This is a genomic window from Nitrospira lenta, from assembly GCF_900403705.1.
Lineage (GTDB): Bacteria > Nitrospirota > Nitrospiria > Nitrospirales > Nitrospiraceae > Nitrospira_D > Nitrospira_D lenta.
This window is the reverse complement of record NZ_OUNR01000001.1, coordinates 1026459-1082505: the sequence shown is the minus strand read 5'-3', so window position 1 is coordinate 1082505 and position 56047 is coordinate 1026459. Positions and strand designations below refer to the sequence as shown.

Annotated in this window: 55 protein-coding genes, 2 tRNA genes, 1 other RNA gene, 2 pseudogenes and 1 riboswitch (2 of these 61 only partly in view); of the genes and pseudogenes, 32 read left to right on the top strand and 28 right to left on the bottom strand. The window is 57.2% G+C overall.

Features of this window, described 5'->3' with window-relative positions; translation table 11 throughout:
• Together NITLEN_RS05185 and NITLEN_RS05180 are read left to right on the top strand one after the other, a co-directional pair.
• Positions 1 to 1182, top strand: partial view of a sensor histidine kinase gene (locus NITLEN_RS05185; protein ID WP_121988486.1) — the 3' portion only. 222 nt of this gene lie to the left of the window's left edge; the window shows 1182 of its 1404 coding nt (coding positions 223–1404); its start codon lies off the left edge, out of view; the stop codon is at positions 1180 to 1182.
• Between the two features lie 110 nt (positions 1183 to 1292).
• Entirely contained in the window at positions 1293 to 2798 is a 1506-nt protein-coding gene (locus tag NITLEN_RS05180) for a DegQ family serine endoprotease (RefSeq protein ID WP_121988485.1), read from the top strand.
• A gap of 62 nt (positions 2799 to 2860) precedes the next feature.
• On the opposite strand, the gene purU is transcribed toward NITLEN_RS05180, so the two are convergent.
• Entirely contained in the window at positions 2861 to 3727 is an 867-nt protein-coding gene (gene purU, locus NITLEN_RS05175) for a formyltetrahydrofolate deformylase (protein ID WP_121988484.1), read from the bottom strand.
• Between the two features lie 170 nt (positions 3728 to 3897).
• Complete coding sequence (rimO, locus tag NITLEN_RS05170; RefSeq protein ID WP_121988483.1) at positions 3898 to 5316, bottom strand: 30S ribosomal protein S12 methylthiotransferase RimO; 1419 nt, start codon at positions 5314 to 5316, stop codon at positions 3898 to 3900.
• A gap of 86 nt (positions 5317 to 5402) precedes the next feature.
• Here rimO and NITLEN_RS05165 point away from each other — a divergent pair, with 86 nt between their 5' ends.
• Entirely contained in the window at positions 5403 to 5939 is a 537-nt protein-coding gene (locus tag NITLEN_RS05165; protein ID WP_121988569.1) for a gamma carbonic anhydrase family protein, read from the top strand.
• On the opposite strand, the gene NITLEN_RS05160 is transcribed toward NITLEN_RS05165, so the two are convergent.
• The 5 genes from NITLEN_RS05160 to trmFO form a co-directional block, all read right to left on the bottom strand.
• Positions 5929 to 6663 (bottom strand): hypothetical protein, encoded by a 735-nt coding sequence (locus NITLEN_RS05160; protein ID WP_121988482.1) that lies wholly within the window; start codon positions 6661 to 6663, stop codon positions 5929 to 5931. The two genes, NITLEN_RS05165 and NITLEN_RS05160, sit on opposite strands and share 11 nt — an antisense overlap.
• Positions 6660 to 7514 carry a M28 family peptidase gene (locus tag NITLEN_RS05155; protein ID WP_121988481.1) on the bottom strand — a complete coding sequence of 285 codons (855 nt, stop codon included), beginning with the start codon at positions 7512 to 7514 and terminating at the stop codon, positions 6660 to 6662. Before NITLEN_RS05155 ends, NITLEN_RS05160 begins: the two co-directional genes overlap by 4 nt.
• Before the next feature lie 27 nt (positions 7515 to 7541).
• On the bottom strand, positions 7542 to 8435 hold the full coding sequence (gene argB / locus NITLEN_RS05150) for an acetylglutamate kinase (RefSeq protein WP_121988480.1): 894 nt from the start codon (positions 8433 to 8435) through the stop codon (positions 7542 to 7544).
• Positions 8436 to 8625: 190 nt separating this feature from the next.
• The gene (xerC, locus tag NITLEN_RS05145; protein ID WP_121988479.1) at positions 8626 to 9576 is read right to left on the bottom strand and encodes a tyrosine recombinase XerC; all 951 of its coding nucleotides are present in this window, start codon (positions 9574 to 9576) and stop codon (positions 8626 to 8628) included.
• Complete coding sequence (trmFO, locus tag NITLEN_RS05140) at positions 9549 to 10865, bottom strand: methylenetetrahydrofolate--tRNA-(uracil(54)-C(5))-methyltransferase (FADH(2)-oxidizing) TrmFO (RefSeq protein WP_121988478.1); 1317 nt, start codon at positions 10863 to 10865, stop codon at positions 9549 to 9551. Before trmFO ends, xerC begins: the two co-directional genes overlap by 28 nt.
• 159 nt (positions 10866 to 11024) lie before the next feature.
• On the opposite strand from trmFO, the gene NITLEN_RS05135 reads away from it, so the two are divergent.
• The 3 genes from NITLEN_RS05135 to NITLEN_RS05125 all read left to right on the top strand — a co-directional run bounded on the left by NITLEN_RS05135 (position 11025) and on the right by NITLEN_RS05125 (position 12887).
• Positions 11025 to 11099, top strand: a tRNA-Val gene (locus NITLEN_RS05135).
• A 156-nt stretch (positions 11100 to 11255) separates the two neighbouring features.
• Positions 11256 to 11594, top strand: a complete 339-nt coding sequence (locus tag NITLEN_RS05130) for a hypothetical protein (protein WP_146216103.1) — start codon at positions 11256 to 11258, stop codon at positions 11592 to 11594.
• Between the two features lie 135 nt (positions 11595 to 11729).
• Positions 11730 to 12887: a tetratricopeptide repeat protein gene (locus NITLEN_RS05125; protein ID WP_121988476.1), complete on the top strand. Its 1158-nt coding sequence runs from the start codon at positions 11730 to 11732 to the stop codon at positions 12885 to 12887.
• Positions 12888 to 12920: 33 nt separating this feature from the next.
• On the opposite strand, the gene NITLEN_RS05120 is transcribed toward NITLEN_RS05125, so the two are convergent.
• The 6 genes from NITLEN_RS05120 to NITLEN_RS05095 all read right to left on the bottom strand — a co-directional run bounded on the left by NITLEN_RS05120 (position 12921) and on the right by NITLEN_RS05095 (position 16756).
• A complete protein-coding gene (locus NITLEN_RS05120; protein WP_121988475.1) occupies positions 12921 to 13406 on the bottom strand; it encodes a TraR/DksA family transcriptional regulator in 486 nt (161 codons plus the stop codon).
• Between the two features lie 93 nt (positions 13407 to 13499).
• Positions 13500 to 14102, bottom strand: coding sequence for a recombination mediator RecR (gene recR, locus NITLEN_RS05115; RefSeq protein WP_121988474.1), 603 nt, complete (start codon positions 14100 to 14102; stop codon positions 13500 to 13502).
• Between the two features lie 51 nt (positions 14103 to 14153).
• Positions 14154 to 14477 carry a YbaB/EbfC family nucleoid-associated protein gene (locus tag NITLEN_RS05110; RefSeq protein ID WP_121988473.1) on the bottom strand — a complete coding sequence of 108 codons (324 nt, stop codon included), beginning with the start codon at positions 14475 to 14477 and terminating at the stop codon, positions 14154 to 14156.
• Positions 14474 to 16351, bottom strand: a complete 1878-nt coding sequence (gene dnaX / locus NITLEN_RS05105; RefSeq protein ID WP_121988472.1) for a DNA polymerase III subunit gamma/tau — start codon at positions 16349 to 16351, stop codon at positions 14474 to 14476. The genes NITLEN_RS05110 and dnaX overlap by 4 nt, the downstream gene beginning before the upstream one ends.
• 26 nt (positions 16352 to 16377) lie before the next feature.
• An RNA gene (ffs, locus tag NITLEN_RS05100) (signal recognition particle sRNA small type) lies at positions 16378 to 16477 on the bottom strand.
• Between the two features lie 189 nt (positions 16478 to 16666).
• A tRNA-Ser gene (locus NITLEN_RS05095) sits at positions 16667 to 16756 on the bottom strand.
• A 540-nt stretch (positions 16757 to 17296) separates the two neighbouring features.
• Here NITLEN_RS05095 and NITLEN_RS05090 point away from each other — a divergent pair.
• Complete coding sequence (locus NITLEN_RS05090) at positions 17297 to 18115, top strand: hypothetical protein (protein WP_121988471.1); 819 nt, start codon at positions 17297 to 17299, stop codon at positions 18113 to 18115.
• A 111-nt stretch (positions 18116 to 18226) separates the two neighbouring features.
• Positions 18227 to 18460 carry an RHS repeat domain-containing protein gene (locus NITLEN_RS05085; protein WP_219999384.1) on the top strand — a complete coding sequence of 78 codons (234 nt, stop codon included), beginning with the start codon at positions 18227 to 18229 and terminating at the stop codon, positions 18458 to 18460.
• On the opposite strand, the gene NITLEN_RS05080 is transcribed toward NITLEN_RS05085, so the two are convergent.
• Entirely contained in the window at positions 18450 to 18782 is a 333-nt protein-coding gene (locus NITLEN_RS05080) for a DUF5615 family PIN-like protein (RefSeq protein WP_121988469.1), read from the bottom strand. The genes NITLEN_RS05085 and NITLEN_RS05080 overlap by 11 nt on opposite strands.
• Positions 18779 to 19006: a DUF433 domain-containing protein gene (locus NITLEN_RS05075; protein WP_121988468.1), complete on the bottom strand. Its 228-nt coding sequence runs from the start codon at positions 19004 to 19006 to the stop codon at positions 18779 to 18781. The genes NITLEN_RS05080 and NITLEN_RS05075 overlap by 4 nt, the downstream gene beginning before the upstream one ends.
• A gap of 219 nt (positions 19007 to 19225) precedes the next feature.
• On the opposite strand from NITLEN_RS05075, the gene NITLEN_RS05070 reads away from it, so the two are divergent.
• The 10 genes from NITLEN_RS05070 to NITLEN_RS05020 all read left to right on the top strand — a co-directional run bounded on the left by NITLEN_RS05070 (position 19226) and on the right by NITLEN_RS05020 (position 29090).
• On the top strand, positions 19226 to 20875 hold the full coding sequence (locus tag NITLEN_RS05070; RefSeq protein WP_121988467.1) for an AsmA family protein: 1650 nt from the start codon (positions 19226 to 19228) through the stop codon (positions 20873 to 20875).
• A gap of 12 nt (positions 20876 to 20887) precedes the next feature.
• Positions 20888 to 21679, top strand: coding sequence for a mechanosensitive ion channel family protein (locus NITLEN_RS05065; RefSeq protein ID WP_121988466.1), 792 nt, complete (start codon positions 20888 to 20890; stop codon positions 21677 to 21679).
• Positions 21680 to 21808: 129 nt separating this feature from the next.
• A complete protein-coding gene (atpH, locus tag NITLEN_RS05060; protein ID WP_121988465.1) occupies positions 21809 to 22348 on the top strand; it encodes an ATP synthase F1 subunit delta in 540 nt (179 codons plus the stop codon).
• A gap of 2 nt (positions 22349 to 22350) precedes the next feature.
• Positions 22351 to 23868, top strand: a complete 1518-nt coding sequence (atpA, locus tag NITLEN_RS05055) for a F0F1 ATP synthase subunit alpha (RefSeq protein ID WP_121988464.1) — start codon at positions 22351 to 22353, stop codon at positions 23866 to 23868.
• 51 nt (positions 23869 to 23919) lie between these two features.
• The gene (atpG, locus tag NITLEN_RS05050; RefSeq protein ID WP_121988463.1) at positions 23920 to 24798 is read left to right on the top strand and encodes an ATP synthase F1 subunit gamma; all 879 of its coding nucleotides are present in this window, start codon (positions 23920 to 23922) and stop codon (positions 24796 to 24798) included.
• A 27-nt stretch (positions 24799 to 24825) separates the two neighbouring features.
• Entirely contained in the window at positions 24826 to 26268 is a 1443-nt protein-coding gene (gene atpD, locus NITLEN_RS05045; RefSeq protein WP_219999383.1) for a F0F1 ATP synthase subunit beta, read from the top strand.
• Positions 26269 to 26392: 124 nt separating this feature from the next.
• The gene (locus tag NITLEN_RS05040; RefSeq protein ID WP_121988461.1) at positions 26393 to 26815 is read left to right on the top strand and encodes a F0F1 ATP synthase subunit epsilon; all 423 of its coding nucleotides are present in this window, start codon (positions 26393 to 26395) and stop codon (positions 26813 to 26815) included.
• Between the two features lie 117 nt (positions 26816 to 26932).
• On the top strand, positions 26933 to 27898 hold the full coding sequence (locus NITLEN_RS05035; RefSeq protein WP_121988460.1) for an RluA family pseudouridine synthase: 966 nt from the start codon (positions 26933 to 26935) through the stop codon (positions 27896 to 27898).
• 47 nt (positions 27899 to 27945) lie between these two features.
• Entirely contained in the window at positions 27946 to 28368 is a 423-nt protein-coding gene (locus NITLEN_RS05030) for a hypothetical protein (RefSeq protein WP_121988459.1), read from the top strand.
• 290 nt (positions 28369 to 28658) lie between these two features.
• Positions 28659 to 29090 (top strand): GNAT family N-acetyltransferase, encoded by a 432-nt coding sequence (locus NITLEN_RS05020; protein WP_121988457.1) that lies wholly within the window; start codon positions 28659 to 28661, stop codon positions 29088 to 29090.
• Between the two features lie 150 nt (positions 29091 to 29240).
• On the opposite strand, the gene NITLEN_RS05015 is transcribed toward NITLEN_RS05020, so the two are convergent.
• From NITLEN_RS05015 to NITLEN_RS05000, 4 genes are all read right to left on the bottom strand, one after another.
• Positions 29241 to 29882, bottom strand: coding sequence for an outer membrane beta-barrel protein (locus NITLEN_RS05015; protein WP_181416637.1), 642 nt, complete (start codon positions 29880 to 29882; stop codon positions 29241 to 29243).
• Between the two features lie 256 nt (positions 29883 to 30138).
• The gene (locus tag NITLEN_RS05010; protein ID WP_245924380.1) at positions 30139 to 30936 is read right to left on the bottom strand and encodes a metal ABC transporter permease; all 798 of its coding nucleotides are present in this window, start codon (positions 30934 to 30936) and stop codon (positions 30139 to 30141) included.
• 41 nt (positions 30937 to 30977) lie between these two features.
• Positions 30978 to 31769, bottom strand: a complete 792-nt coding sequence (locus tag NITLEN_RS05005; RefSeq protein WP_121988454.1) for a metal ABC transporter ATP-binding protein — start codon at positions 31767 to 31769, stop codon at positions 30978 to 30980.
• 45 nt (positions 31770 to 31814) lie between these two features.
• Positions 31815 to 32720 (bottom strand): metal ABC transporter substrate-binding protein, encoded by a 906-nt coding sequence (locus tag NITLEN_RS05000; protein WP_181416636.1) that lies wholly within the window; start codon positions 32718 to 32720, stop codon positions 31815 to 31817.
• 188 nt (positions 32721 to 32908) lie between these two features.
• Here NITLEN_RS05000 and NITLEN_RS04995 point away from each other — a divergent pair, with 188 nt between their 5' ends.
• Both NITLEN_RS04995 and NITLEN_RS04990 read left to right on the top strand, forming a co-directional pair.
• Positions 32909 to 34090 carry an anhydro-N-acetylmuramic acid kinase gene (locus NITLEN_RS04995; RefSeq protein ID WP_121988452.1) on the top strand — a complete coding sequence of 394 codons (1182 nt, stop codon included), beginning with the start codon at positions 32909 to 32911 and terminating at the stop codon, positions 34088 to 34090.
• A gap of 17 nt (positions 34091 to 34107) precedes the next feature.
• Positions 34108 to 34617 carry a DUF2726 domain-containing protein gene (locus tag NITLEN_RS04990; RefSeq protein WP_121988451.1) on the top strand — a complete coding sequence of 170 codons (510 nt, stop codon included), beginning with the start codon at positions 34108 to 34110 and terminating at the stop codon, positions 34615 to 34617.
• Between the two features lie 34 nt (positions 34618 to 34651).
• Here NITLEN_RS04990 and ybgF read toward each other — a convergent pair whose 3' ends face one another.
• On the bottom strand, positions 34652 to 35152 hold the full coding sequence (ybgF, locus tag NITLEN_RS04985) for a tol-pal system protein YbgF (RefSeq protein WP_121988450.1): 501 nt from the start codon (positions 35150 to 35152) through the stop codon (positions 34652 to 34654).
• A 247-nt stretch (positions 35153 to 35399) separates the two neighbouring features.
• Here ybgF and NITLEN_RS04980 point away from each other — a divergent pair, with 247 nt between their 5' ends.
• Entirely contained in the window at positions 35400 to 36188 is a 789-nt protein-coding gene (locus NITLEN_RS04980) for a right-handed parallel beta-helix repeat-containing protein (protein ID WP_181416635.1), read from the top strand.
• A 12-nt stretch (positions 36189 to 36200) separates the two neighbouring features.
• Here NITLEN_RS04980 and NITLEN_RS04975 read toward each other — a convergent pair whose 3' ends face one another.
• The 6 genes from NITLEN_RS04975 to NITLEN_RS04945 all read right to left on the bottom strand — a co-directional run bounded on the left by NITLEN_RS04975 (position 36201) and on the right by NITLEN_RS04945 (position 43268).
• Complete coding sequence (locus NITLEN_RS04975; protein WP_121988448.1) at positions 36201 to 37136, bottom strand: GGDEF domain-containing response regulator; 936 nt, start codon at positions 37134 to 37136, stop codon at positions 36201 to 36203.
• Positions 37137 to 37353: 217 nt separating this feature from the next.
• Positions 37354 to 37731, bottom strand: coding sequence for a hypothetical protein (locus tag NITLEN_RS04970; protein ID WP_121988447.1), 378 nt, complete (start codon positions 37729 to 37731; stop codon positions 37354 to 37356).
• Between the two features lie 1143 nt (positions 37732 to 38874).
• On the bottom strand, positions 38875 to 39072 hold the full coding sequence (locus NITLEN_RS04960) for a hypothetical protein (RefSeq protein ID WP_121988445.1): 198 nt from the start codon (positions 39070 to 39072) through the stop codon (positions 38875 to 38877).
• A gap of 1046 nt (positions 39073 to 40118) precedes the next feature.
• Positions 40119 to 40916 (bottom strand): chlorite dismutase family protein, encoded by a 798-nt coding sequence (locus NITLEN_RS04955; RefSeq protein ID WP_121988444.1) that lies wholly within the window; start codon positions 40914 to 40916, stop codon positions 40119 to 40121.
• Between the two features lie 150 nt (positions 40917 to 41066).
• A complete protein-coding gene (locus NITLEN_RS04950) occupies positions 41067 to 42545 on the bottom strand; it encodes a sensor histidine kinase (protein ID WP_121988443.1) in 1479 nt (492 codons plus the stop codon).
• Positions 42546 to 42548: 3 nt separating this feature from the next.
• Positions 42549 to 43268 carry a response regulator transcription factor gene (locus NITLEN_RS04945; RefSeq protein ID WP_121988568.1) on the bottom strand — a complete coding sequence of 240 codons (720 nt, stop codon included), beginning with the start codon at positions 43266 to 43268 and terminating at the stop codon, positions 42549 to 42551.
• A 1298-nt stretch (positions 43269 to 44566) separates the two neighbouring features.
• Here NITLEN_RS04945 and NITLEN_RS04935 point away from each other — a divergent pair.
• Positions 44567 to 45733 (top strand): trans-sulfuration enzyme family protein, encoded by a 1167-nt coding sequence (locus NITLEN_RS04935; protein ID WP_121988441.1) that lies wholly within the window; start codon positions 44567 to 44569, stop codon positions 45731 to 45733.
• Positions 45734 to 46061: 328 nt separating this feature from the next.
• Here the strand turns inward: NITLEN_RS04935 and NITLEN_RS04930 are convergent.
• Positions 46062 to 47184 (bottom strand): annotated as a pseudogene (locus tag NITLEN_RS04930) (IS3 family transposase).
• Positions 47184 to 47429, bottom strand: coding sequence for a hypothetical protein (locus tag NITLEN_RS17840; protein WP_146216102.1), 246 nt, complete (start codon positions 47427 to 47429; stop codon positions 47184 to 47186). Before NITLEN_RS17840 ends, NITLEN_RS04930 begins: the two are co-directional and overlap by 1 nt.
• 52 nt (positions 47430 to 47481) lie before the next feature.
• A riboswitch (cobalamin riboswitch) is annotated at positions 47482 to 47681 on the top strand.
• Between the two features lie 116 nt (positions 47682 to 47797).
• Here NITLEN_RS17840 and NITLEN_RS04925 point away from each other — a divergent pair.
• The 10 genes and pseudogenes from NITLEN_RS04925 to cobJ all read left to right on the top strand — a co-directional run.
• Positions 47798 to 48979, top strand: a complete 1182-nt coding sequence (locus tag NITLEN_RS04925; protein ID WP_121988440.1) for a CbiX/SirB N-terminal domain-containing protein — start codon at positions 47798 to 47800, stop codon at positions 48977 to 48979.
• Between the two features lie 13 nt (positions 48980 to 48992).
• Positions 48993 to 49367, top strand: a complete 375-nt coding sequence (locus NITLEN_RS04920) for a DUF3209 family protein (RefSeq protein ID WP_080879259.1) — start codon at positions 48993 to 48995, stop codon at positions 49365 to 49367.
• 5 nt (positions 49368 to 49372) lie between these two features.
• Complete coding sequence (locus NITLEN_RS04915) at positions 49373 to 50098, top strand: FAD-dependent oxidoreductase (RefSeq protein WP_121988439.1); 726 nt, start codon at positions 49373 to 49375, stop codon at positions 50096 to 50098.
• Entirely contained in the window at positions 50095 to 50466 is a 372-nt protein-coding gene (locus tag NITLEN_RS04910; RefSeq protein WP_121988438.1) for a hypothetical protein, read from the top strand. The genes NITLEN_RS04915 and NITLEN_RS04910 overlap by 4 nt, the downstream gene beginning before the upstream one ends.
• A complete protein-coding gene (locus NITLEN_RS04905; RefSeq protein ID WP_121988437.1) occupies positions 50466 to 51572 on the top strand; it encodes a cobalt-precorrin-5B (C(1))-methyltransferase in 1107 nt (368 codons plus the stop codon). The genes NITLEN_RS04910 and NITLEN_RS04905 overlap by 1 nt, the downstream gene beginning before the upstream one ends.
• Positions 51569 to 52219 carry a precorrin-8X methylmutase gene (locus NITLEN_RS04900; RefSeq protein ID WP_121988436.1) on the top strand — a complete coding sequence of 217 codons (651 nt, stop codon included), beginning with the start codon at positions 51569 to 51571 and terminating at the stop codon, positions 52217 to 52219. The genes NITLEN_RS04905 and NITLEN_RS04900 overlap by 4 nt, the downstream gene beginning before the upstream one ends.
• Positions 52216 to 53472: a precorrin-6y C5,15-methyltransferase (decarboxylating) subunit CbiE gene (gene cbiE / locus NITLEN_RS04895; protein WP_121988435.1), complete on the top strand. Its 1257-nt coding sequence runs from the start codon at positions 52216 to 52218 to the stop codon at positions 53470 to 53472. The genes NITLEN_RS04900 and cbiE overlap by 4 nt, the downstream gene beginning before the upstream one ends.
• Positions 53469 to 54251, top strand: coding sequence for a precorrin-2 C(20)-methyltransferase (cobI, locus tag NITLEN_RS04890; RefSeq protein WP_121988434.1), 783 nt, complete (start codon positions 53469 to 53471; stop codon positions 54249 to 54251). The genes cbiE and cobI overlap by 4 nt, the downstream gene beginning before the upstream one ends.
• Complete coding sequence (locus NITLEN_RS04885) at positions 54248 to 55387, top strand: cobalt-precorrin 5A hydrolase (RefSeq protein WP_121988433.1); 1140 nt, start codon at positions 54248 to 54250, stop codon at positions 55385 to 55387. The genes cobI and NITLEN_RS04885 overlap by 4 nt, the downstream gene beginning before the upstream one ends.
• Positions 55384 to 56047: pseudogene (gene cobJ, locus NITLEN_RS18805) on the top strand (precorrin-3B C(17)-methyltransferase) (its annotated part continues 143 nt past the right edge of the window); the annotation flags it as partial. The gene NITLEN_RS04885 and the pseudogene cobJ, both read left to right, overlap by 4 nt.

Below are 56047 nucleotides of genomic sequence, written 5' to 3'. Positions count from 1 at the left end.
GCCCGGATCGACAAGTTCTTCCAGATCTTCAGCCCTTCCGGAACGATCACGCTCCGCTCTCCTAATATCAAACAACACGAAGTCCCGCTCAGCCGCACGGCGCTCGAAACGACGTTCAGCGGAAAGTCCATTTTTGAATCGGCGAAGTATCCGAAGGAGCCGCCGCTCCGGCTCGTGTCCGTGCCGATCATGTATCGCGGCACCTTGCTCTACATTGTGCAAGTCGGGACCTCGATGGAGTCGATCGAAGACACCTTGCGACGGCTGCTGCTGGTGTTGCTGGTGACGATGCCGATCGCGCTGGCGGTGTCGCTGGCCAGCGGATGGTTTCTGGCCGGCCGCGCACTGCGGCCGGTCGACGCGATCACGCTGGCGGCCCAGCGTATCGCCGCCGGCGATCTCAGCCAGCGCTTGACGGTCTCGACCGCTCCCGACGAAATCGGGCGCCTGGCCAGTATGTTCAACGACATGATCGGCCGGCTCGATGTGTCGTTCCGGCAGATTCGTCAATTTACCAGCGATGCGTCCCACGAGCTTCGAACTCCGTTGACCGTCATGAAGGGAGAGACGGAGTTGGTGCTTCGGCGTCCCCGGCCGCTGGGCGATTACCAATCCGTGCTCGAAAGCAATTTAGAAGAAATCGACCGTATGACGCGCATCGTCGATGAGTTGCTCTTCCTGTCCCGCGCCGACATGGGCGAGGTGAGAATGGAGGCGCTGCCGGTCAGTTTGGAATCGCTGGTCGAAGACATTTATCGGCAGGCGACGCTGCTCGGACAGGATCGGAATATCGCCGTCGCGCTTGGCACGGTGCAGCCGGCCGTCGTCCAAGGCGACGAACTCCGGCTGCGCGAGTTGCTCCTGAATTTGGTGGAGAATGCGATCAAATATTCTCACCCCAACGGGAAGGTCGAGATCGCACTCGTCACAGAAGGGTCGCTCGCGCGTCTGTCGGTCACCGATCAAGGGATCGGCATCGTGCCCGATGATCTGCCCCGTATCTTCCATCGGTTTTTTCGTACAGATGGCGCCCGAGCCCATACGAAGAAGGGGACGGGTCTTGGGCTTGCGATCTGCACGTGGATTGCCGAGTCCCACAAGGGCCGTATCGACGTGACGAGCGAGCCAGGCGTCGGGTCGACGTTTACCGTCACGATTCCTCTCGCGACGCCCTCCGCTTAACGACTTCTAATTCCCTCCTAATCCCCTTTTCATCACCGGTTGTTACGTTCATCCGTAGCACGACGCGAGAAGGGTTTATTCAGCGGTATTACCATCACGAGGAGGACGTTATGAAGAAGTCGGTTCAGAAGGCGGTCATTGCGAGTCTTGCCAGCGCCGCGGTGGGTGCCGCGCTGATCTGGGGCGGGCCATCGTTGCCCGCTTCCCATGCCTCCGGCGGAATCCAGCCCGCGGCCGCCACGGCGCTGCCGGTCGCTCCGGCGGCGAACGGGTTTACGGAGGTGGCTAAAGCGGTCACACCGGCCGTGGTCAACATTACGACGGTCACGGGAGAGAAAGTGGCCGACGGGCGGAAGATCCCCGATGAATTGCGTGATCGGATGGAGGAGTTTTTCGGCGGACCGCAAGGTCCGGGGGGGCCTCGTGGATTTCGTGGGCCGCACGGTCCCGGTGAGCCGCGCGGACATCGTGGCGGCGGTCAGGGATCCGGCGTGATTGTGTCGCCGGACGGCTATGTGCTGACCAATAACCATGTGATCGACGGCGCGCAGGAAGTCACGGTCACCTTGCCCGATAAGCGTGAATTCAAGGGCACGATTGTCGGCGCCGATCCCAAGACGGATTTGGCGGTCGTGAAGATCGATGGACAGAATCTTCCGGCGGTCGTCTGGGGCGATGCCGGCAAGCTACAAGTTGGCGAGTATGTGCTGGCGGTCGGGAACCCATTCGGACTGAATTCGACGGTGACGCTCGGCATTGTGAGCGCGCTGGGCCGCGGCCGGATGGGCATCACGCAGTATGAAGATTTCATTCAGACCGATGCCGCGATCAATCCCGGAAACTCCGGCGGCGCGCTGGTCAATACGCGCGGAGAATTAGTCGGGATCAATACGGCGATCTTCTCGCAGACCGGCGGATATCAGGGCGTCGGGTTTGCCGTGCCGACCAGCATGAGCAAGCCGATCTATGAAAGCCTGATCAAAAACGGAAAGGTTGTGCGTGGATATCTGGGCGTCGGGATTCAGGATCTCAGCCAGGATCTCGCCAAGTCCTTCGGAATTAAGAATGCGAAGGGTGCGCTCGTCAGCGACGTGAAGGACGATAGTCCGGCCGATCAGGCGGGTCTCAAGCAGGGCGATGTGATCACGGCCTATCAGGGTGCGCCTGTTGAAGATGCGGTAGCGCTCCAGCGCCTGGTGACCAGAACAGGGGTTGGGACGAAGGTGCCGGTCAAGGTGGTCCGTGACGGCCATGAGAAAGATCTCACGGTGACGGTCGGAGAACAGGCGGAGACGACGAAGGTCGCGAAGGCCGACGCCGGTGAAGCGGACTACGCGTTTGCCGGAGTGGCCGTCCAGGACCTGGATCGGGAGACCGCGAAGGAGTTGGGCATCAAGGGCAAGGCGCAGGGAGTGGTCGTGACGGGCGTCGAGCCGGAGAGCGGTGCCGAGAAGGCTGACTTAATGACGGGTGATGTCATTCGTGAGATCAACCGCCAGCCGGTCAAGTCGGTCAAGGAGTTCGAGAAGGCCTCATCCGCGATCAAGAAGGGCGAGAACGTCCTGATCTTGATCAATCGCCATGGCAATGCGCTGTTTCTGACGGCGAAGGTCTAGGTGAGAGAGAGGGGGATGAGGCTGCTGCCTCATCCCCCGAGATGGGTTGTTGAGTATTCTGACTAATCGAATACGACGGTTTTTTTTCCGTACACCAGCACGCGATGTTCGATATGCCGCCGCACGGCGCGCGCCAGGACAATTTCTTCCAGGTCGCGCCCCTTCCTCACCAGATCATCGACCGTATCTCGATGGCCGACACGAATCACGTCCTGCTCGATAATCGGTCCTTCGTCGAGGTCTTGCGTCGCATAGTGAGCCGTCGCGCCGATGATCTTTACGCCTCGCTCATAGGCCTGTCGATAGGGATTCGCGCCGATGAACGCGGGAAGAAACGAGTGGTGAATGTTGATCACCGGGCAGCCGATTTGAGCGAGGAAGTCGGCGCTCAGAATCTGCATGTAGCGAGCCATCACCACCAGTTCCGCTCGATGAGATTTCAATGTTGAGACGACTTGCTGCTCTTGCTGGGGCTTGGTTTCTTTGGTCACCGGTAAGATCACGAAAGGGATCTTGAACAGGTGGGCCCATTCCGCGCAGGTGTCATGATTGGAAATGATGACGGGGATATCGATGTGTAACTCGTCTCGACGGTGGCGTTGGAGGAGATCGGCCAAACAGTGATCCTGTTTGGAGACCAGCATGCCGACGCGGGTGCGGTGGCTGGAGTGGTGCACCTCGTAGCGCATCTCAAACACTTTCGCGATGGGGGCAAAGGCGGCGGAGATTTCGTCGGGAGGAATCTGCAAGCCCTCCGTGGCGAACTCCATCCGCATCAGAAAGTCATTCGTCTCCTCATCGGTATGGTGATCCGAGTCGAGAATGTTGCCGCCGAAGTCGTGGATGAATCCGGACACACGGGCGACAATCCCCTTCCTGTCTTTACAGTGGATCAGAATCACCACGGAATCTTTGCGAGTGGCTGCCATAGCGGATGCGCCCCTTTCGTCAAGTTAGCAGGTTGTTGAGAAAGACCACCAGCGGCGTTCTCGCTTTGCGCAGAGGCTCAACGTACCGCCGCGTACGCCTCGCCTCTGTGCTCGCTGCGGCCTTGCTGGACAGTCTTTCTGAACAGCCTGCGAGATAGTATTGTGAGCTGTTAGGAGACGATGTGGCCGACGAGATCGTAGGTGGCGGCATCCGTGATCTCGACCTTGACGAGATCTCCAGGATTAGCCGAGCCGTCGTTGATATAGACGACGCCGTCGATTTCCGGTGCGAGGCCTTCGTGGCGCCCTTCCAGCAGCAAGGGTGTTTCTTCCGATGGTCCCTCGATGAGCACCTCCAGCACAGAGCCGATACGGTCTTGCCCGCGAGCAGCGGCGATGCCTTCTTGGATGGCCAGCAGCTCGTTCCGTCGTTCCTCCATGACACTGCGCTCAATCTTGTCGTCCAGCGAGACCGCTGTCGTATCTTCCTCGTCCGAGTAGAGGAACGCGGCCACGCGGTCGAAGCCGGATTCCGTCACGTAGGATTTAAGTTCCTGGTAGGCCTGTTCCGTCTCACCGGGAAATCCCACGATGAAGGCGGTCCGAAACGTCACGCCGGGAATGCGGGTGCGAATGCGCTCCACGAGTTTCTCGATGGCGGCGCGATTGCCCAGACGATGCATGCGCCTCAGCATCCGGTCGTTGATGTGCTGGAGGGGCATATCTATGTACTTGGTAATCTTTTCCTCGCCCGCATAGAGGTCGAGCAGATCATCGGTGACTTGTTGGGGATAGAGATAGAACGGTCTGATCCATCGAATGTCAGGAACCTTTACCAGCGCGCGAAGCAGTGCGGTGAGCCCGCCGCGAATACCCATGTCCACGCCGTAGTTGATCGTATCCTGCGAAATGAGGTTGAGCTCCTTGACGCCTTCGCCGGCGAGGCGTTCCGCTTCGGCCACAATGGATTCAATCGACCGGCTCCGTTGTTTCCCGCGCATGATGGGGATGGCGCAGAAGGCGCAATTCCGGTTACACCCTTCGGCGATCTTCACATAGGCACTGTGCGGCTTGCCGAGCCGTAGGCGCGGAGAGTCCGCATCGTAGAGATACGGCGGTTCGCTGATCCACAGTCGTTGCTGCCGTTTAGTGGGAGTGAGGAGGTTGCGGCAGATTTCCGCAATCTTTCCGAACTCGCCGGTGCCTACCACGCCGTCCAGCTCCGGCAGTTCTTTGAGTAGATCACCTTGATAGCGCTGGGCCAGACAGCCCACGGCGATGAGGACCCGGCAGGCGCCTTTCTTCTTGAGCTTGCCATGTTCGAGAATCGTATTGATCGACTCCTGCTTGGCTTCTTCGATAAAGCCGCAAGTGTTGATGATGACGACTTCAGCTTTCTTGGGGTTGTCGGTCAGTTGGAAGCCGTCGTGAACGAGCGTGCCTAGCATGAGCTCGGAGTCCACCTGGTTTTTCGAGCAACCCAGATTGACGAACCCGACGGTGGTTTTGCCGGCAGCAGCGGGCATCTTTTGGCGTACGGCCTTCTTGGCCGTCTTTTTGCGGTCGAGCTGAATCAGGGGTGTAGACATGGCTGGCAGTCTACGGGAGGGTTGAAAAGGCTGTCAACGCGTCTTGGTCTTGAAATCCGGGGCATGCTTCACCTACAGTGCGATCCGTGATCCGAACATTCCAAGGCATCAAGCCCACGATTCCAGACTCCTGCTTCATTGAAGACACTGCTGTCGTCATCGGCGATGTGGTGCTGGGGGAGCAGTGCAGTGTCTGGTTCAATGCCGTCATTCGCGGCGATGTGCATCATATCCGCATCGGAAGCCGGACCAATGTGCAGGATCTCTGCATGCTGCACGTCACGCACGATACCCATCCGCTGATTATCGGGAACGAGGTGACTATCGGCCATAGTGTGGTGCTGCATGGCTGTACGATCAAGGATCGGGTGCTTGTGGGGATGGGCGCGATCGTCATGGACGGCGCCGTGATCGGGGAAGATTCAGTCGTAGGGGCCGGCGCGTTAGTGGTGGAGGGAACAGTGGTTCCGCCGAAGAGCGTCATCCTCGGCTCGCCCGGCCGGGTGCGGCGTGGGGCCTCGGAGGCCGAACTCGCCTGGATCAAAGAGTCGGCCGCTAACTATGTGAAGTACGCCCGGCAATACATGGACGATTCGTCGAAGCAAACCGGATTTAAGATCTAGCCCGTCGTGCGGTTCGAGTTTTCGCTGCCCTTGCTCCAATTTTCATAAAGCAGACTGGATCTCCCACGAGGGCGGTCGGAAATTGCTCTCGTGCAACGAGGTACGGGATATTTTTTCGATGGCACCAGTCGGCGATCCACAGCACTTCTTCCGTTGAGGTCGTGACCAATCCAGGCAGGCTCAGCTTCGGCATGACGCGATCGACGATCGAACGTACGATGCGGCGCTGCCGTTCAAATTGGCGCGGGTCGAATGTCGCCGGATCGGCGGTTCCGTAGGACAGTGGTGCGAGGTGCGGAAATCGTTCCGGATCATTGAGCACGCTCACCATCCAGAGATGATCGAAGCGGCCTTTGGCTTTTGCCGCATCAAGGGGATGAAACCGAACTGGCAGGGATCGACCGGCTCGATTGATGGCGGCGACTTCGGTTCGGCGAAGATTGTACGGTTCGACTTCCCGTTGGAGGTCAAGCGCCTCCATGAGGAGCGGTGGGAGCTCTGCGACGCCGGCCCCCACGTAGAGGCTCCGTCCATGCGGCGCGAGGTGATCGTGCAGCGCACGGGCGATCCGGTTTCCCAGTCGTTCGCAGGGAATCCGCTTGGCTTGCCAAAACTCATCGCCGCCTTCGTAACAATACACCGGGCCGAGCGCCTTATAGTCCAAACGGGCAAAGATCTGAGCGATGGCGGCTTTTGTCGACCGGCTGAGCGATGTGGGCATCATGACCTTTCTGGCGTGGCGGCGAGCGCCAGGACCGCATTCGTGACGGCATCAGCCACGGATGCGAGGAATTTCAAATTGAGAGTATCGACCGTATCGGTCGATCGATGATAGTGCGGATTTCGAAAATTGGCGGTATCGGTCACCATGACGGCGGCGAAACCCTGTTCCCAAAAGGCCGTATGGTCGCTTCGTCTAGTATCGGGGAGCTGCTCTCCATTGCCCGGTACGACCAGCGGGACGACGGGGATGGTGGGCGCCATGGCTTGCGATAATGCCGCCGTCAACGCGGCTGACGCTTGATTCCCAATCAGGGCGAGGAAATTTCCGACGGAGGGTACGGCGACGGGAATGCCGGAAGGCGTGCGTTGCGAGCCTTCCTGATCGCTGGCGTAGCCGACACACTCAAGGACGATCGCGCCATAGACAGACTGGCCGGTCTTGGCAAGATGGGACGCATACGCGCGGCTCCCCAGCAGATCTTCTTCTTCGAGGCAGAAGGCCACGAATTGCACCGGTCGCGTCAGGGCGGTCTGCTGGAGTCGCCTGGCAACCTCGATCAGCACTGTAAGCGCGCTGGCATTGTCATCGGCGCCGGGCGATCCTTCGACGGTATCGTAGTGGGCGGCAAGAATTAGCGGCGCAGTAGCCGTGCCGTTCTCCACCGGCGTGGTTCCGATCACGTTGTCGTAGGTTTGTCCCAGGGCCTCGAATCGGTGGGTGGAAACGTCAAGGCCCACGCGGGTGAACTGTTGTGACAAGTAGGACGCCGTCTCCCTCAATGCGATCGGTGAGGTGTCGGGATGGCGTTCGCGAGTCAGCGCGGCCAGATGGGTCAGGAATTCGTCAGTCACGCGATGGGTTCTCGTGCCCGGAAAGGGTTACGACACAATCTCGGTGCCGATACCCTTGCGGGTAAAGATTTCGAGCAAGAGGGCATGAGGGATGCGGCCGTCGATAATGTGAGCTTTCCCGGCTCCTCCGACCAGCGCATCGAGGCAGGCGTGCACTTTCGGCAACATGCCTTCGCCGATCACGCCCTTCTTCACCATCCGTTGCACGTCTTTCCGTGAGACGGTGGAGAGGTGCCGATGGTTGGCGTCGCGGATACCCTTGATGTCAGTCATCATCACCAGTTTTTCCGCGTGGAGCGACGCGGCGATGGCCCCGGCCACCAGGTCGGCGTTGATGTTGTAGGTGTTGCCGTTCTTGTCCGTTCCGATCGGCGCGATGACGGGAATGTAGTGGTCTTGTTGGAGCTTCAGCACGAGACTGGGATCGACGGACTGCACTTCGCCAACCAGTCCGAAATCACCCTCGTCGTCGCCGTCCAGATCCTTGCCCAAGCTTTTTGCCCAGGATTTCGCCGTGAGCGGCTGCGCCATAAGCAGCCCGCCGTCTTTTCCGCTCAGGCCCACGGACCGCCCTCCGTGGCGATTCAGAAGCTCCACGATTTCCATATTGATCTTGCCGGCCAGGACCATCTCCACGATTTCCATGGTGGCTTCGTCGGTGATCCGGACGCCGTGGCGGAATTTGGCTTCGATGCCGAGTCTGGTCAGCATCTTGTCGATCTGCGGGCCACCGCCATGGACGATGACCGGATTGAGCCCGACGTATTTGAGCAGGACAATGTCTTCCGCGAACCGCTCTTTCAGTGCCGTCTCGGTCATGGCGTGACCGCCGTACTTAATGACCACCGTTTTGCCCCGGAAGGTGCGGATGTAGGGGAGCGCCTCGATGAGGATATTGGCTTTCTTAATCAGTCGATTCATAGGCTGCTCCTAGTTCTCCGAGGATATGTCGGACCCCATTCCGATCCCTTCCCGCGGCACGCACAGGCTGGCGGGCCGTGACTATATCAATTTCATCCAGAAACACAATCCCGCAGTACGTGATTTGGCAAGGCTATGCACGCCATGTGGCTGTCATATCGGGAGGAATTCGTGGCGGTTGATCCGCGGTTCATGTTTGGGGACCATCTTTTCTGCTCGGAGGAGTCTTTCCGGATTTGGCCCGAGGATGAGCGCGGTCATAGACGGCCAGCAGCTGGTCGGTCGCCAGGTGCGTATATTTCTGCGTGGTGCTGAGCGAGGCGTGCCCTAACATTTCTTGAATAGACCGAAGGTCCGCGCCTTCGTCGAGAAGGTGAGTCGCATAGGAATGGCGGAGCGCATGGGGGCTGACGGCACCGCCGGCGAGACGACTGGAGTAGCGGGAAACGAGGCGGGCCACGCTGCGCGCGGTCAACCGGCCACCCCGGTGGTTGAGAAATAGGGGCGTTGCAGGTCGATCATCGGCGGCCGCCCGCTTCAACGAGGATCGATAGGTTTGGATCGCCTGGAGTGCGACATCGCCGATCGGAACAATTCGTTCCTTCCGGCCTTTTCCGCGAAGGTGGACGAGCCCGTCGGATTGGTTGAGATCACCGAGATTCAACCCGACGGCTTCGCTGACGCGTGCGCCGGTGGAATAGAGGGTTTCCAGTATCGCCCGGTCTCGCAGCGGCAACGCGGTATCTCCTTGGGGGAACTCCATCAAGACATTCGCATCGTCTTTCGTCAGGACCTGCGGCAGTGTCTTGGGGAGCTTCGGGCTTCTAATGCCTTCGGCCGGATTCTTTGCAACGGTCCCTTCGCGGACATGGAACCGATAGAAACTCCTCAGGCAGGCGAGCTTGCGTGCGAGTGAAGAGGCTTTCTCTCCCTTGCGGTCAAGCCAGTGTAAATAGGCGCGCAAGGAATCCGTGGTGATGTCATTGATCGGGAGCGCGCGCGGTGTGTGTGACGTTGGCTGGGATTGTGTGAGAAATGCGGTGAGCTGCCGGAGATCTGAATGGTAATTGCGGATGGTTTCCGGTGAAGCCTGGCGCTCGACGGTGAGAAAGGTCATGAAAGCGCGGATTGCGTCATCCATCTCTCAAAATCCTCACGAGCCCGCTGGGCAATGAGTTGCCGCTTTTTCTCCTTGTCCCTGGTCGGTTGGGCGAGGGGAGGGAAGAGGCCGTAATTCGTATTCATCGGCTGAAAATGCTTTGGGTCGGATGAGGCTACATGGCCGACCAGGCATCCGTGAGCCGTCGTGGCGGGCGGCGTGACCAGGGGCAGTCCCGTGAGCGCGCGTGCCGCATTGATGCCGGCAAACCCTCCCATGGCGGCGGATTCGGTATAGCCTTCCACGCCGACCAATTGGCCGGCAAAGAACAAGGTGCCGCGCGATTTGAACTGCAACGTATTCAAGAGCAACTGGGGAGAATTGATAAAGGTGTTTCGATGCAGGCTGCCGTAGCGGAGAAATTCCGCCTGTTCCAGGCCGGGGATCATGCGAAACACGCGCTTCTGTTCTGGGTAGGTAAGCTTCGTCTGAAAGCCGACCATGTTGTAGCAGGTCCGATGCACGTTTTCGGTTCGGAGCTGGATGACCGCAGTCGGCCTCCTGCCGGTTCGAGGATCTTCCAATCCGACCGGTTTCAGCGGACCGAAGAGCATGGTTTGCCGGCCCCGCTCCGCCATGACTTCAATGGGAATGCAGGCTTCAAAATAGGGTGTCTTCTCGAATTCTTTCGGCTGCACTTTTTCGGCCGCCATTAGGGCGTCGTAAAACGTGTTGTACTGGGCCTCATCCATCGGGCAGTTCAGGTAGTCCGCCCCCCCCTTGTCGTAGCGCGAGGCGGCGAAGACGATGTCCATATTGATCGACTCGGCGTCGATGATCGGCGAGATGGCATCGAAAAAATACAAATGGTGCGATTGCGTGACGGCACGGATCGACGCCGACAATTTGTCCGATGTCAGGGGGCCGGTGGCAATGATGCAGAGACAATCCGTCGGGATCTCGGTGATCTCCTCATGCAGGATACGGACGTTCGGGTGGCTTTCCAGGGCTTGAGTGATCTTGAGAGAGAATTGATCGCGATCGACGGCGAGCGCTGAGCCGGCCGGCACCCTGGCCTGCTCGGCCGAGGTAATGATCAACGAACCCAGCCGCCGCATTTCTTCTTTGAGGATGCCGGGGGCGTTCAGCGGATCGGCTGATCCGAGCGAGTTGGAGCAGACCAACTCGGCTAAGCCGCCGGTCTTATGCGCTTTCGTCATCTCTTTGGGACGCATCTCATAGAGCGTCACCTTCGCGCCCCGGTTAGCGGCTTGCCAGGCTGCCTCGGATCCGGCCAGACCACCCCCTATGATGACGACGTCATCTCTCATGCCCACACACGCTCCTCTCAGGAAAAATGGGAAGGACGCATTCTAGAAACCGAGTTTCGGGTAAGTCAAGGCGTAGCCGACGGCATAGGCGATCGGTTCGCATCATTCGATTCTTGCAATTGAACCCGTGAATTGCTCCGTGCTAAACTTGGCCCGCATGGGCGATTGGCTCAGTGGTAGAGCGCTTCCTTCACACGGAAGAGGCCACAGGTTCGATCCCTGTATCGCCCACCATGCGGTTCCTGCTTCGAATCCCACGCGGCGCTCGGCCAAATCCGTTCGATAATTACCTCGTTTCTAGACAGAATCAGGGATGTCGGCTACACTTCACACTGTATTTCAGGGATCGCTGGGCCACTGTCGATGGGATCGAACAAAGTGAGGTTACGTATGCGACCAACATCATGGGCAATGGGTGCGGTGCTGATGGCGGTGCTTGCAACAGGGTGCACGACGACGAATCAGGCAGGCACGGCAGCAGAAAAAGAGTACAACCCTCCGACAAGTATTTATAACGTGCTGGATAGTACGGCCTTGGTTTATTCAGATCCTACGGCAGGCAGTCCGATTAACGACAATCCGATTCGCTGGTTGGGTGTCTTATTCCACCCGCTCGGACACGCGCTGGATTATGCAGTGAATCGGCCGATCTATGCCTTGGCAAGCGCCTTCCCCTATCTGTTTGGCTACACTGCGGAAGACAACATGCAGGATAGTCAGCGCCGGTAAGACGGCGCTCGCAGCTCATCATGAAAGCCCGCTCCCTTATCCGGGGAGCGGGCTTTTTCTTGCCCGTTCGCAAAGCCGCCTGAATTCGTGTAAGTTTTATCGTCCGCTGACTCTGGATGCTTGACCGGAGACCGTATGTCATTGTCCTGCCGATTCGGCACGCTCGCAATAAGCAGTATCCTATTCAGCCTAATAGCCGGATGCAGCGGTCCGCCGCCTCCGATTCGACCCAACCTTCCTCCGTCCGAGAGCGATCTGGTCCTGCTCAAGACGACGGCAGCGCTGTGCGATCGCAAACCCGAGGTGCTGAAGAAAGTTCCGCCCAAAACGTTCACGGCGAGCCCCTGGGGAAGCGGCCAGGAATTACTGTATCCCGCGGCGCACAGTCCCTCGCATGCCGACGAATCCTATTTTTTCGATGAGGATGGAATGCTCGTGGGAGCGATCTTCATGTTTCCGAGCGGGTTGGATCTTGAACCCTATCCGGTCTTGAGGCAAACATTGCTCGTGTTGAAGCCGCAATTGGAATTTTATTTGAACGTCTCGCAGTTAGCGACGAAGGCCAACATGGACTCCAGCGCCATCTTCGATACCGGCGATGAGAAAACGACGGTTGAGTATCTGGTGACCGGAAGCCGGGAGCATATGACGCTCCTCGCGGCGTCTTTCACGATTGATCCCTATGTTCGGTTGTTTTCCCCCTACCGGCGGGAATTTCTCGATCGGCTCCGGCAGCCGGTCGGTGGCAAGTCGGGAATGAAGATTGAAAGCCAGGGGAGCGAAGACAAAGAACCCTTTGCATCGTTGCAACAGTTCGCCCGTGGACAGACGGCCCAATTGGCCTATTGCAAGGATAAGGATTACGACATCGCGGCCGATGCCTATCAGAAGTCGATCACGAGCGGCTTTGCCAACAAAGTGTGGATGGCAGAAGCGCATCATCGGTTGGGCGTCTCGCTGGATGCGAAAGGACAGTTTGCAAAGGCGAAGGCTGAAATGCTGCAGTCGCTGGCCATCCGGCCGAATGTTCCGGAAGTGATGAATAATCTGGGGACCGTCCACAATAAACTCGGAGAGAAGGCTGCGGCCATGAGTCTCTTTGAGAAGGCCGTGATCCTGCGGCCGAACTATGCCATGGCTCGGTACAATCTCGCAGAGGCCTACGAGCCGACGAACCCGAAACGGGCCCTCGCCGAATATGAAACCTTCCTGGCGCTTGTCGAAGGAATTCCCGAAGAAGAGGGGAGAATTGCCCGGGTCAAGGAGCGATTGAAGGTTCTAAAAAAACCGTGAAGGCGTGTGCGAAGGAGAGACGAGGGAGCTGGATTACCGGCGGGCCCGTTCCTTCTGTTCCTGAAGTGTTTTGCATTCGATACAGAACGTTGTGACGGGGCGGGCTTTGAGCCGCTTGTAGGGAATGTCTTCGCCGCATTGCTCGCAAATGCCGTAGGTCTGATTCTTCATCCGATCCAAGGCTTCATTGACCTTCTTGAGCAGCTTCTGCTCACGTTCCATGATTCGCATGGAAAAGCGCTGATCTTCTTCTGCCGACGCCTGATCGCTTACATCCGGTAATGCTTCAGGGGTCTTGTGCTGTGTCAGCACGTCCCCGACCTCTTCAAGCAGGTCGGCGCGCTGCCGTTCCAGAGCTCGCTGAATGTCAGGATACTTCGAACGAACTTTTGATGCGGCCGATTTCTTGGGAGCAGCCGGTTTCTTGGCTTTGGCGGATACGGTGCGGGCGGCGGTCTTCGTGCGCGAAGAAGTGGTACGCGACGCGGCTGCTTTTTTCAGGGGAGTACGTGCCTTCATGGATGTGGGCTCCGATCATCCCGAACGAGCGGGGACTATAGCAGTCGTCCAAAGAATGGGTCAACGGGAGAATGATGCCGAGGGATGCGGTGCTTACAAGTCTCGGCGGCCTTCAATCGATTTCAGCAGCGTGACTTCGTCGGCATACTCGATATCCATGCCGACTGGGATTCCGTAGGCGATACGGGACACACGGGTGACAAACGGCTTGAGCAATCGGGTGAGATAGATCGCGGTCGCTTCCCCTTCAATCGTCGGACTGGTGGCGAGAATGACCTCGTCCACGCCGCCGCATTTCACCCGTTCGACCAGTTCCTCTGCCCGAATATCTCCCGGGCCGATGCCGTCGAGCGGAGAGAGTGTGCCCAGCAGCACATGGTAGAGGCCGCGATAGCCGGCGGCTCGTTCAATCGCGTAGGTCGTACTGGGTTCTTCCACGACGAGGATTTTGGTCCGGTCCCGTTTGGGATCGAGGCAGAATTCGCACAAATCGCCTTCGGCAATATTGCGGCATTGCCGGCAAAAGGCTAGCCCATCCTTGACCGCGCGGATGGCATCGGCCAATCTGAGCGCGTCTTCACGTTCGGCCTTGAGCAAGTGAAAGGCCAGCCGCTGCGCGCTCTTCTGTCCGACGCCGGGAAGGCGAACCAGTTCTTTCACAAGCCGGGCGAGTAACCCACGTTGATCGATGGACATAGTTGAATCGGTGATATTCCGTTGAGACGATCTCGAATGTAATCCGGCGCGTTAAAACAGCCCCGGCATTTTCATCCCGCCCGTCAGGGCCTTCATATCCTGCTCCATCAAGTCCTTCGCCTTCCGGAGCGCGTCGTTAGACGCGGCCAGCACGAGGTCCTGGAGGATCTCCACGTCGCCGCTTTTCCCGACTTCTGGATCGATGACGACACTCATAATTTGCATGGCGCCATTGGCCGTCACGGTGACGCTGCCGCCGCCGGCCGTGCCGGTGGCGATCTTGGTCGCGGCCTGCTCCTGGATCTTGGCCATCTGATCCTGCATCGCTTTTGCTTGCTTCAAAATGTTCGACATATCGCCAAAGGGATTTTTCATTCGCCGGTCTCCTTCTGTGCCACGGTGCGTACTGCCGCGAGATCCGCACCGAAAATGTCCAGGGCCTGTTTTGCGACCGGAGTCGCTCGCGCTTGCTCAAACAATACCATGCGCTGTTCTTGCTCTTTAGCCGCCCGCACCTGAGCCATCGTGAGTCCCGGCGGATCCGATGCGGACAGTTCGATCACACGGATGCGAACGGGCTGTCCGATCTGTCGCTCGCAGAGCGTAGCCAACGCCTGGAGATTGTCTTCCTTTTCCATCCTGGAACGGGCGAGGGATGCCTGTTTGGCAAAGCCGATGGTAATCTGCCCTCCTTCCAAGGAGACAAATCGGCCGGCTTCCAAATACGCCGCAAAATTTGGAAACGAGGTTGCAACCTCTTCCTGGACCAGTTCCCAATTGAGCGGAGACAATTCCGATGCTTTGGCAGAAACGGATGAATCGACCGCTGTTGTTGGCGTCTCACTCGGTGCAGTCGGAGGAAGCGAAGCCTTATCCGGCTTGGAGTCCTGAGGCGTTGAGGCCTGCACCGATTGAGGTGGCGCAACCGGCTTCGATACAACCGGTGTTGCCGGGCGCGCGGTGACGGGTGAGGTGCCGGTTCGCGGGGGCTGTGGCGCTGTCCCAACCGGAGGCGCTGGGCGAGGCGTGGCGACAGTCGTGCCGGATGTCGGTTTCGCCGTTGGTGGGATGGCCGGCGATGCGGGGCTTGGCTTCTGCGCCACCGGCGATGTCGCCGTCGGGGATGGAGCTTCCGCGCGTTTCTCTTGTTGCCGGACGAGCCTGGTGGCACGCACCGCCGCCGCTTCCAACACGAAGCGTGGATGGGCGCTGTAGCGCAAGGAATCTTCTGCTTGTGAAAAGATCGTCAGAAGTTCTTGAAGTTGTTCCGGCGTCAGCTTCTTGGCTTCAACGGCCAATTGCTGAATATCTTCTTCCGTGGCTTCGATCAAGCCGCGTAACTCTGGGCCGGCAGGGACGACCGAGGCGACCAGGAGATTGCGGAGCAGTTCCACCACATCGGAACAAAACGCTTTCAGGTCATGGCCCTGATCCAACAGATTGGCGAGCACCGCCAATGCGGCCTGGCTGTTTTGCGCGAGGATGGCGGCGCTCATGCCCTGTACGAGTTCCTGCGGCACGGCGCCGAGCAGCACTTCCAGGTCGGCATGGGCAATCGTTTTTCCGCCGAACGCAACGGCCTGATCGAGCAGGCTCAGCCCGTCGCGCATACTGCCTTCGCTCGCCCGCGCGAGCGCCGTGAAGCTGCGGTCTTCAATGGTCATGCCGTCTTGTGAGGCGACGTGGCGGAGGCGGTCGATAATTTCCTGGCGCGCAATCCGCCGGAAATTGTAATGCTGGCAGCGCGACATAATCGTGGCCGGAATCTTGTGAATTTCGGTCGTCGCGAAGATGAACACGACATGAGACGGCGGCTCCTCCAGCGTCTTTAAGAGCGCGTTGAAAGCCGAGTTCGACAACATATGAACTTCGTCGATGATGTAGACGCGATAGTGCCCGCGAAAGGGCGAGAACTTCACATTCTCGCGGATCTCCCGCACATCGTCGACACTAGTATTGGACGCGCCGTCGATTTCCATCACATCGACGGAAGTGCCTTGGGTAATCTCGACGCAGTTGACGCAGGTGTTGCAGGGATGGCCGGTCGGACCCTGCTCGCAGTTCAGCGCTTTCGCCAGAATGCGGGCGACCGTCGTTTTGCCGACTCCACGGGTGCCGGAAAAGAGATAGGCGTGCGCGATGCGTTTGGTGTCGACTGCATTCATCAGCGTCTGAACGACGTGCGATTGGCCCACGACATCATCGAACGTACCGGGCCGGTATTTGCGGGCGGAGACTTGATAATCCATTACGAGCGGCTCATGTGCAAACGAAGCGGGGCCAGGTGATCCTGCGGCACACAAAACTGACCGCTTACCGTTGCTTCCTTCCGGACCTGGCGGGGTTCACAGGGTCTTGTTGCACAGGGCCCGGCCCCTATTCAGGCTGCTGAAAATGTTCTCCGGCGTCGTTCTCAGTCGCGCAGCCCCCTCAACGTACTAATCAGTACGCCTCGGGGCCTGAACTCCTTGCGGCCTTGCCGGAGACCATTTTGAGCAGCCTGGTACGATCGTGCTTCCGACCGAGCAAGTCAGCAAAGGGTCAGGTCGAGCAAGGTCGTAGTATGGCGGAGAGGGTGGGATTCGAACCCACGGTCCCATTGCTGAGACGCATGCTTTCCAAGCATGTCGATTCGACCACTCTCGCACCTCTCCGCGCCCATACGAGAGGCGGGATTGTAGCACTGCGGTCCGGTACGCGGCAAGGCGAGATCCGTCACGATTCGCTCACTTGGTTGATCTGTGTCAGCAGGCAGTTCAGAGGAAGCGATAGTCGGCTTCTTGCCGAAGACCCGCCGGAGTTTGACGCAAGCAATCCAAATCTGTAAGCCTACCTATCAATAGCCGGATGAAAGTGGCCGGTTTTTGCCCGAATGCGCTGTGCGTATCCGGTGCATTGAGGACGATGCAAACTCAAGAGCTGACCCCGGGGTTTTTCCCCGTAGGAAGTGCTGTCTGTCGGTGTCATCGTGAAATGACGGGCTGGTGCTCGTTGTCACGGCAGGTCAGGTGGTAGAGGGCGCCGGGATATTCCAATCGCAGTTGGCGGACCATGAAGCTGAAGCGTAGGAGGAGGGAAGTGCAAAATCAAGCAACGACCCCACTCTCTCACGTATTTCTGATGAATGCGGCAGTTGATGCCGACCGCCAACTCATTCGACAGTGGAAACAGATGAATGGGAGGAAGACCTGCCAATGAGCGCCACATTCTTATCCGCCTACGTGCTCGCCGCCGCGCTGATGAATGTCGAGGCGGAGTCGCTCCCGATGTATATTCCCCCACCCTGGTGGCTCCCAGAACCTTCTTACGCCTTCACGGGCGCCAGTTCTATCCCGAGGGAACTGGGCGAAAAACTAGTAATGGAACGCACGGGGGAAGATGCGCACCGGGCATTGAGCATTGTAGTCCTTGTGACCGCAGAGTACGCGAAGGTTCGCGCGGCCCTCCTGCAGACGGTCACTACGCAGTGGGGCATCCTCCAACAACATGATAATGTCACTGGCCCAATACCCCACAAGTCCCCTCGATTGGTAGGAGGAGCGCAGGAGTGGCCGCCCCTCGGTGAATCGTTAGTCATGATTACAGAAGACGGAAAGACCCCACAGTTGATTGAAGTGGAAGTGCTCACGAACCCCTATAACATTGTTGAATCGATTCATGGATCGTCTCAGACGTTAATGCGGGTGAGTGATGGAAAAGGCATTTGGGGGCACGACCTCACTCTCATTCAACTCATGCGTGTGGATCGGGCTCTCGAGTGGGCGTGGGCGCAGTTCGGTTCTCACCCGGTTTTCCCCCTCCCGTACAAGAAGGAGCGTGGGTCATTGGGCGGGGTCACAAGCACGGAGATACGGTTGCTTGAGTCACTCAAAACCTCAATTCCTGGAGTCGAACTTCGATACTTTGTTCCAGATTTGGATATTAACGTCAATTCTAGCAAGCGAGGAGCGTTGCGGTCAGGAATTAGTACTGCAGTCGAGCACTTTCACGAGAAATCCAAGGACAGGAAATAAAAGAAGAAAATGGGACAGGTTACTTTTCTGGCGGAGCTTGAGTGCGATGTGGTTTTAGCTTTGAGTGGCAAATGAGTCCAACTCGGTGACGAAAGACTGTCAATGAAGCAGATGGAGTTCTCAAAAGTGCTGGTTGTTGTGGCCTGTGTGCTGATGCTCTGCGCGTCGGCCCCGACGCTGGCGGTGGCTGACCAGGCGCAGTATATCTACGACGACTTGGGCCGGCTGTCGCAGGTGATCGACGGGCAGGGGAATGTCGCGACGTATACCTATGATGCCGTCGGCAATCTGCGGTCGATCACCGGCACCAATCTGACTGGCGCCACAGCTGTGGTTATTCAATGACGAGAAAAGAACCTTCTTCATTGGCGGAGAATTGGAGCAAATCCTTGTAATGTCGGTGCAAAAGAGTCTCGATTACCTGGGTCGAGGCATTTCCGCATCGCAGCCAAACGACTTTGGGTGGGGCGCCGAAGAGAAAGCTTCGCTGGTGGAAGTCGGCATCTTTCGTCACCACCGTGTATCCATGCTCCGCGGCATAGCGCCACACTGCCTCATCCGACGCTTCGCCTAGACCCACATCGCGCACATGTTGAGAGTCGGGATATTCGACTTGTAGGGCTTTGACGAGACGGAAGGAGAGATTCTGATCGAAGAGCAGCTTCACGATCGGGGGAGCGAGACGAGTTTGCGCTCACGGTCGGCGGCAAATTCAAGGCACGCTCGGATGTCATCGCGGGTGAGATCGGGAAAGTCTTGCAGGATGTCCGCTTCGCTCATGCCGGATGCAAGGTACTCTAACACGTCGTACACGGTGATCCGAAGGTTTCTGATGCAAGGCTTGCCCCCGCGCTTACCCGGATCAATGGTGATGCGGTTTTGGTAGGACATAAGTAGAAGCCTAGCTCAGGGGCAGGGAAAGATCAAGAAAGGGGGAAACAACGTGGGCTGACGTCGTGATCGCGTGTGCAATGTCCTCACCGCCACGTTCCAGATGTCCTTCGCCGCCCTCACTAGGGTCACGACTTCGTAGCGAGCAAGTCTTTCACCTCCGTATTTGACCCTCTAGGGGGTGTTTCCTATACTGCAGGTTGGAATTGGAGGTGCAGGATGAAAATCGTGATCGGTATCGGTGTGTTGATCGCGGTGCTGGTCGGGGTGGCACTGCTCCTCCCGTTCGTCGTCGATCTGAATAAATATCAAGAGCAGTATCGTCCGCTGATTGAAGAGGCGTTGAATCGCAAGGTGACGCTGCAAGATATTCGGTTGACGATCTGGCCCCGGCTGGGCGCACGGGTGGCGGGATTCACGGTCATCGAGGATCCAGCCTTCGGCACCGGTCCGTTTGCCTCTCTGTCCTCGGTCGATGTCGGAGTCAAGCTGATGCCCTTGTTGAGCGGCAAGGTCGAGGTCGAGGAGATCACGCTACGCGAGCCTGTGATCACGGTCATCAAGAACAAGAACGGGGTGCTGAATGCTGCGACGTTGGGGCGTAAGGGAGTGGCTGCGTCGGAGACGCCGTCGCGCGCACCGGTGCCGTCTCCGGATGGGCCGCTGAAAATTCTCGCGCTCCTGGCGGTGGATCGGGTGTCTCTCGCTGGTGGAAAGGTCACGTACCGTGATTTCTCTCAGGCAAAGCCTGTCGAATATGTGCTTCAAGGCATGGAGCTTCTGTTGCAATCGGTTCATCTGGGCAGCAGTCCGAATCTCCATCTGGCATTGACGGTTCAGCCGATGAATCTTCCGATTTCGCTCGATGGCACGTTTGGTCCACTGAAGGAGACGGCGGACCTGGATGCGATCGACCTCCATGTGGCTGTGGGGAATACGAACTTCGCGATTGCCGGAAAGACGGCTGGGCAGCACATGGCTCTGACCGTGACGGCGCCGGCCATCAATGCGGCTGACTTGCCAATGACGTTGCCGCTCAAGAAGCCGGTTGAGGTAAAAGACTTCAAAGTCTCGGCGGAGATGAAGGGGCAGGATATGCGACTGTCCGATCTCTCGTTTCAGCTCTTTGAGGGACAGGTCGTTGCACAGGGCGGGCTCACGTCAGGGGCTGCGGCGCCGCCATTCAACGGGAAGCTGACGATTGGTGGGCTACAACTGGGCCCTGCGATTGATGCCGTCGCTGAGACTCCGGTTTCGATCAGTGGAACAGCCGGGGCGGACCTGTCCGTGATGGGGAAAGGTTTTGCCATGCCGGACTTGACCAGGGCGCTGGAGGGCGCCGGCCATGTCGCGGTGAAAGACGGCAAGATCGACGGGGTGAATTTTCTTCAGGAGGCCGCGTCGATTTTGAAGGTCGCCGGTGTTTCAGTCGGAGAAGCCAAGGCCACGGCGTTCTCGACCATCGAGACAGATCTTGCGATCAAGCAGGGCGTCGTGATGCTGCAAAACCTGCTGATGGACAGTCACGACTTTCAGGCGACCGGCGGCGGAACGATCGGATTTGATCATGCGCTCAACATGACCGTGAATTTGCGCCTGTCGGAAGCCTTGAGTCAGCAGGTGGCGGGCTCTTCCCCGGTTGCGCGACTGGCGGTGAAGGAGGGCCGGCTGACGTTACCGCTGCTGATCGGCGGCACGCTCGACGCGCCCTCCTACGGGCTCGATATGAAGGGCTTGACGGGAAAAGTGCAGGAGCAGATCAAACAGAAAGCGGAAGAAGCCATCGGCGGATTGCTCAAGGGCACGACCAAGCCGAAAGATTTGGAGCAGGAGGGAAAACAACTGCTCAAGGGATTATTCAGTCGTTAGGGAGTACGGCATATGATTGCCATGGATACTATCACGCAATACGCGGTGAAGTATGGTCTGCAGGCCCTCGTGGCCATCGGCATTTTTGCCGCCGGTTTGCTGGGTGCGCGCTGGGCCGGAAACCTGATGCAACAGGCGCTGGAGCGGCAGACGCTGGAGCCGCCGGTGCGCATGCTGCTCGTCCGCATCGTCAAAATCATCGTACTCTTGTTTGCGGCGGTCATCGCGTTGGAGGCCCTCGGTGTGCCGATTGCGCCGCTGGTTGCGGGCATCGGCGTGGCCGGTGTCGGGATCGGCCTGGCGATGCAAGGCGTCTTGAGCAATGTGATGGCGGGGCTCTCGATCATCTTTACGAAGCCGTACAAGGTCGGGGAGCATATCTCGCTGTTGGGCGTTCATGGCGATGTCGTGATGGTCGACATCTTTTCAACGATCCTGATGCATTCCGATCATTCCCGCGTGGTGATTCCCAATCGCAAGATTGTCGGAGAGATCTTGCATAACTTCGGCACGATTCGGCAGCTGCATTTCACGGTGGACGTGTCTTATAAGACCGATCTGAATCAGGCGCTGGCGATTGTGCGGGAAATTGTTGAGAGTCACACGCATGTCCTTCACGATCCGCGGGCGGTAATTGGAGTCAGCCGGCTTGGGCAGCCCGCCATTACGATCGCCATCGAACCCTGGACCAAAGTGGTCCACTATGGATCGCTGCAGAGCGAACTCAGCCAGGCAATTGTCGAGCGGTTCCGCGCGGCGCAGATTGAATTTCCCTCCCTGACGCAGCCCGTGCACGGCCGGTGACATTCCTGGAACGGCTTCCTGAAGAGTTGACAGTTCCTCGCAAGCAATGGTAGCTTGGCGCGCTTATTTTAGTGCGGACGGCACGACAATTATCCGTGTGCCCATTGTGGACGTGATTGGACAAGGACCGTGATTAAGACAGCAGTTGCGCGACGTTATTCCAAAGCCCTCTTTGAGCTTCTCGATTCCTCCACTATCGAAGCGACGCGGGGTACTCTCAATGGCCTGTCCCAGGCCATGCAAGACTCCGTCTCCCTCCGTCACGTGGTGGCATCCCCGGTATTCGGCATGGAAGAAAAGATTGCCGTGCTGACCGATCTCGGCGGCCGATTCGGGTGTCCTCCGGTCGGCAAAGCGTTTATCGCCCAGCTCGTGAAGAAAAATCGTATCGGATTTCTTCCGGAGATCGCCGACGCCTTTGGGAAACTCGTCGATCAATCCAAGGGGACTCAGCAAGTCACCGTGTCGAGCGCCGCGGCACTCCCGCCGGCAGAACAAGACCGCATCAAAACACGCCTTCGCGAAACCCTGAAGCGAGACGTGGAGATCACCTTTCAGACCGACGCCAGTCACCTCGCGGGCCTGCAGATTTCTATCGGCAGCACGGTTGTGGATAGTACCGTCCGAGGTCGCTTGCGCGCCATGCAGAGCCTGTTGACGAAGGAGTAGCCATGCAGATCAAGGCAGATGAAATCAGTGCGATCATTAAAGAAAAGATCAAGGGCTTCGACAAGCAAGTCGATGTCAAGGAGACCGGCTCGGTCATCCAGGTCGGCGACGGTATTGCCAAGGTCTACGGCCTTGACGGAGCCATGGCCGGAGAAATGCTGGAGTTCCCCGGCGGACTCTACGGCATCGCGCTGAATCTTGAAGAAGACAATGTCGGCGCCGTGTTGATGGGCGAGGACGTCGGGATTAAAGAAGGCGATCCCGTCAAGCGCACGGGCCGTATCGCGGAAATCCCCGTCGGGGAAGCCCTGATCGGCCGCGTCGTGAATGCCATCGGCCAGCCGATTGACGGCAAGGGGCCGATCAAGTCGGAGCATTCCTCCCGCATCGAAGTCGTCGCGCCAGGCGTGAATACCCGTCAATCTGTCCGCGAGCCTCTGCAGACCGGCATCAAGGCGATCGACGCTATGATCCCGATCGGACGTGGTCAGCGCGAGTTGATCATCGGCGACCGGCAAACGGGGAAAACCGCGATCGCGGTCGATACGATCATCAATCAAAAGGGCTTGGGCGTGTTCTGTATTTACGTCGCGGTCGGTCAGAAGCGTTCGACCGTCGCCCGCGTCGTGAAGACGCTCGAAGAAAATCACGCGATGGAGTACAGCATCGTGGTCGCGGCGACCGCCAGCGATCCGGCCCCGATGCAGTTTCTCGCACCGTTCGCCGGTGCGGCGATCGGAGAGTATTTCCGCGATAACGGCAAGCACGCGCTGATCGTCTACGACGATCTTTCGAAACACGCGGTCGCCTATCGGCAGTTGTCTTTGTTGCTCCGCAGACCGCCGGGGCGCGAAGCCTATCCCGGCGACGTGTTCTATCTGCACTCGCGCTTGCTGGAGCGCGCGGCCAAGCTGAGTGAAAAGCTCGGCGGCGGCAGTTTGACGGCGCTTCCGATCATTGAAACGCAAGCCGGCGACGTGTCGGCCTACATTCCGACCAACGTGATTTCGATCACCGACGGGCAGATCTATCTCGGCAGCGACTTGTTCTATTCCGGTATTCGTCCGGCCATCAACGTCGGTCTGTCGGTCTCCCGCGTCGGCGGATCCGCGCAGATCAAGACGATGAAGCAGGTTGCCGGTACCTTGCGGCTCGATCTCGCGCAGTATCGCGAAATGGCGGCCTTCTCGCAGTTCGGCAGCGAACTTGACAAGGCAACCCAGATGCAGCTCGCGCGCGGCGTACGCATGGTGGAGTTGTTGAAACAAGGCCAGTACAAGCCCATGCCGGTGGCCGATCAGGTGCTCTCGATCTATGCCGGGGTCAACGGCTATCTCGACGATGTGCCGGTCGACAAGGTGTTGCAGTTTGAAGCGGACTATCTCTACTACGTGCAGCAGCAGCATCCCGACTTGAAAAAAGAGATTGCCAGCATCGGCAAGATCGACGACAAGGTGGGAGCCCGGCTGAAAGAAATCATCACGGCCTTCAAACAGAAGATGGGATACGGCGCGAAGTAACCTTCGCTGACGCGTCTAAGGCGCGTTGTCGATAGCCAAGAAAAGTAGACGATGCCGAGCTTACAAAGTCTGCGCCGCAAGATTGCGGCCTTCAAAAATACGCAGAAGATTACCAAGGCCATGAAAATGGTGGCCGCGGCGAAGCTCAAGCGATCGCAGGATCGGATCCTTGCGGCGCGTCCCTATGCACTCAAAATGCGGGGCGTGTTGAGCAACTTGAGTCAGCGTGTGAACCGTTCGGCCCATCCGCTGTTGCAAAAGCGCGAGGGAAAGAAGATTGAAGTCCTGGTGGTCACGAGTGATCGCGGACTCTGCGGCGGCTTCAACGGCAACATCGCGCGTAAAAGCGTCGAATTCATCCGGCAGTGCGAAGCGCGCGGGCTTCAGGTCAATCTCAGCATCGTTGGCCGCAAAGGGCGCGACTACTTCCGCCGACGGGCCTGGCCGATCCGGCAGGAGTGGACCGGAGTCTTCGACAAGCTCAGCTTCGAGCATGCCATCGATATCGGCGGCGATCTGACCGACAATTTTGTGAAGGGCACATTCGACGAGCTCTATGTCGTCTATAACGAGTTTAAATCGGCCATTCAGCAGCGAGTGATCGTCGAAAAACTGTTCCCGATCGACGTCGCGACGGAGTTTGGCGCGGCTCAGGCCGAAGGGCCGTCCGGCGGGAGCTATCAGTATGAGCCGGATGAATCGGATCTGCTGAACGTTCTGGTGCCGAAGCATTTTCAAGTGCAGGCCTACCGCATTCTGTTGGAGTCGGCCGCGGCGGAGCATGGTGCGCGCATGGCTGCGATGGATGGCGCGACCAGGAATGCCGGCCAGCTCATCAAGAAAGTCACGCTCTACTACAACAAGACCCGGCAGGCCGCGATTACGAAAGAACTCATGGATATCGTCGGCGGCGCAGAAGCGTTGCAATAGTCAGTTACGTTGAAGAAGGAGTCAGCCGTGAGCACAGGAAAAGTCGTACAAGTCATCGGGCCAGTGGTGGACGTGGAATTTCCTCCCGGCCAACTGCCGAACATCTACAACGCGCTCAAGGTGGTCCAGGAAGAAAATAAGGCCGCCGGCAAGCCGGCCGTCCGGATCACGCTGGAAGTCGCCACGCACCTCGGTGAAAACCGGGTCCGCGGCATCGCCATGTCGACCACCGATGGTCTGACGCGCGGGATGGATGTCCATGATACCGGCGCGCCGATCTCTGTGCCGGTTGGCCGTGAGACGCTCGGACGCCTCATCAATGTGCTGGGTGAGCCGGTCGATGAAAAGGGTCCGATCAACGCCAAGAAGACCTATCCAATCCACCGCCCCGCTCCGAAGCTCGAAGATCAGGATACCAAGACGGAAGTGCTCGAGACCGGGATCAAGGTCGTGGACCTGCTCGAACCGTATAGCAAAGGCGGAAAAGTCGGACTCTTCGGCGGCGCCGGTGTCGGCAAGACCGTCATCATCATGGAGCTGATCAACAACATCGCGTTGCACCACGGCGGTTTCTCCGTGTTTGCCGGCGTCGGTGAACGGACCCGTGAAGGTAACGACCTCTGGCACGAAATGCAGGAGTCGAAAGTCATCGATCCTGACGATTACACCAAGTCAAAAGCCGCACTGGTGTATGGCCAGATGAATGAGCCGCCCGGAGCCCGTCTTCGCGTGGCGCTGACCGGTTTGGCCGTCGCGGAATTCTTCCGTGACGAAGAAAATCAGGACGTGCTTCTGTTCGTCGACAACATTTTCCGGTTCACCCAAGCCGGTTCAGAGGTGTCAGCGTTGCTCGGCCGTATGCCGTCAGCCGTCGGCTATCAGCCCACGCTCTCGACCGAGATGGGGCAGCTACAAGAGCGTATTACCTCGACCAAGCGTGGCTCGATCACGTCGGTGCAAGCCATCTATGTGCCGGCCGACGACTTGACCGACCCGGCTCCGGCGACGGCGTTTGCCCACTTGGACGCCACCACCGTGTTGTCCCGGCAGTTGGCGGAGTTGGGTATTTATCCGGCCGTCGATCCGCTGGATTCCACTTCGCGTATTCTCGATCCGCAAGTCATCGGTGAAGAGCACTACAAGGTCGCCCGCGGCGTCCAGTCCGTGCTCCAAAAGTATAAGGATCTGCAAGACATCATCGCGATTCTTGGAATGGACGAATTGTCCGAAGACGACAAGATGGCGGTGGCCCGTGCGCGGAAGATCCAGCGCTTCCTGTCGCAGCCGTTCCACGTCGCCGAAGCGTTTACCGGTTCGCCGGGTAAGTATGTGAAGCTGAAGGATACGGTCCGCAGCTTCAAGGAAATCCTCGAAGGCAAGTACGATCACCTTCCGGAACAGGCGTTCTACATGGTGGGTCCGATCGAGGAAGCCGTGGCGAAGGCCGAAAAGATGGGTGTGAAGGTATAAGCACGCTCGGCAGGGCGATCTTCTGCTCGCTGACCGCGCACGATGAAACGGTGCTCGGTCAATGCGCGCAATCGAGATCGGCCCAGCCGACTGTGCTTGGGGTAGTGGGAAGAGGAAGAAAAGAATGGCTGGAAAGATTTTATTAGAGGTGGTGACTCCGGAGAAGCAGCTGCTGAGCCAGCAGGTGGATGAAGTCATCGCGCCTGGCTCGGAAGGCGAATTCGGGGTGTTGCCAGGCCATTGCTACTTTCTATCGACTCTGCGTATCGGCGAGCTGCGCTATCGCGTGGGTGATCAGACGAATCATATGGCGATCCTCTGGGGCTATGCCGAGGTCACGCCTACTAAAGTCACGGTCATGGCAGAGATCGCGGAGAAGGCCGAGGATATTGATGTCGGCCGCGCTCAAGCTGCGGTTGAAAAGGCTGAACAGCGCCTGAAGGCCGGCGGCCTCCCATCGGAAGTCAAAGAAGCCGAAATCAGCCTTGAAAAGGCCCGTCTCCGCAAGAAGATCGCTGAGCGCGCTCATAAAGTCGGTCGCGCCTAGATTCATTTTCTCGCCTTTCAATTCTCTCCTCTTATTCCTCCCCTGGCTCCTGCAAGACGGTTGGGGCTGTATGTTCCCATTGCAATTGATCGAGGCTCTTTAGTAGCTTGTGCCGCTATGATTACGGAATTTGTGGTCACGGCTGGAGAGCAGCCCAAACGTCTGGATATCTTTCTGGCCAATCACCAACGAGATATCTCCCGATCTGCCTTGCAGCGCCTGATTGAACTTGGTCGCATTCGCATCAACGAGCAGGTCGTGAAGGCCAGCCAAAAGATCAAGCCTGGCGATACTATCAGCATGGATGTGCCGAAGCCCGAGCCGCTTGCGCTTAAGGGCGAAGCCATTCCACTGGAAGTTCTTTTCGAAGACGATAGTCTCCTTGTCTTGAACAAACCGTCAGGCATTGTGGTTCATCCTGCTCCGGGGAATTGGACTGGGACATTGGTGAATGCGCTGCTCCATCACTTTCAGACATCCGGAGGGACCGTCTCGGCAATCGGAGGGAAGGAACGACCTGGACTTGTCCATCGCCTGGATAAGGAAACGTCCGGCGTGATGGTGATTGCCAAGACGGATCAAGCGCACCGACATCTGGCCGCACAGTTTAAAGAGCATACGATCACGAGAGTGTACGAAGCCTTGATCTGGGGAGTTCCGAAGAAGGGCCATGGGTTGATCGAGCTGGCAATTGGGCGCGATACCAAGGAGCGCAAGAAAATCTCGACGCGCACGACTAGCCCACGGGAATCCGTGACGGAGTATAAGGTGGATCAGCGATACGGCAAAGTCGCCGCGCATGTCCTCCTCTACCCTCGGACAGGGCGCACCCATCAGCTTCGAGTCCATCTCACCTCTCTCGGCCATCCGATTCTCGGAGACCCGACGTATGGAGGGCGAAAGGTCTGTGCTCTTGATGAGGTAGAGATTCCGCGCGTGATGCTTCATGCGAGGACTCTCGGTTTTACGCATCCCAGGACCGGGACGAGACAAGATTTCTCTCGCCCCTTTCCATCCGATATGGAAGCAGTCACCCAGGGGCTCGAACGCTTCAAGCCCGCTAAGCCGGCGCTAGAGCTATGAGAGCCCCTGCGCTATCCAATAAGCGCTATCTCTGAGAGGGTACGCGTATGCAGACAGCAGATATTCTTGATGCGATCGGCGGCCTCTCGGCTCAATTGAAAGCCTATGCCGCTAAGTTGCCACCCATTGTCCACTTATCGGCAGTGCCAACTGGTGTAAAGCCTAAGTTGGAAGCTGTGGATGATTATGAAGACAATGTCTCACGAGTGCGCGGCCAGAGTGCCGGTACGCCCTACAAAGGGTTGAACGAATCATTCGTGGCTTCGTTGGAAGCCTTTGAGGTGGGGAACTTACTCGGAGCGGTGCAGCCCTTGTTGGCTGTGCTCGACCATGTAGAGCGCATGCAACGAGATAAGGAAATCGAAGTGGGGCGGATCGACGAAAAGCGGGTTGCCGAATACCGCGCGGTGCTCCACAAGATTCTTCCAGGGAATAAACCTGAACTGGATGGTTCCGGTCGGGGCATGTGACGGTCTATGGCTGAGCGATGATTGCCTGAGGCAGGCCGCTTTCTAGTCAGTGGCCCATTTTGGGGCCGGCGGCGTTGGCCCCTTCACTCACGAGTCTAAACCGAACGGTTGAATCACAGTGGGGGCATTTGGCTCGGATGGTTTCAACATCGATGAGCTCAAACTCGTTCTGCTTCAGCCACATTAACTGGAAGCACTTGGGACAGCTACGGACTTGCGTTGACATCGGTTTCCTCGTACACTTCCAACTTCACAGTACAGTCTCTCAACGGGAGATACTCTAGTATACAATGCCCCCCACGCTCAAGACCACGGTTACATTTTCAGAGAAGAAGTCGCTCCAACCCGAACAATTAATGACATTGTTTCAGCAGGCACCCTGGGCGAAGGGACGGACCCTGAATGACGCCCGTGACATGCTTCGTCATACGGATGTGGCGCTGTGCGCTTGGGACGGCGATCAGCTCGTCGGCTTTGGCCGGGTCCTCACGGATTTCGTCTATCGCGCGACTATTTGGGATGTGATCGTCGACGAAGCCTATCAGAAGCAAGGCATTGGAACTGAAATCGTGCAGCGTATTCTCCATCATCCCCGCTTGAAGAAAGTCGAGCTCTTCTGGCTCTGCACCAGGCGACCGGGGTTCTATGAAAAGCTGGGGTTCAGTTCCAAGGAACAGACCGGCATGGTGTGGAATCGCAGCCAGCAGGCGAAGTCCGAGTAATGGTAGGCCGTGCGACCGCTGCACTGATAAAACGAACGCGTCTTTGGTCGGCTCACTCTAGGCGCATCAATGGGCTTGGATGGCGGGACGATTCAGAGGCGCAGTGGCCGTCGAACCACCACTGCGCCTCCATCTCATAAAGTATTCTGCTTAGAAGAACAGCTTCACACCGAACAAGAAGCCAAATGACGAGGCGTTCCAGTCGTCGTTTCGCACTCCGTTCACCGTGGCGTGCCCGTCGTTCCGCTTGTAGGCCATTTCTGTGTTCAGCGCGAACTGCTTCGTGATCATATAATCCGCTCCCCAACCCAGGCGCCAAGCAAACGTATTACTAGGGCTGATTTGAAATCGAGAGTTTTCCCCGAAGCTATTCACGTTGACGCCCATGCTCATGTTGAGATATGGGCTGATGGGGCCGAAGTTTGTTGGACGGAGTTCTACCGTCGGCAGCACGGACACCGTGTCCTGATGTCCAAGATCTAAATACGGACGCTCCCGGTCCACTGCGTGACGTTCCCATTCCAACATCATGCCGACGAGCAACCATCTATTGAGGCTATACATCGCCTGAAAGTTGACCAGCGATCCGACATCGGTTGAGGTATTCCCGGACAGTTGCTGCGTGAGCGGCGCAAATCCAGCCCGCATTCCGAGTACCCATTTTCCTGGTTCAATCCCGCCGAACGTATCTTTCCCGTCTTGTGCGAAGGCCGCATTGCTAAAAAGAATAGACAGGCTGAGGGCTGCGAACAGCAGACCGGCCATGATTGAGCGATGAAGCTTCATAGGCATGCAAATTCTCCTTGGTACATTTATGAGACAGAAGACAATGAGTTGGATGAATAGATGGCAAATCCTATGCCGAGGGCAGATGGAAAGTGAAACATGGACAATGGAGTCAATGTATCTCATTAGCCTCGCGCTATCAAAGTCCTTTCAGATTTTTTCGAAACGGAACTTTCGCGCAACTTCTCATGAGTGATTCCATTACGACACAGGTTGTACGCAACGGCCTACACTATGAATGCAGAGAGATCGATTGTGTAAGCTACGCTGCTGGAACTACGCGCCGCTCCCGTTTTGGAGAGAACAGGATGGCGAGAAAGAAGATGGAGGTGGCCAGCAAGACAATGGCGGGGCCTGATGGAATATCCCAGATCGCTGAGATGAGGACGCCGGATACCGAGGTCGAGATGCCGATGAGAATGGAGTAGATCGTCAGCGTGCGGAGGCTATGCGTGAGCTGATAGGCCGTGGATGCGGGGATCAGAATCATAGCAAAGACCAGGATGGCCCCGACCGTTTTCAAGGAAATCACGACGGTGAGTGCGACTAATGTGAGTAGGAGAAAAAAGATCTTACGGGCCGGTACGCCCGAGGCTTCAGCCATTTCCTGATCAAACGCGATGAAGTAAAGCTCTTTTGAGAAAAGCAGGATCAGGCCGAGTACCAGTATGCTGAGCCCGGCAATCGTCCGCAGTTCTTCACTTGTGACGGACAACACACTGCCAAACAGATAGCCATACACCTCAGCATTGTAGGTTTTCATGAGGCCAATGAAGAGGATGGCCAGCGCCATGGTGGTTGTGTAGAGAATTCCGATCGACACATCCAGCTTCATTCGGCCTTTCTCTTCCACCCATCCGGTGATCCATACTGTTGCCAGGCCAAAAATAATCGCCAGGAGCAGCGGCGGCCAGCCCATTAAATAGCCGAGTGCTACTCCGGCAAACGCGGCGTGGGCTGTTCCAGCACCGACGAAGGCGAGCCCCCGCAACACCACAAATACGCCGATGACAGAACAGAGCCCCCCCACCATCGCCGCCGCGAGAAGTGAGCGTTGCATGAAATCATAGGTGAAGAGGTCAATCATAGGTTGCAGGCATTTCAATGATGGTGGTGATAGTCCTCAACGATCACGAGATCTTTCTCGGTGATGACCAGCTCTTTTCCATAGACTTGGCGAAGGATGTCCGGCTTCAGCACATCGGCCGGAGGTCCTGCGGCAAACAGGCGAGTCTTGAGCAGCACGAGTCGGTCGACGTGCGGGCGGATCATATTGATATCGTGCGTGATCAAGAGCACGGTCAAGCCCAGTTCCTTATGCAGATGCGCAACGAGTTCAATGACGTTGTGCTGGGTGGTGATATCGAGGCCGGTGGTCGGCTCATCGAGCAAGAGGACTTTCGGCTGCTGGGCCAAGGCGCGGGCAATGAATACGCGTTGTTGCTGGCCGCCGGACAGATGGCCGAGCGCTGTATCTCGATGCACATCCATCCCCACGTGGGCGAGGGCATCGAGGGCAATGGCTTGATCCCGCTTCGTCGTTTGTCTGAGCAGACCTAGGGTGCCGTAGCGGCCCATCATCACGGTTTCAAGGACGGTGACCGGGAAGTTCCGATCTACGACGCCTTTCTGGGGAAGGTAGCCAATCTGGGCGCGGTGGTGGCAGCGCAGCTCGCCGCAGGCGCAATCAAAGATACGCAAATGTCCGGTCAGTGGCGCCATGAGGCCCAACACTGCGCGGCAGAGTGTGGTCTTGCCGGAGCCGTTGGGACCGATGACGCCGACAAACTCTCCCATGCAGATGGAAAGGGAAATATCCTGGAGCGCGATCACTCCAGGAAAGCCAAAGGTCGCATGGTCGAATTGGATAATCGGGTTGGATGATTCGGGCACGGGAACACGGGCTCCTTCCGGCGCTGAGCGCACGCCGAGCGATTGTTAGGTCGCCTCCAGCGCGTTGGCCAATTGGAGCACATTATAGCGAAGCATGTCGAGGTAGGTCTCGGTGCCGGGGAGGCCGCCTGGAAGCGTGGTGAGGACAATCACGTGGGTTTTGGTCTCTTTTGCCAAGAGCTCAGGGATCCGTTGACTCAACTGGATTTCAGAGACGATGACCTTGATATGGTCCTTTTTAATTTTCGCGACGAGCGACTGAATCTGAAGGGCCGATGGTTCTGTGCCGGACTGGGCTTGAATTGTAGCCACAATATCGAATCCAAATCGTCTAGCCAGGTAAGGCCAGGCGGGATGGTGGGCGATAAAGCGCCGATCAGGCAGCCGCTTGACGCGTTCGGACAGCTCTTTTCGGAGTTGATCCAGCTGGCGGAGATACGCGGCTTGGTTGTCTCGAAACTCCTTGGCATGTGCCGGGTCGAGCGAAATGAGTGTTGCCGTAATGTGCCGGAGCATCGTGGCGACGCTCTCTGGATCCATCCACACATGGGGATTTCCGCCGTTGGCATGCTGATGCTCGCCTGAGTGTGGGGTCTCCTGATCGGAATGATCACGGATCAGCCCAATGCCATCGGAAGTCGTAATGACAACCAGCGAAGGACTTCCGGCGTTCTTCACCAGGGCTGCAACCCAGATCTCTAGTCCGATGCCGACTTCAAAAAGAACTCGGGCTTTTCTGACCGCGATCAAATCGCTGGGCTTTGGTGCGTAGGTATGTTCGTTTTCATAGCCGCTCAAGAGGGACGTGACATGTACGTAGGGGCCGCCTACTTGCTGCGTGAGATCCTTCAGGACCGGGATTGTGACGACGACGTTCAAGGGAGGCGGAGTAGCCGCCAAGGCTTGTGATGGCAAGAACACCGCGAGGCAGCATCCGGCTGCACAAACCATTCTGAACGCCATTCGAATTAGTGCAAACATGGGCGGGGACGGTAGCATCGGGGTTCCGTGATGTCAACGAGTTGATCCGGCGCTCACACCTCAGGTGAGAGGCGTGCCATGGCTTGACCGCATGGCCGACTTCCATTAGCGTAGCGCGGTATCTGTGCGAGGCCTATCGAGGAAAGGGAGACAGGATTATGAAAGTGGTAGGACTGATGTCTGGCACGTCCGGCGATGGAGTTGATGCCGCACTGGTCGAGATCACGCGATCACGGAAGGGGCTGGACATCCAAACCATCGCCTTCCACGTATTGCCGTATCCGCGTTCTCTGCAACAGCGGATTCTTACGGCCTCGGCTTCCGGATCTGTTGCGGAAATATGTCACTTGAATGCGTTGCTCGGTGAATGGTTTGCCAATGCGGCTCTCGGCGCGATCCGCACCGCCGGGCTTCGTCCCAAGGATATCGATTTAATCGGCTCTCATGGCCAGACGGTTCACCACTTACCTCATGGGGTGAAGGATGCCGGGGTCGGATCGATCCGGTCTACCTTGCAGATTGCCGAGCCGGCTGTGATCGCGGAGCGAACGGGTATCACGACAGTGGCTGACTTCCGCCCGCGCGACATTGCCGCCGGTGGGCAAGGCGCTCCGCTGACGCCCGGTGTGCATGCGCTCGTATTTCGTCATCCCCGGCGTGCACGGCTGGTGGTCAATCTTGGCGGGATCAGTAATGTCACGTATTTACCGCGCGGGAAAGGGGTTGGCGGCGTCAGTGCATTTGATACCGGTCCGGCGAATATGGTTCTAGACGGTCTCATGTATCGGGCGACGAATGGTCGTGTTTCGATGGATCGAGACGGACGCCTTGCCTCGCGTGGGAAGCCGGATGGGCGGTTGCTGACAAAATTGCTGGCGCATCCCTATTTATTGAAACAGCCGCCGAAGTCGACCGGGCGAGAAATGTTTGGCGCGCCGATGGTCGAGGAGCTTGCGGCCATCCAAGAGGCTCGCCAGCTTTCGATCGAAACCCTCCTGGCCACGTGCAGCCGTTGGACGGCCGAGTCCGTCGGCACAGCCAGACGATGGATTCAGGGAGGGATCGACGAAGTGATTGTCGGGGGCGGTGGGGTGCGCAACCGTGCCATTATGGCGCACCTCGCCGATGTGTTTTCACCGGCTCCTGTCTCCACGTTCGATGCGCTCGGGTGGGATAGTAAGGCCTTCGAGGCGGTTGCGTTTGCCGTTCTGGCATATCAAACGGTGATGGAACAGTGCGGGAATGTACCCGCCGTCACTGGCGCAAGTCATCCGGCATTGCTGGGGTGCATTGTTCCCGGAGGACCGGGGTGGATGCGCCGATTGAAACTCTCCTCTTGAAGGGCCGTACGTAGCACATGGACGTCATTCTCATTGGTTCTCTCGTCGTAGGTGTGCTGGTATTGCTGCTCTGGAAACGGAGCCCTGCGTCAGACAAGATGAAGAGTCACAGACCCGTTTTCCCGGCCGGGACGAAGGTCAATCCCGCTCCGTTGCTTACGGAGCAAGAAGTGCTGCTCTATAACCTCCTTCGGTTGGCCGTCCAGGATCAGTATTTAGTGTTCTCCCAAGTTCCGTTGTGGGCGTTTGTTCATATTGATGCGCCCGGAGAAATTCGGTCGCAGGCCTTTCGTCAGATTGCGCTGAAGCGCGTGGCGTTTGTCCTCGTGCATCCGGGGTCGAGGCAGGTTGAGCAGGTGGTGCAAGTAGAGGATAGTGTTGTGAGAGGGGGCCAAGGCAACCGGCAGCGTGTGATTGAGTCGGTTCTTGATGCTGCGGGGATTAAGCTGGTGACATTGCGCGTGCAGAAGTCCTACACCGTTCCGGCGCTCGCATCCCTACTCGGATGCGAGCCGGATGAATCATAGCGATGTAGGTGGGAGGGGGCAGGTATGGGTTGCGCTATTCAAGCGTATGCGCAATCGGTTCGGACTTGGCATTGGTTGTGTCAATGGCTTTCCTGGCGAGCTCGGCCTCTGAACTATCGGGATACTGGTCGACCACACGTTCAAACATCATGCGGGCTTTGTCCTGATCGCCGAGTTTTGTATAGGCCTGCCCGATTTTCAGGGTTGATGCTGCCAGCTTCGGGCTGAGCGGATAGTACGAGACGACATTGTAAAATGAGGCCAGAGCATCCTTATAGCGGCCCATGCGATACTGGCATTCTCCGATCCAATATTGGGCGTTCGCGGCGAGCGCAGAGTGTCCATGAACCTCGATAAAAAGACGAAAGCCTGCGAGCGCAGCTTCATAGTCCCGATGTTTGAACTCTTCCATCACCCGATCATATAAACGGCGGGAGCTGTCTTGCATCTGACCTTGAGCTGCGAATGGAATACTTGGCGAGAGGAGCAGGGCGCCCATTACGACGAGGACTCCGATTCGTAGTTGCTTCTTCATGGTTTCCTCCAGCGAGCCAACCCATTTGGATCTGCACGGGAGACATCGCAATCGGTATGCCACAGGGATATTAGAGGAAGGCGAGAAAAATGGTCAAAAACTGAAGCTTTCAGACTATCCAATAGGTGACATTTGCCGCAATTTGGTCAAAGGTTCTGAATGATGACAGATTTGTACGAGTCCATTTTTGCCCAGTGTGATGTTAATGCTACGCTGCTCCAGCTAGCTGGAAAAGAAGATGCTATTTATGGATGAGTCGCTACCGCCCAATCCCGCCGGCGGCAAGACGCTAGTTGTCGATGCAACAGACCCACGCTGCTATGCTCTCCCAAGTGACGCGCTTCGCGACGCGGCGGAACATGATCAGATCTATATTAGACCTGGCACGTATGAAGACAAGATCTTCATCTCGAACCGTCCTGTGCGGTTGATTGGTGCCGGGCGTGACCAGGTGCAGATTTTTTCTCGTCGTGGTGGCCCCTTATACTTACAACAGGTCCCTGGCGGGAGAATTTCAGGAATTGCATTTCGTTATGTGGGGAGCGATCAACATTCGGCCATCAACGTTCTGGATAGCACCTGCGTGATTTCAGACTGTCGCGCGATGGAAGGGATTCTGTCAGGTGTTGTACTGTACGGTCCGGAATGTCGGGTGACCTTCTCAGGCAATGAAGTCTGTCGCAATCGAGAGTCGGGGATTTTTGTATTTGCCGGAGCGCATGCTCGGGTAGCAGACAATCGGTGCTTTGACAATCATCATTTCGGTATTGCTGTCCGCGATGCAGGGACTTGTCCGGATATCGTCCGCAATCAATGCGACAGCAACATGCTGAGCGGCATATTGCTGTTTCACCATGGTGGCGCGCTGCTGGCAGATAATCATTGCCGGGACAATCAGCACTGGGGAGTCGTGGTGACGCCGGATGCGCGCCCCAATCCGGCTCCTTCAGAATTGGTGCAGGCCAATGACCTTACGCGTAATCCCCGGGGAGCCTCTGTGGTGACCGACCAACCGTTGGAAGATATCGGTCGCTAGAAGGACGGTCTATTACGAGACGAGAGGAGACTGAGGCTTCGCATCGGATATGTGAAATTGAAAGGTGCAGCCACCCTTTTGCTTGGCCCGGTACATCGCGGCATCGGCATGTTTCAGAAGGTCGTCGATATCGTGATCATCGGATGGATAGACGGTAATTCCAATACTGACGCCAATCGCTGGGCGATGCGACCCCAGTTCGAAAGGCTCTCTCAACGATTCGGTAATCCGTTGAGCCACGACCGTGATGTCCTGATCCGCTGCGCAGCCTTCCAGGATAATCGTAAACTCGTCACCGCCCATTCGGGCCACCGTATCTACTTCTCTGACGCAGAGTTTGAGCCGGTCTGCCACTGCTTTGAGCAGCAAATCGCCGACATCATGGCCCATCGTATCGTTGACGGCTTTAAACCGGTCGAGGTCCAATAGCATCAAGCCGAGCGGGCGTTGGAGGCGCTTGCTTCGCGCCATGGCTTGGACGAGTCGATCGCGGAATAGCGTCCGATTGACTAGTCCGGTTAACTGGTCGTACTGCGCCAGATACGTCATGCGTTCTTCTGCTCGCTTCCGTTCGATCGCGTAACGAATGGAGCGAGCGAGCAGTTCGGGGTGGCCCTGTCCCTTGACGAGATAATCCTGGGCACCTTGCTGCACGGCCTGGAGCGATAGGGCCTGGTCACTGACCCCGCTGAGGACAATGATAGGGATGGTAGGGCTGGTGGCTTGAACTTGCTTCAATGTTGGGAGCCCATAGGCATCGGGCAAGGAGAGATCAAGCAAAATGGCATCGTAGCGATCTCGCGCAAGATGGGCAAACGCTTCGCTCAGTCGCGTGACGTGGGTAATGTCGAATTGTTCAATGCTCCATTCTGCCAGGATGTCCCGAGTGAGGTGAGCATCGACATCATTGTCTTCGACGAGCAGCAATTTGATTATTGAAGGGCTCAATCCTGATCCCTCTGGCTAAGAAACTTGTGGCGAGTAAGGCTTCTCTTAGCAAGGCCTCGGCGTCGCTGGCTCAAGTATAGCCAAAGTCTATACCTTCACAAGGAAATGTCAGAAATAGTGGGTGTGATGAACGGTGAGTATTCGGAGGGCTGTTACAAGGAAGAGGGCCCGGAGAAGTAAGCGGTGTTGCTGCTTCTCCGGGATATCCTACGTGAAGCTATGCGGAATGAAGGGCTTCGGCGCGTCGGCGAACCTCTTCGGCTTTTTGCGACTGTCCGAGATTTTCATATAAGGAAGCAATGTTTGAATGGAGATGTGATAACAGCTGCCCCAGTTGGGCTTCCTGCGCGATGACATTCGCTTCCATCGCCAATTTCTTTTCTTCGCTCCGACGGAACCGCTCTTCTAATCGCTGAACCAGTTGAACCCAGCCGCGCACTTTGCCTGAGTCGAGCTGTGGCATGGTGGGAAGCGCTTCTGCGCGTTCAAGAGCCTTTTCAGTTTGATTCATCCAATTAATGAAGACGAGAAAATCACCGAGAGTAATGGTCAATGCCGAGGAGGTGCCTTCTTCTTCAATCACCAAGTCTTCCATACGTACTCCTTGTTCCTAGTCCAGCAGATTTTTGTAAACAAAAAGGCGCAAGAACCACAGGTTTCCCTGAATGCATATGCTGATGGTACAGCACTCGCGGTCTGTTGTTCGTGGATCTGGCTCGTATTCCAATGTGCCAGATTCCTGGGTCCACCTCCCTTCGACTTGCCCGCATTCCAAAAAACAGAAGTGCGAGAAGGAGCGTTGTGCCCACACGCCCCTATATTCTGTGGAGGAACGAGTATTACTGCGCTATAGGGAGTGTTGTCAACAAGACTTTTCCTGAAAGAGAAGAATTCTTACTAATCGGGAGTATGGAAGGGAAATATTTATTGTGCCAGCGGCTTGAGCCGTGGGTGCGGGGGCAGTTCACTCCCTGTGTGCAAGGAGAGGCGAGTTTTTGAGCGGGTAAATGCCTCTAGGCAATCCTTCCGGTCCTACGGCAGCTTCACAGGCATACCCACCTTCAAATGGCCATAGGAGGGATTGGCCAAAAAGGGATCCCCTCACGTGAACATAGCGAAAGGTGACTCCAAGGCGGGTACCCTCTGCATGAATCTTTTCCAGGCAAGTTTCTTTTGAGTAGGCCCGCCGTGAAAGGAGGATGGGGTCTCCCGTCTGTGTATGGAAGACGTCGTATTCACTCGCACAGCCATTTATGAACAACATGACTCCACATGCAGCAATGAGCCGAAGGAATTGTTGCTGCCCATTGCTCATTCTGTTTTTTTCACCAATCTTCTCTTCTCGTCAGTGCGTCTCAAACTACGCAAATTACAAGATAACCGTAACATAACCAGTGAGCATTGATCGAGCATATCATGGTCTTTTATCTGAGAATGTTTCGGGCATTTGATCTGTGAGACAAAGGGCGATGCAATGGCAAAAAGGTAACTGTCCTGTGACGTCCTCCCCTACATAGGGCTGGACGTATAAGCGTGTGTATTTGATTGAAAGTTCACAATAAAATAATTAGTTGGCAGGAGATGGATTGGGGACAGGCGCATGGCCAGCTTGCTTTCATGAGCCATTACAGCACTCGCAGTTCTGGTTGACGGGGAGTGTGGGACATCGATGATACGCACGATCTACGGAATCAGGGATAGATAGATGGGTTAAAGGCAGGACATGGCTAGGGAGGGGTTACACAGGTTTTTCAGCGACGTACTCAATATATTTCCAGAACTCTTTGGCTTCTTCTTCATTCAGTACCAACGGGGTGTTATTCGCGGTCCCAGCCATATAAATTTTTACGGATATCGCATCTTGCCAGATTTGCACTTCGCAATGGGTGACGCGATCAAGATTCAGTGCGCGGTTACCGATTCGAATGAAGTTCACAGCCCCGCTCCCTTCCCGCCAGTCAGCGTAGGGTGATCCTATCGCAAATGGAGAACCCTCCAAAGGAACTTAAGAATCTCTGCGAGAAGGATCGGACGGTGTGATAGCGCAAATTGAGAGAGAACCCATCGTGCTCTATAGCACAACTATGAAAGAAAATTTGAAGGGGAGAGGGAAGGTCCGGATTGGTTGCGGGGACTGGATTCCTTCAAACAGTACTTATCGAACCCATTGTTTTATATATAAATTAATGCAGTCTCCCTGCCAGGGTTGTAAAATTGTTTACGCCTCTTCGATTGACTGATCCGCGTAAACTAGTTACGCGATCGACCGTAAACGATGCGTAAACGGAAAAACCGAAGGTACAGCGGTACCTTTTACGGTACCTGGTTTTGGGGATTGTCTCTTGGTCTACTTAAGTTTGCTGCGGCATAGGTTATCCATTCTGATTATGGCGTTTCACTCAAGTCACTACATGACACAGGGTGCTCCCTGATTAAGAGTGCATCACCCGGGGGTTGTTCAAGCTGTTGGTAGCTTGGACAATCCCCGCACTAGTCCATAAGTCTATGTATCAGTGCTCGTTTCACTCACTGGGCCCTCTGAAGGGATACTTTCTTCCTTCTTAGGATTGTGCTCTCTCTATCCATGTGGAACGGGGATCGAATGAGTATCTGCGCTCTGATTGCGTATTCTGCTCAAACCGGCCACCGATTCTGCTCCAACGCAGCCACTCAAAATGCTGCAAACCAGCCGCCCTCACTGCCCAAGGCGAACAGTGTCGTGCGAGTCTTGATTGACTCCCCAAATCGGGTAAGGTGGGGCGCTGGATTGAGGTTTGCTCGCTGTTCTGAATGGCTGCTTCCGACCCAAAGCGGAAGTACACGACCGACCGCTATCTGGGCTGCTGCCGGTTTCATTCACACACCTAACTCGGTGTCTTTGAAACCGGCAGCAGCAGAGTCTCCGCGGCAATTCTTCAATTAGAAAATGCGACAGGCAGCTCCTTAATGGAGTCAGAGCGGCTTCGGAGGCCATTCTCGTATTCAGTGGCTGAGAATGGCCAAGATTTCGTCTAAGGGTCGGATAGTTCCCAGCAGGGTTGGTGCACCGAACTGCTTGTTGTGGCGATTTTCTTTTACCTTTTCCAATGCAATGATGAGGTTATTAAAGTCGTCCAGTTTTGCGGTCTCAAAGTAGGTGATGAAATCGACGTCATCCAGCCCACTGGCATGATAGAGTTTCCGTTTGACCGTCTTCAGGTATGGGACCGTGGCTTCGGTGTGCTCCTTCATCATCGCTGTGCGGACATCTTGCCCCGCGTTCCACCATTCGGCATCTTTACGAATCGGCACGATAATGGCGTACGGTTTCGGTCCTGGATCGGTTTGTGTTTTCAAGGCAATCTTCAGATCCTCGGACATCCCTGGCACATAATTGAGAGCTTTCGTGAGCCCGTTAAACGTGTACGTATTCTTCAAATGCTGTCCCAGCGCCGTTCCCATGAAATCGATGAGAAAGTTTTGATTCGTCAGGATCTCCAGAGAATGGATTCGGACGAGAACGTCGGCCTTTTCGACGAGCCCTCTCAAGAGGTACGTGTCGGCAATGAGCGCATCGCTATGCTTCTGAAAGATGGCCTTCACTTCACTGACGGCAGCAACCTTGGCCGCCTTGTCGAGCTTCCACCACTCCTCATCGACCTGGAACACGGCAAACGTACCATAGACGCCTGGGTCCTTCAGGAACTTTTCGCGATCCACCCCTGCCTCACCAGCTGAGGGGAAAAGAGCCAGAAGGCCGAGCACAGCACCCACCATCAATGATTTCTTGATACGTTTCATGGATCAATTCTCCTTTTGGCATCGGTCAATACTCAATTTACTGAAGGCCGGCCTCTCAGTAAATTGTACTTAACATAGCGTCTCGTTCTCACGCCGGCCTCACAAAACGATCACGTTTCTATCACGGGACCGGCAGAATCACGGGGGACATTAGGACAATACGGTGGGCAAATCGAAGATCATCGTGGTTCCGACGTTTTGAGTGCTCTCCGCGCGAATCGTGCTGCCGTGCAACTCAAGAATGCGCTTCGAGATGGCTAGTCCTAGACCTGCTCCTCCGGCTGGATCCTGCCGATCGGCTCGGTAAAACCGATCAAAAATATGTGAGAGGTCTTGAGCGGCAATCCCGCAGCCCGTATCGGCGATCTGCACGCGTACAGATTGTGATTGTTGGCTCAGCGACACCGTGATCAGGCCTCCAGATTTGGTGTAGCGGATCGCGTTATGAAGAATGTTTTCCAGCACCCGTTCAATGAGGCCGATATCCGCCACGACAAATGGAAGCGCTTCTGGAAAGCTGGTCTTGAGCGTGATGCCTTTCGGTTCCACGGTGAGTTGCACCTTTTGACAGACGTCCTGCACCAACTCCGCCAAAGAGAATTGCTCGTGGTCGATGTGCACCTCTTGCGAATCCAAGCGGGCCAATTCAAAGAGCTCGCCGACTAGTCGCCTCAGCCGCTCGCTTTGTTTGAGTGCGATGTCAAGAAAGGCCCGGGATTCTTCTCTTGTTAGGCTTCCCTCTTTGATCATGAGAGTCTCCAGATAGCCATGGAGCGATGCGAGGGGCGTCCGGAGATCATGGGAAACGTTTGCCACGAGTTCCCGGCGGAGCGTGTCCGTCTGCTTGAGGGTGTCCACTTGCTTGAGAATCCGCTGGACCATCAGATTAAACGTTATTTGCAAGCGGTCAATTTCATCTCTTGAGCGCTCTGTCACCGGCTCGTGCGTACGCATTGATATGGCATGCGAGAAGTCACTTTTAGCGAACCTGTCCATCGTCGAGGCGAGCAGGCGGAGCCGTCGTGTCAGCATATTGAACAACACGAGGCCAGCGAGGAGAGCAAAGACCAGGCCGGCTAGGGCCGCCCAAAAGCTGAGTCGGAGTATGTAGCTGCGTTGCAGCATGTCTACGACCGAATCATATTCCTCGCCGCCAAGCACGATATAGAGATACCCTGTGGGCGATCCCGTGAGTGGGATAGGAGCGACAGAAAACACCTTGTGGCGACTCGTATCACGCGGATCATCACCCAGAATGGGAAAGGTATCCTCGGTGGTCAAGAACCGTTGAATCGGATCAAGCGAGACCGCCGATCGTTTAATCTTCTCGGCTGGCGCAGAGAAGTTCAGAATCACCCCCTGAGCATCCAGCAGGTACATCTCAATACTGGGGTTGACGATCATGAGCAGGTGAAACAATTCCTTCAAAGCATAGGGGCTGACTTCTCCCTGGCTACTGAGCAATTGGTCGCCCACAATGTTGCGGGCCAAGGCCCGGTTGAGCTTCTGATTCACTTCCTGCTGATACATGCGCGTCGTAAACGACGTGAGGGAGGTATAGAGCATACCTACCGATCCAAAGAGGATGAACAACACGAGAGCGAGTTTCCCGTAGAGTGAGCGCGCCATAAATTACTCTTCGGTGTGTGGGCCATCCCGTTCACAGAACTGGTATCCGACACCCCACACGGTCAAAATAAAGTCCGGCTTCGAGGAGTCTTTTTCAATCTTAGCGCGTAATCGATTGATATGGGAATTGACCGTATGCTCGTATCCTTCATGCCCATAGCCCCAGACCACATCCAGTAGCTGTGCCCTTGTAAAGACCCGGCCGGGATGGAGTGCAAACTGTAGGAGCAAATCAAATTCTTTAGCCGTGAGCTCCAACGGGCTGCCTCGGACAACAACTTTGCGTTTCTCCACATCAATACATAACTGTCCCGCGCGGATGACATCATGGACGTTCTGATTCTTTCCCGAAAAGGCTTCAGACCGTCGAAAGAGTGCCTTGACCCGGGCTAACATTTCTCGAACGCTGAATGGCTTAGTCATATAGTCGTCAGCCCCGACTTCCAAGCCAAGCACGCGGTCGAGCTCTGATGATTTCGCAGTCAACATTAGAAGCGGGGTATAGGACGGAAGGCCTCGAAGCTGCCGGCATATCTCGAACCCATCGAGGCCTGGAAGCATGACGTCCAGGATAATGAGGTCATACCTGTTTGATAGGCCCTGTTGAAGACCTTCGACACCCGTGGCCACACTGTCGACGGTATAGCCGGCATCTCTCAAATGCATGCCCAATAGCCGGCCAATATCCATGTCGTCTTCGATCACCAAGATTTTTTTACCCATGACCACCATGAGAAGAGAAGGATAATACTGGATCGCTTAGCATAACCTGTGTCACAAAAGTATCACGGACCCGCGATTGGAGGATAGCTCAGCGCTCTAAGAGGACGTGTGCTTCTCTAGATTTCAGAGGGCTACGGATATTTCAGGAAGTGGACTCCTCAGCAGCCGCTTTTCACAATCCAGCCAACCACTAAGATACTGCCAACCTCTTTGCAAATATCAAGGAGCGCAATATCTAAGGAAGGTCTGATTTATTCTAGTTCTTGCACAAGCAAGCATCAGAAATCAGGCAAATCCGATATGTGGCCTTCTGCCGGTTTCAAAGACACCGAGTTAAGTGTATGAATGAAACCGGAGGTAGCCCAATTTCGAGAATTTACAGGAAGACATTTTTGTAGATTTTGTGGACGCCGATAAGCAGGTGTTCTACGACCCTTCCCCAGCCGACTCAGATCCACTTCAGCCAAGCGTAGCGCGACGCACGCACCATCTCTGATGAACGGCCGCTTTCCGGCGTGGCGAGTGCCGTAGCGACTGTCGCCAAGTGGCCGAACTGAGACACTCACCCGGCGGCACATATGCTGCCAACGACCGACTACCGGCCTTCAAGAAACGCGTCAGTTCCAACGATCCGTTTTCACATTTTCAGTAGCGTTTGCCGTGGGCGACAGTGCCCAGGAAGCCGTCGATGACGGGCGGCGCCCATTATGCGTTGTTGCAGTGCGTGGGCCCTATCCGGCCGGAATGACATTCCTCACGTGTCGCCCGTTGTCGAACGATCAGCGGCCAAGGCCGTTCTGCTTCTGCAAGACGGTGGGCCCCTGCGGGCCTGAGGTTCAGTCGAAATTCACGTCGCGAGTAGATACTCCCGAAAAAATCTGGTCAATTCATAGGCAAGCTCAGTTGTCCTCTGGCGGAATACAACGGATGATTTCGCTTAGCCTAAAAAGAGCTCGCATCTCACTGGTCCAGTCTAACATTCACCCTGGACCCAATTTGCCCGGGCAGGTCACGACAACGAAAGGAGCGACATCGAGGCCGCAATAGGGGAAGCCCCCGTCCTGATGACCATGGTGTGCAGCAGGAACCGGGAAAGAACACCATACGGAAGTCGGCCCTCTGTCGAAGAAAAACTCGGCCACTTGCTGAAAAGGAGATGGGTAATTCTGCTCCTGGATGAGGAGAACAAGATTACCGATGTGGCAATTCCGCCTGAGAGCTGGGATGATCACAGTATGCTGTGTGAGACAAGGCTGCTCGCTCATAAGCTCGACGAACACTGACAGAGGAGGCGAGCCATGCATGGGTTTACAACCAGACAACTGCATGCCGATGGACAACAGAAGCCGTTGAACGCGCATGCGATGCCCCTGTTCCTAACGTCGACGTTTTCGTTCGATTCTCCCGAAGCAGGCGCGGATCTTTTTCTGGGGCGTCGCGCCGGGCATATCTATAGTCGGGTGGGAAATCCGACCGTCGAAGCTCTCGAGCAGGTGATTGCGAACCTGGAAAACGGGGAGGCCGCTGTCGCATTGGGCTCGGGAATGGCGGCTATCCATGCGAGCTTATTGAGTATTCTGAAAGCCGGTGATCATGTGATCTGCGGGGAGGTGCTCTATAGTCCAAGCCTCCATCTGATCACAGAGCGCCTGGCAGATCTGGGGATTACCTCCACGGTGGTCGATACTTCGAATGAGCAGGCCGTAAGAGATGCCATACGGGACAAGACAAAAGTGATTTTCTTTGAAACCCCCGCCAATCCTACGTGCAAGATCACGGATATCCGGGCAATCGCCGAACTGGCCAGACCCAAGGGCATTTTGACGATCGTCGATAACACCTTCTCCAGTCCTTACTTTCAGCGGCCACTGGATCACGGCGCGGATATCTCCCTCCATAGCGCCACGAAGTACCTTAACGGCCATGGGGACGTGATCGGGGGGATTGTTGTGGCGCGCTCAGAGCTGGCCGCCATGATTCGCACCTATCGTCGTGACACCGGAGGCATTCTGAGCCCGTTCGATGCTTATCTGCTGTTGCGGGGCATCAGAACCCTTTCCTTGCGTATGCTGCGGCATCACGACAACGCGATGAAGCTCTTTGAGTTTCTTTCCAGTGTTCCCAAAGTCGGCAAGTTGTACTATCCAGGTGACCCCCAGTTCCCCGGCCACCATGTCGCAGCCCGACAGATGACCGGCTTTGGCGGCTGCTTCAGTTTCGAGCTTGCCGACGGGTTCGAGGCGGCCACGCGGTTGTTGAGTAAACTGAAACTCTGCACCTTGGCGGTATCCTTGGGCACGGTCGATACGTTGATCGAACATCCGGCGTCGATGACCCATGTCGCGACACCGAAAGACATCATGGAGCGGCAGGGGATTACGAGCGGGCTCGTAAGAATCTCCGTCGGCTGCGAGGATATCGAAGATGTCATCGCCGATCTTGAGGACGCGCTGGAAGCGATTTGAGCAGCCCCACGGGCCGAGCAATTCATCGCCGGCCGATTGAATGACAGACAAAAGGAAGGATCATGAGAGAGCTGGTGTGGGAGAGGCGGCAGGCGATACAGGAATAATCGGCACATCGGGGCGGGCAGGCGATTGTGAATCATGAAGGAGATCGGCTTTGCATCGTATCCGGTGCAGCCGTTTCGGCTTGATCTGACGGTCTGGGCGCTGCGCCGCTGCTCCCATATTTTGTGCAGATGGAGCGGGGGATAGGACAAATGATGAGACCTCCCCAGAAACTAGACCGCTGAAAACTGGAAATGCGCTCCTTCTGACCCTTCCCTGAAAACTAGACCACGCGGTGCTGGAAATTCGATGCCTCCTGCAGCCCGGTTTGAGCCGCCTGTTCGACAAATTCCTGGGGTGTTAAGTTCCCAAGCGAACCATGCGGCCGGTGCTCATTGTAGTCGATCCGCCACGCTTCAATCTTCTGTCAGGCATCGTGCAGCGAGACGAACACCTGCGCGTTCAAACATTCGTCTCGAAAGCGCCCATTGAAACTCTCAATCACCGCATTCTCCACGGGTTTCCCGGGCCGAATAAATCGAGTTTCACTCCGTGCTCGTATGCCCAGGCGTCAAGTGCCTTCGAGGTCAAGTCGCTCCCATTGTCCACTGTGATCATCTGCGGGTAGCCGCTCCGGTTCGCCACCCGTTCCAGAGCCGCCACGACTTTCGTTCCCGGGAGGGTGAAATCGGACTCGATTAATTGACTGTGCCGGCTATAGGTATCCACGACCGTGAGCGCTCGAAACCGCTGGCCATCCAGTAACGTATCCGCCACAAAATCCATGCTCCACCGCTCATTCATCTCACTCGGGTGTGGTGGCACGACCCGCAGATGACTCGACCGTTTACGACGGCGCGGTAATCTCATCGTAAGCCCTTCTTCCCGATAGATCCGATGCACCCGCTTCCGATTCACTACCCAGCCTTCGCGTCGGAGCATGACCTGGAGGCGCAGATAGCCAAATCTCGGCCGCGCTTGCGCCAACTCCCGCACCCGCATGCGAATCGCCGTATCCTCCCGCCCGTGGTGTCGGTAATACCACGACGCCCGATTCAACCGCAGGAGCCCACAGGCCCGTCGCACTCCAATCGGACAGTGCCCGAGCACCTCCCGCACGAGGGCGCGTTTGCGCGTGGGCTTCAGGCCTTTTGTGCGAGCACCTCTTGCAGGATGACTTTGTCCAAGGTCAGATCCGCCACGAGCTGCTTGAGTCTGCTGTTCTCTGCCTCCAGTTGCCGTAACCGCCGAATCTCGGCGATCGCCATCTGGCCGTAGCGTTTCCGCCAGACGTAGTACGTCGCCTCACTGATCCCCAGCTTCCGCGTTACCTCCGGAATCGGTGCCCCCGCATCGATTTGCCGCAAGGCCGTCGCAATTTGCTTCTCGGAAAACAGAGGTTTCATTAAACGCACGAAGGAAACACTGTTTTACTGACAATCACTTTTGAGATTGTTACTGCAACGATACTCGCCTTTTCAGGACATGCCCGCGCTGTATCTTTATAAGGAGCTGAAAATATTTGCGCTTTTTCACTGTGGTGAGCCTGGGCAACTAAATAAACAACCGGTCTCAGTGCATGTCTTGTTAAGTTATTGGGCTTTGTGGTCGCGCAGTTCGCGTAAAGCTGCTTCGGATCGCGTGCACTCATGATATTTCAGCCTTGACAGGGTGGACTAGCCCGCGTTAGGTATCTTGGCTGATAATTGAGTAATCTCTCGGATGCCCGCTAGGGCGTAACAGGGAAGTCCGGTGAAAAACCGGCGCGGTCCCGCCACTGTAAGTGGGAAGCTCCCCCGTTTTAGCCACTCGACACACTTGTTGGGGAAGGCTGGGGGTAGCGTTGAAGGTTCGACCTTCTGAACCCATGAGCCAGGAGACCTATCCGAGCTGACATAGTACGGTTTCTCCGCGCGGTAACGGAGGATCTCTCCTGCCTTTTTGGCATGCGACCTCTTGTTCCTGTTGTGGAGCTGGAGGTTTTATTATGCCGGCAGCCTCTCCCACGGTTTGTGTCGCATGACGACGGGATTGCTCATCGTCGGGCACGGCAGCCGTGATTCCAATGCCAATGGTGAGTTCGAGGCCTTGGTGGCAGCCTTTCGCGCGGCGCGACCCGATCTTGATGTGGCGCACGGCTATGTGGAGCTGGCCCGCCCGTCATTGGCCACCGCGCTTCGCGAGTTGGCGCAACGGGCCGATTCCGTTGTGGTCCTGCCGTTGTTCCTTTTTGCCGCGGGGCATGTGAAGAACGATATTCCGCTCGCACTCTCGCAGGCTCGGCAAGAGTTTCCCTCCGTCCGTTTTATCGTGGCCAATGCCTTGGGCATCCATCCCAATCTCGTGGAGCTGGCCTTTGAGCGGGCGCGGGCGGCGCTGGAAGGTGCCCGTGAATCCTCGAAGACTGCCGTCGTGGTCGTGGGCCGTGGTTCAAGCGACCCGGATGCGAACGGGGACTTCTGTAAAGTTGTTCGTCTCCTTGCCGAGGGGCGCGAGATCGGGTGGGTGGTGCCCTGTTTCATCGGCGTGACGAGACCGCTGTTTGAGGAGACGGTGGAGCTGGTCGCGCGCGCGCGCCCAGAGCGGATCGTCGTGGCTCCCTACTTTCTCTTCGGCGGAAGACTGATCACGAAAATTCGCGAGCAGGTGGAATCGTTCCAAGCGCGCTATCCCTGGATCAAGACCGAACTGGTACCCCATTTGGGAATCGACGACCGGTTGCTCCGCTTGATGGACGAGCGCCTGGCCGAAGCGACGGGAGGGGAGCGGCCGCTCCCCTGCGATACCTGTCAGTATCGTGTGCCGGTGTCCGCTGTGACCGAGCATGTGGGCGGGCTCAAAGCGCTGCTCTGGAGTCTGCGGCACGGTTTCACCCACGCGCAAGCTATGCCGCACGTGCATGCCCATCGCCCGCTGGCTAAACATGTCCTGGTCTGCGGGAATGTCGATTGTGCCGATGGCGGGAGCATTCCCCTCATTGCTACATTGCGGCGGCTGTTGAAGGACGCCGGGCGGGATCAGGATATTCGCGTGACGAAGACCTCCTGCATGGGCCGCTGCGGGGAAGGACCGACGGTCGCGGTCTATCCTGATGGCATTTGGTATCGGGGTGTGAAAGAGACGGATGCGAAGGAGTTGGTCGAGGAGCATCTGCTCGGCGATCGGCTCGTCAGTCGCCTGGTCGATAACATTATGCAGTAACGGAGGAGAGACGATGGCCTGTCATGAAATCGCAGGGTTGCGGCTAGGTTTGATGGAAGTGTTGGGAGTGAAGAACGAAGCCGAACGGCAGCATGAGTTGGCGGAGCTGGGGACCGGGGCCGATCAACCGGGGCCGATTCGTTCCATGTGCGGCGCCAAGGACTTGGCCACGCTCAAGCAGTTTTATGAGACGGCGGTAGCTGCGCTTGAAGAGCGCGTGTCTGCCACCCGCGCCGACGATCCGAAGCTGCCCTATCTGCGTACGCTGGTGGTGCTCACGAAGAAGGTCGATCTCGATCTGGCCCATCAGATCGAAGGGCTCACTCACCTCTATCGCGATCTCGATGAGATGCATGACTTTGTTCATGAGATTTATCCGGCGGAGTAGCAGCAATGGCCGTAGCGAAGACTGCCAGAGTGGTGGAAACCGAGAGGCTGGGGCCCGATACTCTGCTCCTCGATCTATGCGCGGCCGAGCCCTTGGGGTTCATCGGCGGACAGTACCTCATCCTTGATAGTCGAATCGTGTTGCCGAACGGCAAAGCCGTCAAGCGGGCCTACTCGCTCCTCACCGGCGATGCGGAACAATGTCGCTTTCAACTCGCGGTGAAGCGTATTCCCGATGGATTGGGTTCCGCCTTCGTGCACGGACTGGCAGCGGGAACGGACGTTTCGTTCAGCGGACCCTGGGGCAAGTTTTTCCCGAGAGAGGATGTCTCAGGCAGGACTTTGATCCTGGCGACGGATACAGGGATCACCGCTGCGCTGGGACTCTTACGCGCGACCCGTTTTGCGCCGTTGCTCCCTCAGGCCCGGCTCATGTGGCTGCGCGACTCGGCGGAGTATTTTCTCCCGGACGAGTTCGTGAAGAATCAGGTTCCCGTGGCTTGTGGCGAGGTGCGAATCGAGGCGATTCCCGCAGTTGGTCATCCGGAGCGGGTTCCTTATGCCAGCGCCATGCTTTGTGAAGTGTTGTCGCGTGGCGATCTCACTCAGGCCTTCATTGCGGGCGATGGAGTCGTGAACCTGGCATTGCTCGACGATTTGGTGGCGGCAGGAGTGGCCGTGAGCAAGGAACAGGTGGAGTCGTTCTTCAATATGCCGAAGAAGTCCGCATGACCGGACGGGAGCAGATTCTTGCCGCGCTGGAAACCGCACTTGAGTTTGGGGAGACGAGCGTCATCGTTCGTTCGTCCGGCGCGATCGCCGAGGTCCATGGCCTCCTCACTGTGCGGCAGGGGGCTGAGTGGGTTACGCTGGGCGAAGAGGGACAGACCCATGTGCATCTCAAGATCGAGGCTGGAAGCAGGCTTCTCTATCGACAGCAGGATGAGGCTAATGCGGCGCTGGAATTAGCAGGGCCGGATGGGGAGTTGCTCTGTCGGGTGACGTTCCGGGGTACGAATCGGGCGAAGGCAGAGAATTACACCCCTGAACGTGCGGCAAAGATTCGTGAGTGTTTTAGTGGGCTGGCGGGACATGAGTGATGGATAAGAGCGTACCGCCGAAAGATCGAAAGGGGTTGCGCACCGGGTTCACCACCGGCGCATGCGCCGCAGCGGCTGCCAAGGCCGCGGCTCGCTGTCTCGTGAAGGGTGCCATGCTGTCTGAAATTGAAACGACCTTGCCGAATCGGACACGCGTCACGTTCGCGCTCGCCCGTTGCGAGCGGCTGGAGAACCGTGCGATTTGCAGCATCATCAAGGATGCAGGCGACGATCCCGACTGTACGCATGGAGCCGAGTTGACGGCGGAAGTCGAGTTGCGCACCGAACCAGGCATCGAGATCAGGGGAGGTCAGGGCGTGGCCACGGTCACCAAAACCGGGTTGGGTTTAGAGATCGGCGGGCCTGCGATCAACCCGGTCCCGCGGCGCAATATCACGGAGATGGTGGGAGAAGAACTCGCCGGCGCTCCCTACGGAGGCGCAGTCGTGACGATCAGTGTGCCGGGCGGTGAAGAGATGGCCAAGCAGACCACCAACGCGCGGCTCGGCCTCCTGGGCGGCATCTCCATCCTCGGCACGACCGGCATCGTGAGGCCCTATTCCACGGCGGCGTTCAAGGCGAGCGTGATGCAGGAGATCGATGTCGCAGCGGCCGGCGGGCTGCGCGAGTTGGTGCTGACGACCGGCGGCAAATCGGAACAGTATGCGATGGCCCTCTATCCGCAGTTGCCGGAACAGGCCTTTATCCAGGTGGGCGATTTTATCGGCGTCGGCGTCAAACAATGTGCGAAGCGAGGAATCGTGCGCGCCATCATCGTCGGGATGATGGGGAAATTGTCGAAGATGGCCAACGGCAAGATGCAGACGCATGCCGCCGGATCGGAAGTGGATATGGAATTTCTGGCGTCGCTGGCAGCCGAGTTATCGGCGTCGGACGAGTTGGTGGCCGCTATCCGCCAGGCCAATACGGCCCGCCATGTGTTGGAATTATGCCGCGAGGCAGGCCTCGTCGGCATCACGTCGTTGGTTTGCAAGAGGGTTGTCGAACATTGTCAGGTTCACGCGGGCGGCACGCTGGCGGTGGAAACCTGTCTGGTAGATTTCGGCGGCTCGTTGCTCGGTCGTTACCCGGAGGTTCAGACATGAATGATATGAGGCAGATGACCGCGCTCGGGCGGAGTATTGAGGATGGCAGTTTCGCGATCATTGATCAGGAAGCAGGTCCGCACGATTTCAGGCCGGATGAATGGGAAGTGGTGCGCCGGGTGATCCATGCCACGGCGGATTTCGAATTTAAGACCCTGATGCGATTCCATCCCGATGCGATGCGCGCCGGGGTGGTGGCTCTTCAAGGAGGCTGCCCTCTCTTGGTCGATGTGAAGATGATTTCTGCCGGCCTGAACGAAGAGCGGCTGTCTTCCTATGGGTGCAAAGTCTATTCGTTTATTTCGGACGCAGACGTGATCGCGACGGCCAAGGCCAACAACTCGACGCGCGCGATTGAGGCCATGAAAAAGGCGCATCGCCTCACGCTGCTCGATGGAGCGGTGGTGGCGATCGGCAATGCTCCGACCGCGTTATTGGAGCTGGCCCGTTTGATTCGCGAGGAGGGAGCGAAGCCGGCTCTCATCATCGGCGTGCCGGTTGGGTTCGTGTCGGCGGCTGAGTCGAAGGACGTGACGCTGGAGCTCTCGACTCCCTTTATCGTGGCGCGCGGCCGCAAGGGGGGCAGCCCCATCGCCGTTGCGATCATCCATGCCCTGTTGCTCCTCTCGGCAAAGACGCCGGCATGAGTTCACGGCGCGCCATTACTTTGATCGGGATCGGGGACGACGGCTGTGCGAGCCTGACGAGCCGCGCCGTGAATGCGGTCATGAAGGCGGGGGTGCTCGTGGGGGGCGAGCGCCATCTTGAATTTTTCCCGCAGTTTCAGGGCGAGAAGATTGTCCTCAAGGGCGGCGTGGCGTCGGTGCTCGACCAGGTGGCGGAACTGGCAGAGGAACAGAATGTCTGTGTGGTGGCGTCCGGCGATCCTTTGTTTTTCGGCATCGGCAGCCTGGTGATTAAGAGGCTAGGCACCGAGCATGTCGAGGTACTGCCTCAGCCCAGTTCGATGCAGTGGGCCTTTGCGCGAGCCGGATTGAAGTGGGACGATGCTGCGTTTGTCTCCTTGCATGGCCGCTCGTCCGAGGGATTCCTGACCAGGCTCAAGGGCCAGGCGAAGGTGGCGATTTTCACCGATGAAAAGAATTCGCCATCGGTGTTAGCTCAGTGCATGGTCCTACATGGAGAGACTGCCTGGGAGGCCTGGGTCTGTGAGAATCTTGGCGGTCCGGATGAAAAGGTTCGGCGATTCGACGTAGCGGTGCTTGCTACTTGTCAAGATGTCGGGCCGCTCAATGTGCTGTTGCTCGTCCGCTCCGATCCCTCCTGGCGCGCTCCCTGCACCATTCCGTTCCTCCATGAGGATCAATTCGCGAAGCGGATGCCGAAGAAGGGCCTCATCACGAAGCGTGAAGTGCGATTGTTGTCGCTGGCCGCGATGGGGATTAGACCGGACAGTGTGGTCTGGGATATCGGGGCCGGTTCCGGATCTGTGTCGATCGAGGCGGCGTTGCTGGCGCCAAAAGGCCTGGTCTACGCGATCGAGGTCGATCCGGAGGGCGTCGAGATCTGCCGCGAAAATCTGTTGGCCCATGCGGTGGACAATGTGCGCGTCATCGCGGGCCGAGCGCCGGAGGCGCTGACCGGTCTGGAAGCGCCCGATGCCGTCTTCATCGGTGGCAGCAAAGGGAGCATGGAAGAGATCATCGACGTTGTCATGGACCAGCTGCAACCGGGCGGCCGCCTGGTCGTGAATGCCATCACCTTGGAGAATGTCGCGGAGACCTATCAGACCTTGCGGAAGCGCGGGTTGGTGCCGGAGGTTACCTTGCTGCAAGTATCGCGAGCCGAGCCCTTAGCCCATTACCTTCGTTACGAGGCCTTGAACCCGATTCAAATTTTTGCCGTCGAGAAGCCCAGTCAGATAGGAGCGGTCTCATGAACTACGGAACATTATATGGAGTCGGGGTCGGTCCCGGTGCGCCGGATCTGATCACGCTGCGTGCGCTCACTGTGCTGAAGCAGGCGCAGGTCCTTGCCCTGCCGCGCAGCTCCGATTACGGAGAGTCGATGGCCTGGAAGATCCTCAAGCCAACTCTGGGCGAGATTCCTGGACAGGAACGGATGTTTCTGACGTTCCCGATGAACAAGGACCCGGAGCGATTGCGGCCTGCCTGGGATGTAGCCTTCACGGCCATCGGGGAGCGTCTGGAAAAAGGGCTGTCGGTTGCCTTTGCGACGGAAGGAGATCCGTCGCTCTTTAGCACCTTCATTTATCTGCGTCGGGAGGCTCCGCTGCGCTGGCCTGGCATCCGCATCGAAGTCGTTCCTGGTGTGTCGTCGATTATGGCGGTGCCCTCCGTGACCGGCATTCCTCTGGCCGACGGGCAAGAGCGGATCGCCATCCTCCCCGCGAGCTACGGAGTCGAGGATTTGAGTCAGGTGCTGGAACTGTTCGACACCGTCGTCTTGATGAAGATGGGCACCGAGATCCCCAAGGTCGTTGAGGCGCTGGAGCAGCAGGGTCTGACCGACCGGGCGGTCTATGTGTCGAAGGCCACGATGGCTGAACAGCGGATCGTTCGGGACATCCGCACGATCCAAACCGAGCGGGGCGATTGCTTTGCGATGATGATCGTGTCGCGCAAGGAACGGAGCGGATTGTTGGCTGGTGTGGTCCCGGCCACGCCGCGCCCGGCTTCCAGAGAGACCGGGGCATGACCGCCGAACGTACACCGTTTGCCGTCTATGCCATTACGAAGCATGGGATTGCGATTGCCTCCCGCTTGCTGCCGCACCTGTCCGGCGCGGACCTCTTCGTCTCGGAGAAGCTGATCGCCTCGGCGCCGGCCGGTGCGCTACGCTTGCCGCTCCCGATGGGCCCGACGTTGATCGAGACCTTTTCTGCGTACGATTGCCATATTTTCATTATCAGTGTTGGGGCGGTGGTGCGGATGATCGCGCCGCTCTTGAAGAACAAGAAGGTCGATCCGGCGGTGGTCTGTATCGACGACGCAGGGCGTTTTTCGATCTGTGTCCTGTCCGGTCACGTCGGCCGCGGCAATATCTTTACTGAACGGGTCGCGACCGCCTTGGGCGCGCACTCAGTCGTGACGACCGCGTCCGACGCGATCGGCACCTTGACGGTGGATATTTTGGGCCGCGACCTTGGGTGGACGCTTGATGATGCAGACCGTAACGTGACGAGAGGCTGCGCCGCGGTGGTGAATGCGACCAAGGTGCTCTTCGTGCAGGAAACGGGAGAGCCGGACTGGTGGCCGGCTGAGAAGCCCTTGCCGGAAGGGGTTCGTTACGCCACCTCGCTGGAGGGAGTGGACCCGGAGGCATTTGAAATTCTTTTGATCGCCACGGATCGCGAGATCGGCTTGTCTCATCCGGCCCATTGGAAGAACGCCGTGATCTATCGTCCAAAGAGTCTCGTGCTGGGGATCGGCTGCGACAGGGGCACGGCTCCCGATCTGGTGGAGCGGGGAGTCCTGGCCCTCTTGGCCAAACAGGGCCTCTCCCCCAAGTCGGTGAAAGAGCTGGCGACGATCGACGTGAAGAAGGATGAGCCGGCATTGCTGGCTTTGAGCGAGAAATATGGCTGGCCGTTGCGCACCTATCCGCCGGAGCAATTGGACGTGGTGCCTGGTATCCAGAACCCATCGGAGACGGTGAAACAGCATGTCGGTTCGCGCGGAGTTTCGGAGCCCGCTGCATTGCTCGGAGCAGGGGCGGAGGAGCTCCTCGTGCCCAAGCAGATTTATACGGAGCCGGGAGCGGGACGATCGATGACCTTGGCCGTGGCGCGGCGGGCCTTTGTGAAACGGCAGATGGAGGTGAGCAGGCTATGAGCGAGGCAAAAGGAATTCTCTATGTCGTGGGCATCGGGCCTGGCGCGCAGGACCATGCGACTCCGGCGGCCTTGAAGGCGATTGCCGAGTCCCAGCTCGTGGTCGGCTATAGCACCTATATCAAGCTGGTCCGCCATCTGCTTGAGGGAAAAGAGATCATCAAGACCGGGATGACGGAAGAGATTGGCCGTGCTCGTGCCGCCATTGAACGGGCGAGGGATGGCGCCACGGTCTCGTTGATCTCCTCCGGCGATGCGGGAGTCTACGGCATGGCAGGTTTGGTCTTTCAGGTGTTGAAAGAAATGGGCTGGAAGAGGGGCGACTCGCCTGAACTCCGACTCGTCCCAGGGATGACCGCGCTCAATTCCTGCGCCTCTCTGGTCGGCGCGCCGCTGGTCCATGACTCTTGCTCGATTTCGCTGTCGGATCTGCTGACCCCCTGGTCTGTGATCGAACGAAGGATCGAGGCGGCCGCCAGTGCGGATTTCGTGATCGGTTTATACAATCCTGCCAGCGGCAGACGCACGAGGCAGATTGTGGATACCCAGGCGATTATCCGGCGTCACCGCGAGGGGAACACGCCGGTGGCCCTGGTGAAGAGCGCCTATCGCGATATGGAGCAGGTAATTTTGACCGATCTGGACACCTTCCTGGATTACG

Bases quoted from the DNA above. Each gene is read 5' to 3' on its own strand.
- NITLEN_RS05180 (WP_121988485.1), top strand. From the start codon at position 1,293: ATGAAGAAGTCGGTTCAGAAGGCGGTCATTGCGAGTCTTGCCAGCGCC.
- purU (WP_121988484.1), bottom strand. From the start codon at position 3,727: ATGGCAGCCACTCGCAAAGATTCCGTGGTGATTCTGATCCACTGTAAA.
- rimO (WP_121988483.1), bottom strand. From the start codon at position 5,316: ATGTCTACACCCCTGATTCAGCTCGACCGCAAAAAGACGGCCAAGAAG.
- NITLEN_RS05160 (WP_121988482.1), bottom strand. From the start codon at position 6,663: ATGATGCCCACATCGCTCAGCCGGTCGACAAAAGCCGCCATCGCTCAG.
- argB (WP_121988480.1), bottom strand. From the start codon at position 8,435: ATGAATCGACTGATTAAGAAAGCCAATATCCTCATCGAGGCGCTCCCC.
- xerC (WP_121988479.1), bottom strand. From the start codon at position 9,576: ATGGATGACGCAATCCGCGCTTTCATGACCTTTCTCACCGTCGAGCGC.
- trmFO (WP_121988478.1), bottom strand. From the start codon at position 10,865: ATGAGAGATGACGTCGTCATCATAGGGGGTGGTCTGGCCGGATCCGAG.
- NITLEN_RS05130 (WP_146216103.1), top strand. From the start codon at position 11,256: ATGCGACCAACATCATGGGCAATGGGTGCGGTGCTGATGGCGGTGCTT.
- NITLEN_RS05125 (WP_121988476.1), top strand. From the start codon at position 11,730: ATGTCATTGTCCTGCCGATTCGGCACGCTCGCAATAAGCAGTATCCTA.
- NITLEN_RS05120 (WP_121988475.1), bottom strand. From the start codon at position 13,406: ATGAAGGCACGTACTCCCCTGAAAAAAGCAGCCGCGTCGCGTACCACT.
- recR (WP_121988474.1), bottom strand. From the start codon at position 14,102: ATGTCCATCGATCAACGTGGGTTACTCGCCCGGCTTGTGAAAGAACTG.
- NITLEN_RS05110 (WP_121988473.1), bottom strand. From the start codon at position 14,477: ATGAAAAATCCCTTTGGCGATATGTCGAACATTTTGAAGCAAGCAAAA.
- dnaX (WP_121988472.1), bottom strand. From the start codon at position 16,351: ATGGATTATCAAGTCTCCGCCCGCAAATACCGGCCCGGTACGTTCGAT.
- NITLEN_RS05090 (WP_121988471.1), top strand. From the start codon at position 17,297: ATGAGCGCCACATTCTTATCCGCCTACGTGCTCGCCGCCGCGCTGATG.
- NITLEN_RS05085 (WP_219999384.1), top strand. From the start codon at position 18,227: ATGGAGTTCTCAAAAGTGCTGGTTGTTGTGGCCTGTGTGCTGATGCTC.
- NITLEN_RS05075 (WP_121988468.1), bottom strand. From the start codon at position 19,006: ATGTCCTACCAAAACCGCATCACCATTGATCCGGGTAAGCGCGGGGGC.
- NITLEN_RS05070 (WP_121988467.1), top strand. From the start codon at position 19,226: ATGAAAATCGTGATCGGTATCGGTGTGTTGATCGCGGTGCTGGTCGGG.
- NITLEN_RS05065 (WP_121988466.1), top strand. From the start codon at position 20,888: ATGATTGCCATGGATACTATCACGCAATACGCGGTGAAGTATGGTCTG.
- atpA (WP_121988464.1), top strand. From the start codon at position 22,351: ATGCAGATCAAGGCAGATGAAATCAGTGCGATCATTAAAGAAAAGATC.
- atpG (WP_121988463.1), top strand. From the start codon at position 23,920: ATGCCGAGCTTACAAAGTCTGCGCCGCAAGATTGCGGCCTTCAAAAAT.
- NITLEN_RS05040 (WP_121988461.1), top strand. From the start codon at position 26,393: ATGGCTGGAAAGATTTTATTAGAGGTGGTGACTCCGGAGAAGCAGCTG.
- NITLEN_RS05035 (WP_121988460.1), top strand. From the start codon at position 26,933: ATGATTACGGAATTTGTGGTCACGGCTGGAGAGCAGCCCAAACGTCTG.
- NITLEN_RS05030 (WP_121988459.1), top strand. From the start codon at position 27,946: ATGCAGACAGCAGATATTCTTGATGCGATCGGCGGCCTCTCGGCTCAA.
- NITLEN_RS05020 (WP_121988457.1), top strand. From the start codon at position 28,659: ATGCCCCCCACGCTCAAGACCACGGTTACATTTTCAGAGAAGAAGTCG.
- NITLEN_RS05015 (WP_181416637.1), bottom strand. From the start codon at position 29,882: ATGCCTATGAAGCTTCATCGCTCAATCATGGCCGGTCTGCTGTTCGCA.
- NITLEN_RS05010 (WP_245924380.1), bottom strand. From the start codon at position 30,936: ATGCAACGCTCACTTCTCGCGGCGGCGATGGTGGGGGGGCTCTGTTCT.
- NITLEN_RS05000 (WP_181416636.1), bottom strand. From the start codon at position 32,720: ATGGTTTGTGCAGCCGGATGCTGCCTCGCGGTGTTCTTGCCATCACAA.
- NITLEN_RS04995 (WP_121988452.1), top strand. From the start codon at position 32,909: ATGAAAGTGGTAGGACTGATGTCTGGCACGTCCGGCGATGGAGTTGAT.
- NITLEN_RS04990 (WP_121988451.1), top strand. From the start codon at position 34,108: ATGGACGTCATTCTCATTGGTTCTCTCGTCGTAGGTGTGCTGGTATTG.
- ybgF (WP_121988450.1), bottom strand. From the start codon at position 35,152: ATGAAGAAGCAACTACGAATCGGAGTCCTCGTCGTAATGGGCGCCCTG.
- NITLEN_RS04980 (WP_181416635.1), top strand. From the start codon at position 35,400: ATGGATGAGTCGCTACCGCCCAATCCCGCCGGCGGCAAGACGCTAGTT.
- NITLEN_RS04970 (WP_121988447.1), bottom strand. From the start codon at position 37,731: ATGGAAGACTTGGTGATTGAAGAAGAAGGCACCTCCTCGGCATTGACC.
- NITLEN_RS04955 (WP_121988444.1), bottom strand. From the start codon at position 40,916: ATGAAACGTATCAAGAAATCATTGATGGTGGGTGCTGTGCTCGGCCTT.
- NITLEN_RS04950 (WP_121988443.1), bottom strand. From the start codon at position 42,545: ATGGCGCGCTCACTCTACGGGAAACTCGCTCTCGTGTTGTTCATCCTC.
- NITLEN_RS04945 (WP_121988568.1), bottom strand. From the start codon at position 43,268: ATGGGTAAAAAAATCTTGGTGATCGAAGACGACATGGATATTGGCCGG.
- NITLEN_RS04935 (WP_121988441.1), top strand. From the start codon at position 44,567: ATGCATGGGTTTACAACCAGACAACTGCATGCCGATGGACAACAGAAG.
- NITLEN_RS17840 (WP_146216102.1), bottom strand. From the start codon at position 47,429: ATGAGTGCACGCGATCCGAAGCAGCTTTACGCGAACTGCGCGACCACA.
- NITLEN_RS04925 (WP_121988440.1), top strand. From the start codon at position 47,798: ATGACGACGGGATTGCTCATCGTCGGGCACGGCAGCCGTGATTCCAAT.
- NITLEN_RS04920 (WP_080879259.1), top strand. From the start codon at position 48,993: ATGGCCTGTCATGAAATCGCAGGGTTGCGGCTAGGTTTGATGGAAGTG.
- NITLEN_RS04915 (WP_121988439.1), top strand. From the start codon at position 49,373: ATGGCCGTAGCGAAGACTGCCAGAGTGGTGGAAACCGAGAGGCTGGGG.
- NITLEN_RS04910 (WP_121988438.1), top strand. From the start codon at position 50,095: ATGACCGGACGGGAGCAGATTCTTGCCGCGCTGGAAACCGCACTTGAG.
- NITLEN_RS04905 (WP_121988437.1), top strand. From the start codon at position 50,466: ATGGATAAGAGCGTACCGCCGAAAGATCGAAAGGGGTTGCGCACCGGG.
- NITLEN_RS04900 (WP_121988436.1), top strand. From the start codon at position 51,569: ATGAATGATATGAGGCAGATGACCGCGCTCGGGCGGAGTATTGAGGAT.
- cbiE (WP_121988435.1), top strand. From the start codon at position 52,216: ATGAGTTCACGGCGCGCCATTACTTTGATCGGGATCGGGGACGACGGC.
- cobI (WP_121988434.1), top strand. From the start codon at position 53,469: ATGAACTACGGAACATTATATGGAGTCGGGGTCGGTCCCGGTGCGCCG.
- NITLEN_RS04885 (WP_121988433.1), top strand. From the start codon at position 54,248: ATGACCGCCGAACGTACACCGTTTGCCGTCTATGCCATTACGAAGCAT.